Origin of the sequence: Streptomyces atratus, from assembly GCF_014648655.1 — a bacterium.
GTDB lineage: Bacteria > Actinomycetota > Actinomycetes > Streptomycetales > Streptomycetaceae > Streptomyces > Streptomyces atratus.
On record NZ_BMRN01000038.1, the window covers coordinates 1 to 55193 of the forward strand.

Here is a 55193-nt window from a genome sequence, read left to right on the forward strand (position 1 = left end):
CGCTGTTGGGCAGCTGCTTGTCGAGGACCTTCTTCCCGGCCCGGGTGAGTCCGTGGCCGTGATGAGCACTCTTGCCGACGTCCAGGCCGAGGAACACGCCCACGTCTTCGGTATCGAACATCGCGCCCCTCCAGGCGAGTTGAACGTGCCGGCCTCGGCAGTGGTGTCGTACGCGCGCATCCACGTTATGCAGACCTGCCGCCCGCGAGCTGTCCGGCATTGCGCCGGACCGGGCAGTGGCCGGACCTCTCATCAGCGTCTCCGACGGCACCTCCCGGGCCCGGTGACACCACCCCCCCAGGTCATCTGTTCGACAGGGGGACACAGTCATGCCGGGCCCGGAGGCCAGCGGCCCTCTTGCAGGACCGCGAAGAACATAACGGGGGGCACGGTGGCCTGGTCTCCGACCGGCACGCCCTCATGACGCGGGCGAGATCGAGACTTCGATCCTGCTTCACGCCGCTCCGGAGCTCGTCCGCGACGAGTACGCCGAGGCGGATCACGACGGAGGCTCCCGCCGGTTTCTCCTCGTGCAGGGGATGAGCGCCTGGCACTCGAAGGCCACCCGCCAGCCGCATCCCCAATCTCACAGGGCAATACAAGCTAGCGCGGGAGCCGCAGCGACAGGCCGTCGAGGACGACCTCCAGGCCGTAGGCGAACTTGGTTTCGCGGATCTCTGCGGGGTCGGCGGCCGGGGGTTCGGCGTAGGCGTCGGTGAGGTGGTCGTGGCCGGCCGCGGCCTGCTGGGCGGCGGGCATGAGGCGGGCGATGAAGGCGGCCTCGGTCTCGCCGGAGCGGGCGACCGTGGTGAGCCAGGCCGCCTCCGTGGTGCTCATGCCGATGACGTAGGACAGGACGGTGTCGATCGCACGGCTCGGCTCGGGAAAGCCGGCGGCCGTGAACAGGGCGGCCAGTCGCTCGGAGAAGGACATGAGGTTGGGGCCGAGGTAGGCGAGGCCCGCCTGGCCGAGGACCGAGGACAGCCACGGGTGGCGCAGGGCGGTCGCCCGGAAGGACCGGGCGGCCTCGGTGGCCGCGGCGCGCCAGTCGGGGCTGTCGGCCTCGGGGTCTGCTCGGGCGAAGTCCGGGGACGGGACGACGATCTCGGCGGCGACCTCGTCCACCGCGAGCTCCATCAGCTCGTCCTTGGTCGCGACGTGCCGGTAGAGGGAGGTCGCGCCGGCGTTCAGGCGGGCGCCGAGCTTGCGCATGCTCAGCGCCTCGATGCCCTCGGCGTCCAGCATGGCGATCGCCTCGCGGACGATCGCGGCCCGGCTGAGTGCGGGCTGGTCGGGCGCGGGCTGCTGCCGGGCCCACACGGACGGGATCGGGTTCGTCTTGGCGGCCATGACCCTCCTTCAAGGCGTACAGCGTTCGCATTTAGCGTACAGGAATAGGTTCTTGCGCACGGTGTCCCCAGATGCGTACAGTGTTCGCAACGAAGGAACGTCGTGCGCAGGCCGAGAGGAAACCCCATGGAACCCCGTAATCCGCGCCGCTGGTGGATCCTCATCGTGCTGTGCCTCAGCACGCTGGTCCTGGTGGTCGACAGCATGGCGCTGACCGTCGCGGTGCCGTCGATGACCGAGGACATCGGCGCGAGCGCCCAGGACATCCAGTGGATCCTCGACTCCTACATCCTGGTCTTCGCCGGGCTCCTGCTCACCTCCGGCAGCCTCGGCGACCGCTTCGGCCGACGGAAGATCATGATCATCGGCCTGTTGCTCTTCGGGGCGGCGTCGCTGGCCGCGACCTTCTGCGCGAACCCCGGCGAGGTGATCGCGGCGCGGATCGCGATGGGCGTGGGCGGGGCGCTGATCATGCCCTCGACGCTGTCGATCCTCATCACTGTCTTCGACGAGGGGGAACGCCCCAAGGCGATGGCGGCGTGGGGGTCGGTGTCGATGCTCGGCCTGGTCGGCAGCCCGGTGCTCGGCGGCGTGCTGATCGACCACTTCTCCTGGCACTCGATCTTCTTCATCAACGTCCCGGTCGTCGCGCTCGCCGTCCTGGCGGCGCTCGTCCTCATGCCGGAGTCGAAGGGGCCCTGGCAGAAGCCCGACCCGATCGGAGCGGTGCTGTCCGCGGTCGGTATGACCGCCCTGATCTGGTGGATCATCGAGCTCCCGCAGCACGGCGCCTTCGGCGGCCGCTCGGCGATCACCCTGGCCGCCGCGGTGATCGCCCTCGGCGGATTCGTGGTCTGGGAGAACGTCACCCCCGCGCCGATGGTGCCGCTGGTCCTGTTCAAGCACCGCAACTTCAGCGGCGGTTCGCTCTCGCTGACCCTCGTGCAGATCGGCAACGGCGGCCTGCTGCTGGTGCTCACCCAGTACCTGCAGTTCGTGCTCGGCTATTCGCCGGTCAAGGCGGGCCTCGCGTTCGTGCCGCTGGCCGTCGCCGCGCTGATCGGCAACGGCGCCGGCGCCGGGCTCGCCGCGAAGATCGGCAACCGCTTCCTGGTGCTGGGCGGGATGCTCGTCATGGCCTCCTCCTTCGCACTGCTGACCACCGTCTCGGCAGACTCCGGTTTCACCGTCCCGGCGGTCGCGCTCGGACTGCTCGGCCTCGGCGCCGGGCTCGCGATGCCGGCCGCGGTCGGCGCGCTGATGGGCACAATTCCGGCGGAGAAGGCCGGCGTCGGATCGGCCCTGAACGACACCATCCAGCAGGCCGGCGCCGCGCTCGGCATCGCGATCCTCGGCTCGCTCCTGACGAGTGGCTTCCGCCGCGAGATGCCCGCCGACGCACCCGGGCAGGCCAAGCAGTCGATCGCCGGCGCACTGGCCGCCGCCGACGGCGACACCGGACTGGTCCGCGCCGCCCGGGAAGCCTTCACCGCCTCGATGTCGACCACCTTCACCATCAGTGCGATCGGCGTCCTCGCCGCGGCCGTCCTGGCCGCCCTGGTCATGCGCGACACCAGGCCCGAGCCCGCCGCGGCCCACGCCGAGGAGCCCGAACTCATCGCCTGACCTCGTGAAGAAGGCCGGTGCCCCGGAAGGGCGCCGGCCTTCTTCCGTTGCCGGTGCGCCGACCGGACCGGTGGGTGGTGGCCGCCTGGCAGACGGGTCAACGCGCACTCTATGACTGGTGGTTCACCTTCGTTTCCGTGTAGAAACCCGCCCGTACCCTCTCGGTGCACGGTCGATAGATTGCGCCGCACGGGGCGGTCGAGGCCGCAGAGCCTGAAAACGGAGGGGCACAGTGAACAGTCACGTGCGTCCGCGCGTATCGGCGTATGCCATTGCGACCGTGCAGGACCAATTGCTTTTGACTCAACTCTCCGATGCGTCACCGGTCTTCGAGCCCGGGCTGTGGCACCTTCCCGGCGGCGGAATCGATCCGGGCGAGCAGCCACGGGAGACGCTGGCACGCGAGTTGCGCGAGGAGACCGGCCTCGAACTCCTTGACGCCCGCCTGGTGGACGCTCGGGCGTATACGGCCACCCGGCTCGGGATCAGCTGGAACCTGGTGGGGCTCTTCTACATCGTCGAACTCAAGCCCGGCCCGCCGGCGGTCACCGAGGCCGATGACTCCACGAGCGCGGTGGCCTGGATGCCCCTGTCCGGCCTGGAGGACTCGATGCTGTCCCCGGCCGCGATCGACGGTCTCGGGATGATCGGTGCACAGCGGGGCATCGGTCGGCCGGGGCCCGATTGAGATCGGGCGCAGGCGAGCCGCCAGGCGTTCCGGTTCCCGGTTCGGCCGGGCGGTCGCCCGATCCGTTGCCGTCGGCCGTCATTCGGATGCGTACGCCGGAAGGGGCACCCGCCACCACCCGGTGGCGGGTGCCCCTTCCGTTTTCCCGTCAGTGCCGTCCCGACAGCCGGTCCGCGGCCCTCGCGATGGGGTCCGTGCCGGGGCGGGGCGAGGTGAGTTCGCGGCGGTCGGCGGTGCGGTAGGCGGCGTACATGCCGTGGACGCCGAGCCAACGGAAGGGTTCCGGTTCCCAGCGGCGGACCCGGTGGTTGACCCAGGGCAGCGCGGTCAGTTCCGTGGGGCCGGACTGACCGGAGTCCTGCTGGATCAGGTCGCGCAGGGTGCGGGCGGCGAGGTTGGTGGTGGCGACGCCGGAGCCGACGTAGCCGCCGGCCCAGCCGAGGCCGGTGGAGCGGTCGAGGGTGACGGTGGCGCACCAGTCGCGGGGGACGCCGAGGACGCCGGACCAGGCGTGATCGATGCGGGCGGCCCCGGTGGTGGGGAAGAGGCGGACGAGGATGTCGCGGAGGGCCTCGATGGTGGCGGGCTGGGTGCGCCCGTCGTTGTCGGTGCCGGAGCCGTATCGGTACGGGACGCCGCGGCCGCCGAGTGCGATGCGGTCGTCCGCGGTGCGCTGGGCGTAGATGTAGGCGTGGGCCATGTCGCCGAGGGTTTCGCGGCCGTCCCAGCCGATGGTGTCCCACACGGACCGGGGGAGCGGCTCGGTGGCGATCATCGAGGAGTTCATGGGGAGCCAGGTGCGTCTTTGGCCCTTGAGGTTTGCCGTGAAGCCCTCGGTGCAGCGCAGGATGTACGGGGCGCGGACGGTGCCGTACGGGGTGTGGGCGTGCTTGGGCTTGATCTCGGTGACGGGCGTCGACTCGTGGATGGTGACGCCGAGCGCCTCCACGGTCGCGGCGAGGCCCTTGACGAGTTTGACCGGGTGCAGGCGGGCGCCGTGCGGGGTCCAGGTGGAACCGACGGCTCCGGTGACGTTGATGCGTTCGCCGGTCTCGCGGGCGCCGCGCAGGACGCGGTCCTTCTCGCCGAAGGCGATCTCGACGGAGTGGAAGTCCTTGAGCCGGGCCAGTTGGGCGGGGGTGTAGGCGACTTCGAGAACACCGCCCTGGTGGATGTCGGCGTCGATGTTCTCCTCGGCGGCCACGCGGACGACCTCGTCGACGGTGTCGTTCATCGCCTGCTGGAGGCGGACGGCGGCTTCGTGGCCGTGGAGCTTGGCGTAGCGGTCGCGGCCCGCGATGCCGTTGTACAGCCAGCCGCCGTTGCGCCCGGAGGCGCCGTAGCCGCAGAACTTGGCTTCGAGGACGGTGATGTTGAGGAAGGGGACGGCCTTCTTGAGGTAGTAGGCGGTCCACAGTCCGGTGTATCCGCCGCCGACGATGCAGATGTCGGCGGTTGCGTCGCCGGGGAGGGGTTCCCGGGGGGTGGGGGTTCCTTGGTCCGCGTACCAGAACGATATGCCGCCGTTGACGGTGCTGACGGTGCTCATGTTGCCCCTGCTTTGTCCGGTGTGAAGCCGTGCCTGAGGTCGTGCTTTCTCTGGGGCGGGACGTTACTGCGCCGGAGGGGTTTTCGTCTTCGGCCGGGACCGGGTCAGTGGGTAGCAGGCGAGGCCGATGAGTACGGAGGTGAAGTGGCCGAGATCGGTGAAGGTGCGGCCGGTGATGAGCGGGATGCCGTAGAAGACGAGCACGGCGAAGAGGTACACGTACCGCCAGGGCGCCGGGACGCGGTACGTGAGGACCGCGACGACGCCCGCGAGCGCGTAACTGACCCCGACATCGAGCGTGTTGGCGGCGGCCGGCGGTACGTGTCCGTGCCGGATGGCCCAGGCCAGGACGCCTTCGCTGACGAGGGTGGCGAGGGCATGGGCCGCGAGGGCGACGGCGAGCCAGCGCAGGGTACCGAGCCAGCGTTCGGCGGGGGCGTGGAAGACGGTGTAGAGGACGGCGTAGGGAACCCAGTGGCCGCCGTCGATCCAGAAGGCGCTGCTGATCAGTACGCGTACGGGGTCCCGGGAGAGTTCGTGGATGTTGGTCGAGTGCTGGCGCAGGAAGTCCTCTTCGAAGTCCGGTGACATCTGGTGGACGATGACGGCGGTGACGAAGAGCGCGGCCAGCCAGATGTAGGTGCCGGGTGCGCTGCGAATCCATGAGCCGACGCTGCGGATCCACGAGCCGACGGTGGTGCGCGGCAGGGTGGGCGGGTCGGGGCTGCTCGGAGTCATATCCGATTGATGCACGGCTCTGCGATCGTCCGCGTGATTGACATTCCGGACGGGCTGATCGACACCCGGTCCAAGTACAACGGGGCGGGGACCATCGACCCGAAGCCGCTGGTCGGCGATCCGGGGTTCGAGCTCCTTTTGGCGCTGGTCAACAGGTTCGACGCGGCAGCCGTGCGCCGGCGGTTCGATCTGATGACGCAGGTGCTGGGGCTCGACCGGGAGCGGGCGCGGGCCTGGACGCCGGGGCGGCTGCTGCAGAACGGTCTGTGGGCTGTGACGGACGGGGAGCGGCGGCTGGAGCCGGATCGGGCCGAGATCGCGCGGCAGTTGCCGGGGCGGGGTCGGCGGGGGACGAGCCCCTGCTTACGCTGCCCTCATGATTCGTACCGCTGCCCCTGCCGATGTCCCCGTCATCCACGCCATGGTCCGTGAGCTGGCCGACTACGAGAAGGTCCTGCACGAGGCGAACGCCACCGAGGAGCAGCTGCACGAGGCACTGTTCGGCGAGCGGCCCGCCGCGTACGCGCACATCGCCGAGTCGGACGACAACGGCGAGGTCGTCGGCTTCGCGCTGTGGTTCCTGAACTTCTCCACGTGGCGCGGGGTGCACGGCATCTACCTGGAGGACCTGTACGTACGTCCGGAGCGGCGCGGCGGCGGGCACGGGAAGGCGTTGCTGACGGAGCTGGCGCGGATCTGTGTGGAGCGCGGCTACCAGCGCCTGGAGTGGTCGGTGCTGAACTGGAACACCCCGTCCATCGCGTTCTACGAGTCGCTGGGCGCGCGGCCGCAGGACGAGTGGACGGTGTACCGGCTGACGGACGGGGCGTTGTCGAAGCTCGGGGAACAGCTCGGCGGAAAGTAGGTCCTTGCCGGGTTACGGGATCAGGACGACCTTGCCCATCGTGCCCCGGGTCTCAAGGGCGCGGTGGGCGGCGGCCGCTTCGGCGAGCGGGAAGCGCTGGACCGTGGGGCGGAGCCGGCCGGAGGCCGCCTCGGAGAGCGATCGCGTTTCGAGGGCGCGCAGGCCGCCCGCCTTCGCCATCATGACGGGGCCGAGCACGCTCCCGGAGGTGATGCCGCGTTCGGCGAGTTCCTCGTCGGTGAAGGTGAGCGGTGTTCCGTCGTGGAGTCCGGCGCCGGACCAGCCGAACACGATGTGCTGTCCGCCCTTGCCGAGGAGGTCGACGGCGGCGCGGCCGGTGGTGCCCCCGACGGAGTCGTAGACGACGGTGGCGCGACGGCCGAGTCCGTCGAGATGGGTGCGGACCTGCCGGGGCCAGTCGGGGAGGGTGTAGTCGACGGCGAGGTCGGCGCCGTTCGCCCGCACGGCGGCGACCTTGGCGGGGCCGCCGGCGAGGCCGATGACGGTGGCCCCGGCGTTCTTGGCGTACTGCACGATCAGGGTGCCGATGCCACCTGCGGCTGCGGGGACGACGACGGTCGAGTCGGGGCCGAGTTCGGTGAACTGCAGGATGCCCAGGGCGGTGCGGCCGGTGCCGATCATGGCGACGGCTTCGGCTTCGTCGAGGCCGTCCGGGATGGCGTGCAGCTTCTCGGCGTCGACGACGGTGAGTTCGGCGTAGCCGCCCGGGACCATGCCGATATGGGCGACGACGCGCTTGCCGAGCCAGCTGGGGTCGGTGCCCTCGCCGAGCGACTCGACCCGGCCCGCGACCTCGCGGCCCGGGATGGTCGGCAGCTCGGCGGGGGCCGGGAACGGGCCCGTCATGCCTTCGCGCAGGGCCGTGTCGAGAAGGTGCACGCCCGCTGCGGCGACGGCGATACGGACCTGGCCGGGGCCGGGTACGGGGTCGTCGGTCCGCTCGTAGGTGAGGTTCTCGGCCGGGCCGAAGGTGTGGAGGCGGATGGCGTGCACGGTGGACTCCCCGTTGGTGTCGGTCGCTGTGGGCCTGTGGGCCTGTGGCCCTGTGCAGCCACCCTCCGACCTCAACCCTGCTTGAGGTCAAGCCCTGCCGTGGAGGTGCGGGCGGTGTTCCGGCTCTCGGAAGCCTTGAGGGCGAGCAGCGCCGCCTCGATTCCGCTGTTGAACGACACCTCGCTGAGCAGTCCGGGCGCGGCGACCTGGTCGCCCGCGAGGTAGATGCCGTTGCCGCGGTCGATGGCGGGCCGGTCGCGCCAGGTGGTGCCGGGCCGGTCGACCGCGCCGGTGCGGCCGGAGGCGAGGGCCTCGCGCCGCCATACGGTGCGCTCGCGCCAGCCCGGGTGGCCGAGGTCGAGCAGCTCCTCGGCGCGGGCGATGCCGATGGCCCGGGACTCGCCGGGAGCGAGGGGGAACTGCCCCTGGACGAGCTGCTGTCCCGCGGGCGCGAGGGTGCGGTCCTGGGCAGTGAAGCGTTCGATCCAGCCGGGGGCGTCGAGGTCGGACACGGCGAAGGCGTCGCCGCGCCGGGTGCGCAGGGCCAGGTCGATGAGCGCGGTCCGGCCGCTGTCCCAGGTCAGTGAGGGGTCGCGGAGCAGGGTGCGGGCCGCGTCGAGGGAGGTGGCGACGATCACCGGGCCCTGTCGGGTCAGGGTGCCGAGGGTGTCGGCGTCCACGCGCGCCGCCGTCTCGATCCGGACGCTGAGGTTCCAGGCGCGGGCTGCCATCCGGTCGATGACCTGTGCCCAGCCGCCGACGGGGTAGCGGGCCTCGGGCGGCAGTGCGGTGGCGCGGCGCAGCCGTTCCTGGACGAACGCGGCGGAGAGCGCACCGGGGTCGTGGTGGTAGAGCGCGACGGCGGCGTAGTGCGCGGCCGCGCGGGCGCCCGCCTCGCCGGCCTGTCCGGTGGCCCAGGTGCGGAAGTCGGTGTCGACGGGGGCCTGTTCGGCGCGGCGGCGGGCGAGGCGGAGGAGGGCGAGGGGTGGGGTACGGCGCAGGGTGCCGTCGAGGCGGAAGCGGAGCCGTGCGCCTTCGAGGGGCGGGACGGTGGCGACGGGGCCCAGGAGGTTGCGCCGGTCGAGCCAGGTCCAGTGCGGTCCGCGGCGGTAGAGGGCGTGGGGTGCGGTACGGGCCTTCGGCGGTCCTGGCCCGTCCGCCCAGGGTGTGGTGGGCCTCGTGGACGGTCACCAGGGCGCCGGACTCGGCGGCGGTGATCGCTGCGGTGAACCCGGCGAGGCCGCCGCCGATGATGTGGATGCGCTGCATGGTCCCGGTCTCCTTCGCTGAAGGGCGCTGCTGTGTACGGGACGGCTCGCGGCGCTGGTTTGTGACATCGGTGAGGGGACGTTGTCAGTGGGGTGGGTCACGATGGGGGCATGGCGCGCAGCAGCAGGAAGACGGACACGATCGCGGTGGCACGGCGGCCGGAGGTGCGGCTCCCGCCGCTCGTTCCGTACGACGGGGGAGGACTGGAGCCGGACGGGGACTACGACGGTGTGCGGTTCGACGGGACGGATCTCGCCGACGAGTCGGGTCCGGGGGCCCGTTTCATGGACTGCGCGCTGGACGGCTGCGCACTGGACCGTACGGAGCTGGTCAGGGCCCGCTTCATCGACTCGGTGCTGACGGGCGTACGGGGTGTGGGCACCGATCTCGCGGGGGCGTCGCTGCGCGATGTGGAGGTGGTGGACGCACGGCTGGGCGGGGTGCAGTTGCACGGTGCGGTGCTGGAGCGGGTGCTGGTGCGCGGCGGGAAGATCGACTACCTGAATCTGCGGAAGGCGCGGCTGAAGGACGTGGTGTTCGAGGGCTGTGTGCTGTCCGAGCCGGATTTCGGGGATGCGCAGCTGGTGCGGGTGGAGTTCCGCGACTGTGTGCTGAAGCGGGCCGACTTCAGTTCCGTACGGATGGAGTCGGTGGATCTGCGGACGGTAGCGGAGCTGGACATCGCCCGCGGGGTGGAGCGGCTGGCGGGTGCGGTGATCAGCCCGTCACAGCTGATGGAGCTGGCCCCGGCGTTCGCGGCGCAGATCGGGGTGCGGGTGGAGGCGTAGCCCGCCGGGGCCGGGTCAGATACGGGGGAAGCGGGCCTGGAGGTCCCAGATCACCGGGTTGTCGGCGAGCCCTTCGTGCATGTCGGCGAGGTCGGCGATCAGGTCGTGCAGGAAGTCGCGGGCCTCGCGGCGCAGCAGCGAGTGGCTGAAGGTGAGCGGGGGTTCGTCGCCGGGCATCCAGTCGGCCTCGACGTCGACCCAGCCGAAGCGGCGCTCGAAGAGCATCCGGTCGGACGACTCGGTGAAGTCCAGCTCGGCGAACTGCCGCCGGTGCGAGCGGTTGCCGCGCGGGTCCTGGTCGATCTGTTCGACGATGTCGCACAGCGCCCACGCGAAGTCGAGCACCGGCACCCATCCCCAGGCTGTGGACACTTCGCGGTCCGCCTTGGTGTCCGCGAGGTAGACGTCCCCGGAGAACAGATCGTGCCGCAGGGCGTGGACGTCCGCGCGGCGGTAGTCGGTCTGCGGGGGATCGGGGAAGCGTCGGGAGAGGGAGTAGCCGATGTCGAGCACAGTTCGATGGTGTCATGCCCGGTGACGGGGGCCGACACGATCGGGTGGGGCCGCTGCGCGGCAGGGCCCCACGAGTCCGGCAGGACATGGACTAGGGCAGCAGCCGCTGCTCCTTCGCCACGGCTACGGCGCCCGCGCGGGTGTCGACGCCGAGCTTGTCGTAGATGCGGCCCAGGTGGGTCTTGACCGTGGCCTCGCTGATGAACAGGGCGCGGGCGATGTCCCGGTTGCCCAGGCCCTGGGAGAGCTGGGCGAGGATGTCGAGTTCGCGGTCGGTGAGGGTGGGCAGGGGCTTGCGCATCCGGGCCATGACGCGGCTGGCCACGGGCGGGGAGAGCGTGGTGCGGCCCTGGGCGGCCGAGCGGATCGCGGCGAAGAGCTCCTCCGGGCGTTCGGCCTTCAGCAGGTAGCCGGTGGCGCCCGCCTCGATGGCGCGGGTGATGTCGGCGTCCGTGTCGTACGTGGTGAGGACCAGTACGTGGACGCCGGTGGCGGCGATGCGGCGGGTGGCCTCGACGCCGTCGATGCCCTCGCCGAGCTGGAGGTCCATCAGGACGACGTCCGGGGTGAGCTTGGCTGCCAGGGCGACGGCCTCCTCGCCGCTGCCGGCCTCGCCGACGACCTCGATGTCCGGTTCGCTGCCGAGGAGGGCGAGCAGCCCTGCGCGTACGACGGCATGGTCGTCGCAGAGCAGGATGCGTACGGGCGGCGCGGTCATGCGGGGGCCTCCGGGGCGGTCGTCGGTGCGGGTGCGGGCGTGAGGGGGACGGCGGCGGACAGGACCGTACCCTCGCCGGGGGCCGACTCGATCGTCAGCGTGCCGCCGAGCTGGTGCAGCCTGGCGCGCATCGCGGGCAGCCCGTGGCCGCGTACGCCGCCGGTGGGTCCGGTGAGCTCGGCGGGTGCGAAGCCCTGGCCGTTGTCGGCGATGTCCAGGACGATCCGGTCGTCGAGACGGGTCAGCGTCAGCGCCGCCTCCGTCGCGTGTGCGTGTTCCTTCACATTCGCCAGTGCGCCCTGCGCGATGCGCAGGAGCGCCGACTGCACCCGGTCGGGCAGCGCGGTGTGCTGCTCTCCCTCCACATGGCAGCGGACGGTGAGCCGCCCCTGCGCCGTCTCGCGTGCGGCCAGTGCGTGCAGGGCCGCCTCCAGGCCGCCGCCCTCCGCGAGATCGGCCGGGGCCAGGTCGTGGACGAAGCGGCGGGCCTCGGCGAGATTGCGTTCCGCGATGCCCGTTGCCGTACGGACATGGCGGCGGGCCGTCGCCGGGTCGGCGTCCCACGTGCGGTCGGCGGCCTGGAGCAGCATCTGCTGGCTGGACAGGCCCTGTGCGAGGGTGTCGTGGATCTCCATCGAGAGCCGCTGGCGTTCGGCGAGGGTTCCTTCGCGGCGCTCGGTGGCGGCCAGTTCGCGGCGGGTGCGCAGCAGGTCGTCGATCAGTTCGCCCTGCCGCTCGGACAGTTCGTGCTGACGCGCGGCCTGACGCTGCATATGGACGAAGACCGCCGTCGCGACCGCCGCCACCGCGGGCGGAGCGAGCACCAGGTTCGGGTCGAAACCGTCGGCCAGCCGCAGCTGCGCGGCGACGACGAACACGGTGAGCAGGGCGACGAGCGCGAGTGCGGCGCGTGGCGGAAGGATCCGCAGCCCGGTGTAGAACAGCGGGACCGCGCACCACGCGAAGCTCGGCGCGAGGACGACCAGCACCATCCATACGGCGACCAGCACCCCCAGCCACACCACGCTGCGCGGCGTCGGACGCGAACCGAGCACCGGCCCGAGCACGTACAGCACGGCCAGGGCGACGGAGAGCGCGATGATCCACGGGGTGCGGTCCTCGCCCGGGTGCCGCAGCAGGAAGCGGGCGAGCGAGGCGCCGAGCAGCAGGAAGAACGCGGCGTGCATCAGGAGCGCGAGCCATCGGGCATCCGGGTCGCCGGTCCCGGTTGCTCCGTTCCTGCTCCCGCCGAAGGCGCCGGTCCGCCCTGTCACGGTGCCGTCGGTCCGCCCCGTGACCGTGCCGGGTGCCGGTCGGGTTCGGTGCTCCACCTCGTGCCCCTCGCTCCTCACCATCGGCGCTGCTGACCTGCACAGATACATCCATGGTCACCCCGGATGACCACCCCCGCATCAACCGATCGGCCGATGGGGCCGTCGGCCGTACCGCGCGTGGCGTCGAGCCGGTTCGTCGACCGTACGGCGCCGGATGCGGCCGGAGGATCGATGACAGAGCCGAACAAGCTCATCCGCCGACCCCGCTGCTGAAGGAGCCCACCATGAAGAAGCTGTCGCTGCGCACTCGCGTCCTGACCGGTGCCGTTGCCGCTGCCGCCCTCGGCGCCGGAACCTTCGGTGCCATGTCCGCCAACGCCTCCGCCCCGGCTGCCGCACCCGCTGCCGCCGTCAAGGCCGACACCGCGAACCAGAATCTCCAGCAGACCACCCACCTGACCGTGGCCGCCGCCACCAAGGCCGCGCAGGCCGCGCTCGACGCCGCGGAGAACGAGAACCAGCGCGTCTCCGTCGCCGTCGTCGACCGCAACGGGAACACCGTCGTGACGCTGCGCGGCGACGGCGCAGGCCCGCAGGCGTACGAGTCGGCCGTGAAGAAGGCGTACACCGCCGTCTCCTGGAACGCGCCCACCTCCGAGCTGGCCAAGCGCCTGGAGCAGGCCCCGAACCTCAAGGACATCCCCGGCACCCTGTTCCTCGCGGGCGGTGCCCCGGTGCAGGTCAAGGGCGCCCCGGTGGCGGGCATCGGAGTGGCCGGGGCCCCCAGCGGCGACCTCGACGAGAAGTTCGCGAAGGCCGGCGTCGCCACTCTCGCGAAGTAAGACCGACCGGCGTGCCCGCACAAGCGCATTCAGACATTTCGCACCTAGGATCACTTGTGTGGATCAGCGAACATCTGTACGTCGAACCGCACGCGCCGCCCTCGCCCTGCTGGTTCTGACGACGCCCACGGCCTGCACCGGCGGTACCGGCGGTGTCGAAGGCACCCCCGGTGCCGCCGGTCTGCGCGACCCGTACTTCCCGAAGCTCGGCAACGGCGGCTACGACGTCACGCACTACGACCTCGCCCTCGACGTCGACCCGGCCGCCCACCGTCTGCACGGCACCGCCACGATCACCGCGCGCGCCACCCAGGACCTCAGCGCCTTCAACCTCGACCTCGCCGGGCTCACCGTGCGGTCCGCGACGGTCGAGGGCCGTCCTGCCGCAGTCAACCGGGCGGGGCACGAGCTGACGCTGCGCCCCGACGCCGAGATCGAGAGCCGGCTCCACAAGGGCAGGACATTCCGTACGGTCGTCCGCTACTCCGGCTCCCCGCAGACCCTCACCGACCCCGACGAGTCGAAGGAGGGCTGGCTGAGGACCGCGGACGGATCGGTCGCGCTCGGTGAGCCGACCGGTTCCATGGCCTGGTTCCCCGGCAACAACTACCCGAGCGACAAGGCGTCGTACGACATCACCGTGACCGTTCCCAAGAACCTGACGGCCGTCTCCAACGGCGAGCTGACATCCCGCAGCACCTCGGGTACCACCACCACGTACCACTGGCACACCATCGAACCTATGGCGAGCTATCTCGCGACGGTCGCCATCGGCCGCTTCGACACGAAGGCGTCGACCACCCCGGACGGCATCAAGGTGTTCACCGCCGCGGACTCGAAGGTGGCGGCGGACAGCGCGCGGATTCTCGCCAGGGTTCCCGAGATCGTGAAATGGGAAGCGGAGCGTTTCGGCCCGTACCCCTTCTCCGCCACGGGCGCGATCGTCGGGCGTCCGGGGGACGCCGGATATGCGCTGGAGACCCAGAACCGGCCGTACTTCCCGGGGCCGCCGGACGCCGGGCTGCTCGTCCACGAGATGGCCCACCAGTGGTTCGGGGACTCCGTCACGCCCGAGAGCTGGCGGGACATGTGGCTCAACGAGGGCTTCGCGACCTACGCGGAGTGGCTGTGGGAGGCCGACCACGGGGGCGACCCGGTCCAGAAACGGTTCGACGCAGCCTTCGACGACGACAACTGGGCCTTTCCGCCCGCCGATCCGCCGACCGCCGCGGACATCTCGCAGGCGCCGGTGTACGGGCGCGGGGCGGTGGTCATCCACAAGATCCGGCGGGCCGTGGGCGACGACAAGCGTTTCTTCGCGCTCGTCAGGGGCTGGACGCGGGCCCACCGGCACGGCAACGCCTCGACCGCCGACTTCACCGCCTATGTGGAGAAGGCGACCGGTCAGGATCTGACGGCGCTGTGGAACACCTGGCTGTACGGCAGGAGCCGGCCCGCCTCGAAGGGCTGACCGGCTCCCGCGTCCAGCAGTGGGGCTACTTCACATTGACGCCGCTCCAGGCGGCGTCGACTGCCGCGAGCTCGGCGCTGTCCGCCCCGTACAGGTCGGTCGCCGCCTTCTCGGTCGCCGTGCGGGCGGCCGCGTAGTCGGTGGTCGACGTCATGTACTCGGAGAGGGCCTTGTACCAGATCTGGACGGCCTTGTCCCGGCCGATGCCGGTGACCGTCGAGCCGTCGATGGTCGGGGAGTCGTAGTCGACGCCGTTGATCGTCTTCGCGCCGCTGCCCTCGGACAGCAGGTAGAAGAAGTGGTTGGCGACTCCGGAGGAGTAGTGCACGTCGAGGTCGCCGACGCTGCTGTCCCAGTAGTCCGCGGAGCCGCCGTCCTTGCTGGGCTTGTCCATGTAGCGCAGCGGGGTGCCGTCGCCGTTGATGTCGATCTTCTCGCCGATGAGGTAGTCGCCGACGTCCGTGCTGTTGTCGGCGGCGAACTCCACCGAGGTGCCGAGGATGTCGCTGGTCGCCTCGTTCAGGCCGCCGGACTCCCCGACGTAGTCGAGGTTGGCGGTGGCCGCGGTCAGGCCGTGGCTCATCTCGTGGCCCGCGACGTCGAGAGCGGTGAGGGCGCTCTTGTTGTCGGCGCCGTCGCCGTACGTCATGCAGAAGCAGCTGTCGTCCCAGAACGCGTTGACGTACCCGTCGCCGTAGTGGACCCGCGAGTACGCGGCCTTGCCGTCACCGGCGATGCCGTCGCGGCCGAACGCCGACTTGTAGAAGTCCCAGGTCTGCGCGGCACCGTAGGCGGCGTCGACGGCGGCGGTCTGGCGGTCGTTGCCGGTGCCGTCGCCCCAGGTGTCGTCGTCGTCCGTGACGAGGTCACCGGTGCCGCTCTCGCCCTGGTTGAGGTCGTACGTCTTGTGGCCGCCGCGGTCGCCGTCGGTCAGCTCGAAACCGGAGCCGGCCGCGGAGGTCGTCAGGTCGACCTGGCCGCTGTACTGGCTGTTGCCGACGCCGGTCTCGATCGCCTCGTAGCTCTGGAGCTTCTTGCCGGTGGTCGCGTCGGTGATGACGTGCAGCCTGCTCGGCGTGCCGTCCTTCTGCACCCCGGTCTTCACCGTCTCGAAGGCGAGGACAGGCTTGCCGCCGCCCGCCCAGATCACCTTGCGGGCACTGGCCGCGGTCTTGATCCCCGCCGTCGTCGAGGGCACGGATATCCGGGCCCCGGTCGCCTTGGTGACGCCCTTGAGCTTTCCGCTGCGGGCGGTGTGGGTGACGAGGTCGCCGCCGATGACCGGGAGGCCGGCGTAGGTGCGCTCGTAGCGGGTGTGGACGGTGCCGTCGGCGTCCTTGATCACATCACGGGCGATCAGCTTCTCCTGGCTGCCGAGCCCGAGGGAGTCGGCGGTCGAAGAGGCGTCGGACTGCGCCGACTTGATGGCGGCTGTGCGCTGCGAGGCGCTGTTCGCGCCGAAGGGGGCGGCGCTGCGAGAGGCGGAGGGAGCGTCATTGCCGTTGTCCGGCACGGCGTTTGCCGCACCGGTCTGGACGCCGACGACGACCATCGCGGCCACGGCGGCCAGGGCTGCGGCGCGACGGGTGTTCATGTGGGGGGTCATGCGTTCTCCGTTGCTCGTTCCGTGGGGGGTTACGAGCCCAGAGCGTGCCACCGAATGAGCGACATTGACGGTGTACTAACAAATGCCTCACATTTTTTTGACCACTTCTTGTCCGAATGAGATGCGCTTGTGTTCGTTATTTGGCGGAGTCCGATAGTGACGGCGGCCCTGAACTCCGCGCGCGGAAACGCCGCGCACGGCTCCGGCGGTGCGGAGCATGTGCGCGGCGCGAGGCATTCCGCGGGATCGGCCCGAATGGCGTACTAGTTGACGTTGATCCCGGACCAGGCGGTGGCGACGGCCGAGTACTCCGCGCTGCCCGCCCCGTACAGATCGGTCGCCGCCTGCAGCGTGGCGACGCGGGCCGCGGCGTAGCCGGTGGACGACGTCATGTACGTGGTGAGCGCCTTGTACCAGATCTGGACGGCCTTGGCGCGCCCGATCCCTGTGACGGTGGAGCCGTTGGAGGTGGGGGAGTTGTAGGAGACGCCGTTGACCGTCTTCGCGCCGCTGCCCTCCGACAGCAGGTAGAAGAAGTGGTTGGCGGGCCCGGACGAGTAGTGGACGTCGAGCCGGCCGACCGTCTTCGACCAGTAGTCGGCCGAGGCGCCGTCCTTGCTCGGCTTGTCCATGTAGCGCAGCGGGGTGCCGTTGCCCCTGATGTCGATCTTCTCGCCGATGAGGTAGTCGCCGCTGTCGCTGCTGTTGTTGGCGTAGAACTCGACCGCCGTGCCGAACATGTCGCTGGTCGCCTCGTTGAGCCCGCCCGACTCACGGCTGTACTTCAGCCCGGCGGTGGCCGCGGTCAGGCCGTGGCTCATTTCGTGTCCGGCGACATCCAGCGAGGTGAGCGGCTTGAGGTTGCCCGAACCGTCGCCGTACGTCATGCAGAAGCAGCTGTCGTCCCAGAACGCGTTGACGTACGCGTTGCCGTAGTGGACCCGGGAGTAGGCGGCCTTGCCGTCGCCGGCGATGCCGTTGCGGCCCAGTTCGTTCTTGTAGAAGTCCCAGGTCATGGCGGCGCCGTAATGGGCGTCGGCCGCCGCGGTCTGACGGTCGGTCGCGAGACCGTTGCCCCAGATGTCGTCGGCATCGGTGAAGAGCGTCCCGGTGCCGGTGGTGCCGCCGTTCAGGTCGTACGTGGTGTGGCCGCCGCGACCGCCGTCGGTCAGGTTGTAGCCGGATCCGGAGGCCGTGGTGCCGAGGGTGACGGTGCCGCTGTACTGGCTGGTGCCGGACCCCGTGTCGATGGCCTCGTAGGAGTAGAGCTCCTTGCCGCTGGTGGCGTCGGTGATGACGTGACGCTCGCTGGGCGTCCCGTCGGCCCGGGTGCCCTTGACCACGTTCTCGTACGCCAGTGCCGGCTTGCTGGTGGCGGCCCAGATCACCTTCCGGGCACCCGACTTGGCGGTGGACGCGGCGGTCGTCGATGCCACGGATATCTTTGCGTCGGTGGCCCTGGACACTCCCTTGAGGGAGCCGTCCTTCCTTGCGTGGGTCACCAGATCGCCCCCGAGTACGGGCAGTCCGTCGTAGGTGCGCTCGTAGCGGGTGTGGACGGTGCCGTCGGCGTCCTTGATCACATCGCGGACGACGAGCTTTTCCTTGCCGCCCAGCTTGATCTCCGCGGCGACGGAAGCGGCCCCGGCCTGGGCCTCCTTGATGGCCGTGGCGCGCTGGGAGGCGTTGAGCGGCAGGGCGGTGGCTCCGGCCGCACGGTCCGGGGCAGCGCCTGCCGAACCTGCTTGTACTCCGACGACGACCATGGCGGCGGACGCGGCGATCGCAGCAGTACGCAGAGCGATTCTCACTCGGTCTCCTTCACTTGGCACACACGTTTCGTGAGGGGGCCCGAAGAGAGTGGCACCGGTCGCCGTCTCTTTGACAGTGTCCAGTCAACCTCTTGACCAGATCTTGTCCGACATTGGTGACTCGGCGTTCGCTATGCGGTCATCTGTGATTGTTCGCAGAGTACTTGTGCAGAACTGCCCGGGCTCAAACCCGGTCGGTGCGCACGCAGAAGCCCCCGGCCTCGACGGCCGGGGGCCTCTGCGTGATCAGCTCTTGCGTCAGATGTTGACGCCGAAGTCCTGGGCGATGCCGCGCAGGCCCGAGGCGTAACCCTGGCCGACCGCGCGGAACTTCCACTCCGCGCCGTTGCGGTAGAGCTCGCCGAAGACCATGGCGGTCTCGGTGGCGGCGTCCTCGCTCAGGTCGTAACGGGCGATCTCCGTGCCGCCGGCCTGGTTGATGATGCGGATGAACGCGTTGCGAACCTGGCCGAAGTTCTGGCTACGGGTCTCGGCGTCGTAGATCGAGACCGGGAAGACGATCTTGTCGACGTCGGCAGGCAGGCCCGCCAGGTTGACGTTGATCTGCTCGTCGTCGCCCTCGCCCTGGCCCGTGACGTTGTCACCGGTGTGAACGATGGTCTGGTCCGGCGTCGACTTGTTGTTGAAGAAGACGAAGTGGCCGTCGGAGACGACCTTGCCGCCCGGGTTGACCGCGATCGCCGAGGCGTCGAGGTCGAAGTCGGTGCCGGTGGTGGTGCGGACGTCCCAGCCGAGGCCGACCGTGACGGCGGTCAGGCCCGGGGCCTCCTTGGTGAGCGAGACGTTGCCGCCCTTGGACAGGCTTACAGCCATGGGAAGTCCCTTTCATCGTCGATCGCGGGCTTCATGCCATCACGAAGCTACCGTCACAGGTCATAACGTGGGCAAGGGACCGGGAGGTTCCTGCTCCCTTTACTTTCTTTACCGAAGTCCCCCCGGTCGGCCCGACCGGTCCGTACGGTTCGTACGGCAAAAGAAGGTGACGAACGCCCTGTGGGCCGGGGAACATGGGTGCCATGTCCGGGCCCTATGTCATCCGCGGTTCGGTCTCCCTGCCGGAGGCCGAGCTCATGTGGCGTTTCTCGCGGTCCTCCGGGCCCGGCGGGCAGCACGTCAACACCAGCGACTCCCAGGTGGAGCTCCGCTTCGACCTCGCGGCGACCGAGTCGCTTCCCGAGGTGTGGAAGGAGCGGGCGCTCCAGCGTCTGGAGAGCAGGCTCGTGGGCGGGGTGATCACGGTACGGGCGTCCGAGCACCGCTCCCAGTGGCGCAATCGCGAGACGGCTCTCGTACGGCTCGCGTCCCTGCTGGCCGAGGCCACGGCGCCGCCACCCAGGCCACGCCGCAAGACCAGGATTCCGCGTGGCATCAACGAACGCCGCCTGCGGGAGAAGAAACAGCGCGGCGAGACGAAGCGCGGCCGCTCCGGCCGCGACTGGTAGCCGCCGCTCCGGCCGCGACCGGTGGCCGTGCCCGTGCGATGCCGCCCCTCTCACCCCAGCTGCCGGTAGCGCCCCCGGAAGTACGTCAGCGGCGATCCGTCCACGCTCGGCAGGGCCGCGCTCAGCACCCGGCCGATCACCAGCGTGTGGTCGCCCGCCAGGACCCGCTGCTCGGTGCGGCACTCCAGCGTGGCCAGCGCGCCTCCGATCAGGGGCGCATGGCTGACCTCACCCCTTGTACAGGGGATGTCCTCGAACAGCAGCCGGTCGCTGATCCGGCCCTTCATCGCGAACCGGCCGGCGATGTGCCGCTGGCTCTCGGCGAGTACGGAGACCGCCCACAGCGGCTGCTCCGACAGCAGATCGTCCATCCGTGAGTCGTTGCGCAGGCTGACCATGACCAGTGGCGGGTCCAGCGACACCGACATGAAGGCGGTCGCCGTCATCCCGACGTCCTCACCGCGCCCGTTCTCGTCCAGCGGCGGCTCTTCGGCGGTGATCAGCACGACACCGGCGGCCAGCCGGGCGAGGGCGCCTCGGAACTCATCGTTGCTCACCCCCTCAGCATGGGGGATGGCCTGGGGACGCGGGGCGGGGGGCTTCGTCTGCAACACACCGGGCACGCTAGCCGTGGATGCTGTGCCGTCGCATCGGGCCAGGGGACCAGCCTGGTCCTAGGACCCGCGGTCCATGGCGGCGAGGCCCGGCACTGCAATGTACGGATTTGCGTTCAAGAAAAGGATGGACCGCATCCGCGCGGCCTCCGACCCCTTTACCATCTGTTGTGACTTGAGTCACAGAGTGCAATATTTGCTGACCCTGTGTACCGACTGCGCAGCTCACTGTGATTCAGTGGCCGTGACACTGGAGCCAGTACGTCGATATGAAACCTGGAGTGCTGTCGAGGTCTCGGGGAGTGCGAGCAATGGAGGCCGAGTCGGAGCCGTACGTCCGTCTTGCGACGATGCGGCGACTGCACCAGGCCGTGGCCGATCTCAATACGGCGCGGAGTCTGGCCGACACACTGCAGACCGTGGCCGACGGAATCGTCGCCGGTCTCGGCTACGAGCTGGCCTGCGTGAACCTGGTCCGCCCCGACGGCGATCTCGTCGTCGCCGCCTTCGCCGGCAACTGCGCCGCAGAAGCCCTGATCACCGGCCGCGTCGGCTCGCGCAGTTCCTGGGAGCGCAGGCTCTCGATGGGTGAGGCCTGGGACGAACTCCGCTTCATACCGCACACCGACGGCTGGGTCCTCCTCGACGACGACGTACCGCAGTGGCACACCGAGGGCCCCGAACCGCGCTTCGAGGACGAGTGGCATCCCGAGGACCGGCTCTACGCCCCGATGTACGCGTCCGGCGGCGGCCTCGATCTCCTGGGCGTCATCTCCGTCGACCGCCCGCGCAACGGCCGCCGCCCCGGCGCCTGGGGCCGTGAGGCGCTCCAGATGTACGCGTCACAGGCCGCCATTGCGATCAGCAACGCCCGGCTGAGAGCAAACATGCAGCGCGCCCTGGTCCGTCTGGAACGTGAACAGCAGGCGCTGCGGGCCAGCGAGGAGTCCTTCCGCCAGGCCTTCGAGTACGCGCCCAGCGGCATGGCCATCGCCGAGATGGGCGGCGACCAGCACGGCCGGCTGCTGCGCACCAACGATGCCCTGTGCCGGCTGCTCGGCCGCCCCGCGTCCGTCCTGCGCCGCTACTCCTTCGCCGACCTCGTCCACCCCGAGGACATCGGCACCCTGCTGCGCACCTCCGCCGAGGGCGGCCGCGCCGAGCTGCGGCTCGGGCGGCGGGACGGCACCTACCTCTGGGTCTCGCTGCGCAACTCCGTCGTAGCCGACACCACGGACGGCCCGCGCTTCCTGCTCACCCATGTCGAGGACATAGAGGAGCGCAAGCGCCACGAGCTGCATCTCGCGCACCGCGCCTCGCACGATGCGCTCACCGGTCTGCCCAACAGCGCCGAGCTGCGCTCCCGGCTCAGCTCCCGGCTCTGCGAGCGCCCGCACTCGGTGGCCACCACCGCGGTGGAGGCGCTGGACGCGGCCTACGGCGACGTCGACGATCCGGACGCGCGGACGCACGGCTACGACGTGGACCCGGTGCCCGGCGGCCCGTACGACCACCATGTGCATTCCGTCGCACCCGACACCGAGAACGACGACGGGGCGAAGGGCCTCGCGGTCCTCTTCTGCGACCTCGACGGCTTCAAGTCGATCAACGACCGCTTCGGCCACCACACCGGTGACGCGGTACTGATCGAGGTCGCCCGCCGTCTCGCCACCTGTGTCCGTGACGGCGACACCGTCGCCCGGCTCGGGGGTGACGAATTCGTCGTGCTCGCCGACGGGCTCGGCGCCGCAGATGCCGCGGACCTGGCCGTACGCCTGCGTAACGCCATCATTCCGCCCATTCGGGTCGACGGTCGGGCGGTGCGCGTCGGGGCGAGTTTCGGCATCGGCTGGGCGGAGTGCGGCATGACCGCCGAAGAGGTACTGCGCTCCGCCGACCAGCGGATGTACGTGGAGAAGCGGTCCCGGGCGAAGGTTCACCGCAGGGCCGGCTGACGTTCACGACGGCGTTGTTCCCGCAGCCCGTCGCGATTCCAGGACGTGCGACGGCAATTCTTGGTGCGGTCCGTTCGGGGTAGGCTCGGCCGGTCGGCCACGGCTGGCAACTTTCGGCGACGGCTGGCGACATGGTGAGGAGTGACCCAGGGATGACGGCCGGGAACAACGGCGCAAACACGCCCGAGGACGACGATCCGTTCGGCTACCTGTACGAGGACGGACAGGCAGCGGGCGCCCAGCCGCCGAGGCAGGGCGGCTACGGCTACCCTCCGGTGGCTCCGCAGCCCGGCGTGCCCCGGACCTCGTACAACCAGGTGCGGGCCGTCGGCGAGCGCCAGTACGGGCAGCAGGTGCCGCACCAGCCGCCGTACGGCCAGCCGAACGCGCAGTATGCCGCCCCGGAGATGTACCCCGGCGGCGCCCCCACCGCGCATGTCCCGCAGCAGGGCGGCCGCGGCCGCTCCGGCGGCCCCGGCAAGGGCGGCCCGAACACCAAGGGCCTGCTGATCGGCGCCGTCGCGGTGGTCCTGGTCGTGCTCATCGGCATCGGCGCCGCGCTGCTCACGGGCAACGACAAGGGCAAGAAGAGGGACGAGTCCACCTCCTCCGCCGGTCCCGGCAGCCAGGTGCAGGAGTCCCCGAAGCCTCAGCAGTCCGCGAGCTCCGAGGCCCCGGCCGAGCTGCCCAAGCAGGACGCGGCGACGCTGAAGCTCGGCGGTTCGGCCCAGCTGGACAACACGACCCCGGGTGCCAAGAGCGCCAACGGCCAGTACATCAACCTAAACGAGGTCGGCAGGTCGGCGACCTGGTCGGTCGAGGTGCCGAAGGCCGGCGAGTACACGCTGTTCGTGACGTACGGGGTGCCGGGCAAGGACGCCAGGACGTCGCTCACGGTCAACGCCGAGCAGCCCCGCTCGATCAACATGGAGAACTTCGCGAAAGCCCCGGAGGGCGACCTGTCGAAGGGCTGGACGACGACGTACGCCTATGTCAACCTCAACAAGGGATCGAACACGATAATGATCTCCTGCAACGAGGGCGACCAGTGCGACGCCAATCTCGACCAGCTGTCGCTGAAGGCGGGCCACCAGACCCGCTGAGCGCGCTGCGCACGCAGTCCGGCCCCACCGCCTGAGGAAGGCGATGGGGCCGGTTCGTTTCCGCCCGGGTGCTCAGCCCATCAGGCTCAGGAACCCCGCCACCGTCGTGGACATCGCCTCGCGCCCCGGTGCGATGTACTTCCGCGGGTCCACGCCCGTGGTGTTCTCGGCCAGGTACGTCCGCACCGCGCCGGTGAACGCCGTGTTCAGCGCCGTACCCACGTTGATCTTGACCATTCCGGAGGAGGCGACGGCCTGGCGGATCTCGTCGTCCGGGACACCGCTGGAGCCGTGCAGCACCAGCGGGACCGGGACCGCGTCGCGCAGTCGGCCGATCAGCTCGTGGTCCAGGGCGGCGGTGCGCTCGGTCATGGCGTGGGAGGAACCGACCGCGACGGCCAGCGCGTCCACCCCGGTGTCGCGGACGTACGCGGCGGCCTCGGCCGGGTCGGTACGGACGCCGGGGGCGTGGGCGTCGAGCGGGGCCTCGCCCTCCTTGCCGCCGACCTTGCCGAGCTCGGCCTCGATCCAGATGCCGCGCTCATGACCCCACGCCACCGCCTCGGCCGTGGCCCGCACGTTCTCCTCGTACGGCAGCTTGGAGGCGTCGAACATCACCGAGCCGAAGCCCTCCGTGTGCGCCTGGTGCAGCAGCTCCACGGACTCGACATGGTCGAGGTGGAGTGCGAGGGGGGCGCCGGACGTGCGGGCGACGGCGGCGGCCGCGGCGGCGATCGCGGAGAGCCGTCCGCCGTGGAACTTCACCGCGTTCTCGGAGATCTGCAGAATGGCGGGCGCTCCGGCGCGCTCCGCGCCGGCCGCGATGGCCTCCGCGTGCTCCAGCGTGATGACATTGAAGGCGGCGATCCCGCGTCCCGCGGCCTGGGCGGCGGAGACGAGTTCACCGGTGCTGACGAGCGGCATGCTGACCTCTTGCTACTTCTTTCGAACCAGCGATCGGGCGGGTTCGGGACGGGCGCGGCCTCTCAGGCCGCCGTTGAGTGTTCCTCGATGCCGACGCGCGGCAGCAGCTCCTCGTACGCCGCGCGGTCGAAGTCACCGGCCGTCGGCGAGAGCACGGTCGCCGTCGACAGTGCCACCGCCCGCCGCAGCCGGTCCGGCCAGCTCAGGCCCTCGACGAGGCCGGACAGCAGCCCGGCCACCGCGGAGTCGCCCGCACCGGTCGGATTGCCCAGGACCTTGGCCGGCGGGGACGCCTGCCAGACGCCGTCGGGGGTGACCGCCAGCATGCCGTCCGGACCCAGTGACGCGACGACCCCGTGCGCGCCGCGGCGGCGGGCGTCGCGGGTGGCACGCAGCGGCTCGCGGGAGCCGGTGAGCCGGGCGAGTTCGTCGGCGTTGGGCTTGATCAGGTCGGGGCGGGCGGCGATGCCGCGGCGCAGCGGTTCGCCGCTGGTGTCCAGGAGCACGGGCACGCCGGCGGTGCGGGCCAGGCGGACCAGTTCGGCGTAGGCGCCGACGTGGATGCCGGGCGGCAGGCTGCCGCAGAGGGCGACGGCGTCGGCCCCGGTGAGGAGCTCCTCGTACCGGCCGAGGAGGGCGGTCCATTCGTCGGCGTTGACGAGCGGGCCGGGTTCGTTGAGCTGGGTGGTGTCGCCGGTGGCCCGGTCGACGACGGCGATCGTGCGACGGGTGTTCCCGGCGACGGTGACGAGGGCGTCGGTGATCGGCGCGGCGGCGGGCGTGGCGCCGTTTTCGGCCTTCGTGTTTGCGTCCCGCGACGGCAGGCCGGCCAGCAGTTCGCGCAGCACGGCTCCGGTGGAGCCCCCGGCGAAGCCGGTGACCGCCGTTTCGTGGCCGAGGGCGGAGAGCACCCGGGCCACGTTGAGGCCCTTGCCACCGGGTCGCTCGGACATGTCGCTGACGCGGTGGCTGGCGTGCGGGACGAGCTCCGGGACGCCGTACGTCACGTCGAGTGCCGTATTCAGTGTGACCGTGAGGATCACTGCGGCCGCTCCCTCGATCCCTGCTCTGGAGCGCGAATCCTTGGACGGAATGCGCTTTCTCTGCCTGTTTCCCAGGCGATCATGTCAAAGAGGCGGCGGTCGGCCCAGACCTCCGGACCAACCGCCGTCTCTTCGTTACGTATTCGACCCACTGTCAATAACGGGCCAAATCAACCGATCTGTGGATCGATGATCCATTCGCCCTTGCGCATGACGCCCTTGAGCGCGAAGTCCGCGTCCAGGACCACCAGGTCCGCGTCCTTGCCCGGCTCCAGCGAGCCGACCTTGTCGTACACGCCGAGCAGCCGTGCCGGGTTGGCGGAGATGGACTGCACGACATCGCCGACCGGGAGCCTGTCGATGGTCACGGCCCGGTGGAACGCGGTGTCCAGGGTGAGCGTGGAGCCCGCGATCGAGTTGCCCTCGACCAGCCGGGCGACGCCGTCCTTGACCTCGACCGCGAGCGGGCCGAGCTGGTACCGGCCGTCGCCGAAGCCGGCCGCGTCCATGGCGTCGGTGATCAGCGCGACGCGGTGGGCGCCCGCGTGGTGGTAGGCCAGCTCCAGGGCGGCGGGGTGCAGATGTGTACCGTCGTTGATCAGCTCGACGGTGATCCGCTCGTCCTCCAGGAGGGCGGCGATCGGGCCGGGCTCGCGGTGGGCGAGCGGCGGCATCGCGTTGAACAGGTGCGTGGCGACGGTGGCGCCCGCGTCGATCGCCTCGACGGTCTGCTCGTACGTCGCGTCGGTGTGCCCGATCGCGGCGATCACCCCGTGCTCGGCGAGCAGCCGCACCGACTCGATGCCGCCCGGGAGTTCGGTGGCGAGCGTGAACATCTTCGCGGTGCCGCGCGCCGCGTCCATCAGCTTGCGGACCTCGGCCGGGTCCGGGTGGCGCAGCAGATCCTCGCTGTGCGCGCCCTTGCGGCACGGTGAGATGAACGGCCCCTCGAAGTGGATACCGGCCAGGTCACCCTGCTCGACCAGCTCGGACAGGACACCGGCCCGCTGGGCGAGGAAGTCCATCTCGCCGGTGACGGTGGAGGCGACCAGTGTGGTGGTGCCGTGCTCGCGGTGGGTGCGGATACCGGTGAGGACCTCGTCGACGGTGCCGGAGGTGAAGGACGCGCCGCCGCCGCCGTGGTTGTGCATGTCGACGAAGCCCGGGACCACCCAATGGCCGCTCAGGTCGACGGTCCGGGCGCCCTCCGCCGCACCGCCGACGATCCGGGTGCCCTCGACGACCACCCGGCCGTCCTCGACGGTCCCGGTGGGAAGCACCACCCGGGCACCTGCGAGAACTGTGCTGTCTGCGCGTTTGGCCATCAGGCGGATACCTCCGTGGAGAGAAGATCCCAGGCGAGCAGCCCTGCGCCCAGGCATCCGGCGGTGTCCCCGAGGGCCGCCGGGACGATGTGGGGCAGCTTCTGGAACGTGACACGTTCCTCGACGGCCGCACGGAGTGGTGTGAACAAGGTTTCCCCGGCCTCGGCGAGACCGCCACCGATGATGAGCGTGCTGGGGTCGAGCAGCGTCAGCGCGGTGACCAGTCCGGCGGCGAGCGCGTCGACCGCGTTCCGCCAGACCTCCACGGCCGCCGGGTCGCCCGACTCCACGGCCTTCGCGCAGTCCGCGGCGTCCGCCGTCGGATCGCCGGATGCCGCGGCCCAGGCCCGGGTCACCGCGGAGGCGGACGCCAGGGTCTCCAGACAGCCGCGCTGGCCGCAGCCGCAGTCGGGGCCGTCCGGCCGGACCACGATGTGGCCGATCTCGCCCGCGTACCCGTGCGCGCCGGACTCGATGGTGCCCGCGATGCCGATGGCCCCGGCGATCCCGGTGCCCAGCGGTACGAAGAGGAAGCGGTCGGCGCCCTTGCCCGCGCCGATCCGGCCCTCGGCGAGTCCACCGGTGCGCACATCGTGGCCGAGTGCGACGGGGACACCGCCGAGCCGCTTGCCGAGCAGTTCCCGCATGGGTACGTCGCGCCAGCCCAGGTTCGAGGCGTAGACCGCGATCCCGTTCTCGGCGTCGACGATGCCGGGCACGGCGACACCGGCCGCGACAGCGCTTTCGCCGAGGTGCTCCTCGCCGTACGCCCGCAGGTCCGCGGCGAAGGTGAGGATCGACTCCACGACGGCATCGGGACCGCGTTCTCTGCCGGTTGCCCGCCGCGCCTCGTGGAGCAGGGCGCCGTCGGCCCCGACCAGTGCGGCCTTCATTCCGGTGCCGCCCACATCGAGGGCGATGACGTGTTTCACGGGAAACAGTTTCGCCCGACGGACCCCAATAGGTCTAGTCCACTCTCGCGGTTTGTTGCGTATCCATACAAAATCGCGCCCGCGGCCCCGCGGCAGTGGACCGGAACAGCGGGCTCAGGACGAAAGGATCACGCTGCGCGAGAGATTGCGCGGGTGGTCCGGGTCGTACCCCTTCGACTCCGCGAGCTCGACGGCCAGCCGCTGGGCCCGGATCAGATCAGCCATCGGGTCCGCGGTGGCATGCGCGACCAGTGTGCCGCCCACCTGTGCCACATCGCCGGCGAGTCCCTCCGGCAGCGGACCGAACACCCATGCCACGCGGTGCGGTCCGGTGATCGAGATCGGGCCGTGGCGGTACTCCATGGCCGGGTACGACTCCGTCCAGGCGCCCGCCGCCTCACGCATCTTCAGTCCGGCCTCCTGGGCCAGGCCGTACGTCCAGCCGCGCCCCAGGAACGTCCACTGCTCGGCCGAGACCACCGCCTCGTCCAGCGGCTCCGTCACCGCGAGCTCCGCGTCGACCGCGGCGGCGGCGACCGTCTTCACCCCGGCCGGAAGCGGACCCGACGCCTCCAGGCCGGCCCGCAGAAAGGCCAGCGCGGTGGTGGCGAAGCGGGTCTGGACGACCGACTCCTCGTCCGCCCAGTCCAGTACGGCCACCGTGTCGGCGGCGTCCATGACCGGCGTCTTCGGGTCGGCGGTCAGTGCGACGGTGGTGACCCTGCCGCGCAGCTCGCCGAGGAGTTCCAGCACCTCGGTCGTCGTACCGGAGCGGGTGATCGCCACCACCCGGTCGTACGGACGCCCGGCCGGGAACTCCGACGAGGGATATGCGTCCGTCTCGCCCTGACCGGCCGCCTCGCGCAGCGCCGCGTACGCGATCGCCATGAACCAGGAGGTGCCGCACCCGGTGACGGCGACCCGCTCACCCGGCCGCGGCAGCCCGTCGAACGCTGCCCCCGCCTCTGCGGCACGCCGCCAGCAGTCGGGCTGGGTGGCAATTTCTGATGCGGTACGGGACATGCTGGACGGCTCCTTGCGGCGTGGAACGGTAACGATGCGGGCGGTGCGGCACAGCAGCGGAGCAAAGGTCTGGACCATGAAGAGCCTTGCGCCGAAACCTACTTAGCAGTCGGCGCAGGTCAAGGGCAATGCCTTCGGGCGTCAACCGGGCGCGGGTCCCGGTGCGTTGCCAAAGCGATACGCCGATGGTGTAGACCTTCGACGAGCGCTCGGGGGAGGATCGCAGTTCATCCGGAGGCCCCCACGAGGACGTGGCCGGCGCGGATGACGCAAATGAACGAGGACGGAACTGGGCTGTGCAGCGGCGCTACTTGGGACTGATGGCGGCTGTGGCCGCACTGGGATTGACGGCAACGTTATCGGGATGCGGCGGCAGCGAATCGGGGGATGTCACCCTCAAGCTCGTCGCGGCGGACTACGGCAACAGCGCGGCCAACAACTCCAAGAAGTACTGGGCCGGGCTCGTGAAGGGCTTCGAAGCGTCCCATCCCGGCATCAAGGTCGATGTCAGCGTCTATTCGTGGAAGGACGTCGACCGCAAGGTCGCCGATATGGTGAAGAAGGGGCAGGCCCCCGACATCGCCCAGATCGGCGCGTACGCCGACTATGCCAAGGCCGGCAAGCTCTACCGGGCCGACGAGATGCTGAGCATCCCCACCCAGGCCAACTTCCTGCCGCACCTCGCCGACGCGGGCAGCGTGGACCGGACCCAGTACGGACTGCCGTTCGTCGCCAGCACCCGACTGCTCTTCTACAACAAGAAGTTCTTCGCACAGGCGGGCCTCGATGCCCCGAAGACCTGGGACGACATACGCAACGACGCGGCGGTGCTCGATCAGCGCGGTGTGACGTACCCGCTCGCGCTGCCGCTCGGTCCGGAGGAGTCCCAGGCCGAGGCCATGATGTGGCTGCTCAGCGGGGGCGGCGGCTACATCGGTGACGTCGGCTCGTACGAGATCGACTCGGTCGAGAACGTCAAGACGTTCGACTGGCTGAAGACGAACCTGGTCGACAAGGGCCTCGTGGGCCCCGTCGCCCCCGGCAAGCTCGACCGGGGCAAGGCGTTCGACGCGTTCACGCGCGGCAAGGTCGGCATGCTGAACGGTCACCCGACGCTGATGCAGGAGGCCGAGAAGAAGGGCGTCTCCGTCGGCATGGTGCCGCTGCCCGGCATCGACGGCCCCACAAAGGGGTCGATGGGCGTCGCCGACTGGATCATGGGCTTCAAGCAGCGCGGCCACCGTGTGGAGACGGGCAAGTTCCTCGACTATCTGTTCACCGACAAGAACGTCATCGACTTCGCCGACGAGTACGACCTGCTGCCGGTCACCGACAGCGCTTCCGCAGCGATGGAGTCCGATCCCGAGTACAAGCCGCTGCGGAAGTTCCTGGCCGCGCTGCCGAACTCGGAGTTCTACCCGGTCGGCAAGACGTCCTGGGCTCGGGTCAATGAGTCGATCAAGGAGAACATCGGCAACGCGTTCGCGCCGAACGAGAGCCCCGAGAGCGTGCTGGGGAAGATCGCACAGGACGCGAGGGCGGCTGAGGAAGCGGAGTGACGGGCGGCGGCTCTCCGGCCGGGCGATATGTTGGCTGATATGACCGCCCCTGCGAATGGCCCCGACGACACGGACGGCTCCGTCGGCCTCTCCGCCAGGGACCGTGCCGTGCTCGCCGTCGAACGGCAGTCGTGGGCCGGGCCCGGGGCGAAGGAGCGCGCGATCCGCGAACGGCTCGGCATCTCGCCCACGCGCTACTACCAGCTGCTGAACGCGCTCCTCGACGACCGCCGCGCGCTGGAGGAGGACCCGGTGACGGTGAACCGCCTGCGCCGGGTCCGCGACGCGAAGCGGGGGCGTCGCTGAACCCGCACCCTCTCAGCGGGAGACGGTGATCACGACGGGTTCCGCGGTGCCGGTGACGCGCAGCGCCTCGACGAAGACTTTCGTGGTCCAGGCTGCCGCGTCCAGGAACCACACGGGCACCCGGCAGCGGAAGGCCGGCGCCCGGCGCATCCCTTCGGTCTGCATTTCGCCGGTCAGCGGCAGGGCCAGGCCCGGGAGGTCCACATCGGTGGTTTCCGGCTCGAGGAGGCGCCTGCCAGGAGACCCGCCATCACCGTGCAGAGGACAAGAGACGCGCGCATCAGGGTTGCTCCCGGTGGGACGGGGGACTGGTGCCTTGATCGCTGTCCGCGCTCCATAAGCGCTATGTGTAGATCTGGGGTTGTTTGTCCGGTTGAAGTTTCGCACTCGCGCGACAGCCGGCCGCTGCGGTCCGTCACGCTCGGACGCCGCCCGTATGCCACGTCGCCCATGGCTGTGCCCGGCGGTACGCCTATAGGCTCGGCCCCATGGGCAGCAATCCGCACGTACCCGCGCCGAGCGAGATCCCGTCCGAGCTCCCGACCCCCACCACCCCACTCGGCCGAGAAGCCCTGGCCGCGATCCTCGCGCGCCCGGACCGTGCCGTCGTCGCGCTCGATTTCGACGGGACCCTCGCCGACATCGTCCCGGACCCGGAACAGGCCCGCGCCCACCCCGGCGCCGTCGACGCGCTCGTCGCGCTCGCCCCGAAAGTGGCCTCCATCGCCGTGATCACCGGCCGCCCGGCCGGCGTCGCGGTCCGGCACGGCGGCTTCGCCGGAGTACCGGGACTCGACCACCTCGTCGTCCTCGGCCACTACGGCGCCGAACGCTGGGACGCCGTCTCCGGCACCGTCCACGCCCCCGCCCCGCACCCCGGTGTGGCCGCGGTCCGCGCCGAACTCCCGGGCGTGCTCGACCGGTTCGATTCGTGGCACGGAACCTGGATCGAGGAGAAGGGCCGGGCGCTCGCCGTCCACACCCGCCGCGCCGCCGACCCGCAGGCCGCGTTCGAGGCCCTGCGCGGCCCCCTCGGCGAGCTCGCCGCCCGGCACGGGCTGATCGTCGAACCGGGCCGCCTGGTCCTGGAGTTGCGCCCGCCGGGCATGGACAAGGGTGTGGCGCTCGCGCAGTACGTACGGGAGTTGGACGCCGAGTCCGTTCTGTACGCGGGTGACGACCTGGGTGACCTCGCCGCGTACGCCGCCGTGGAGAAGCTCCGCACCGAGGGCCCCGACGGCACCCCGGGCCTGCTGGTCTGCAGCGGCAGCGCGGAAGTGCCCGAACTGGCCGAGCGGGCCGATCTGCTGCTGAACGGCCCGGGGGCCGTGGTGGGCTTCCTCTCGGCCCTGGCACAACACCTCTAGGTCACACCTGGAGTTCCGCACGATCGCATTCGCAACCCGTCCAGTACCGGGACACAGGCATCCTCAACGACGATGAGCGGGGTCTGCGAGATCCGGACGGCCGTTCAGCATGGCGGAACCGAGGGGGGTCAGCGCGTGCAGGACGGCGCTGCCGTGGCGGGTGGTGGAGATGAGTCCGGACTGTCGTAACACTGTGGCGTGCTCGCTGGAGGTGGCCGGGGAGACCGAGAGGAGTTCGGCGAGCCGTCCGGTGGTACAGGGGGCGCGGCTGATGGCGTCGAGAGCTTGGGCGCGGGTCCGTCCGAGGAGAGCGGCCAAGGCGCGGTGGGTTCCGCTCCCGGGCTCGGTGAACATGCCGGCAGAGTCGGAAACGCTGCGGATGACGGGGATGAACAGCACGGCCGGGGCCTGGTCGTCCGTCGCGCTGGTGTAAGTGATGGGCCGTGTGTGGCAGAAGGCGGAAGGCACCAGCGTGAGACCTCGGCCGCCCAGAGTGACCTCCCCGGTCAGCGCGCCGCGTCCGATCTCCAGTACCGGAGAGCGCCAGCGGAAGCCCGGCGGCAGCCCCGCGAGCATTGCCTCGACACCGGAATTCGCCAGGATGCGGGCGTGGCTGGTCTGTTCCGACTGAAGTCGTGACTGTATGCGCGACCAGTGGGGGGCCACGGCGACGCGGTGATAGTCGTGGAGGAAGCGCACCAGTTCCTGACGAGCGGCACGGTCGTGGCCGACGTCCGCCCACGACGTTTTGGCCCAAGGAGCGGTGAGCCCGGAGTAGAAGGCGAGGGCGGCGACAGCCCCTGCGAGTTCGTCCCGCACGTGGTCCGGGCGGGCTGCCCTGAGGGCTTCCAGGCCTTCCTCCATCGACTGGGCGGGCCCGGTGACGGTGAACAGGTCCAGGGCCCCGCCGCAGAAGAGCGCCGAGGCAGGGTGAGTGGGTGCTTCCGATGCGCGGGATACGCGTCGGCGCCATCCCCCGTACAGCGCCTCGGTGTTGCTCTGCCGCAGGGTCGTCAGGCTGAAGAGCGTCTCCCCGAGGGGTCCCCAGGTGGTCAGGATTCTCGTCCTGGCGAGGTCTTCCGATGTGAAGTGGATACGCAGCATGTAGAACCTTTCATTCGTGCTGTCCTCGAACCACCAGTCTTCTCTTTCTTCCTGCGGTCGCAAGGAACCTTCAAGTCCGGCTGCTGCTTGGTGAGTTCGTGTGGGAGCCGGTCCCGGTGAGGCGCTTCGGCCAGGACCGAAAAGGCTGGCCGGCCGTGTCGTGCGCGAGCAGGATTGCGGTCGAAGCAGTCGCGGCGCACGGACTGAGGACGGGCGGCCGGCTGTTGTGGCGAGTTGCTTTTGGGGTGCCACACATGTGGCCGCGGCACTGAGAGAGAAGGAGACGAAACCACGGTCGCCCGCAGCCCCCTGCCTACTCGGTCTTGCCCGCCCCCGAGCATTTCGGGTGACGCGAGAACGCGCTGACCGGCAAGGCTTCCTTCGCGTTGCTTCGGATCTCCCACGACAGGCTGCGACGCCTGAGCAACGCCTCATCCGCATGCGGCCTTCCCCATCGAGGTCGAACAGACGCGATGGATGAACGCTTCCGCAACCAGCTGCCCATAAGGAGGGCTCCAGTGAACCTGAATGCACACGTCGTACCGTTCGTCCTTGCCACCGTCCTTGCCGCGGGACTGAGCGCGACGTCGACACCGTCGGCGCAGGCGCGAGAGGAGAGAGGCACATCGGCCGCCGTCACCGATGCCCACTACCTGCGCTTCAACAAGGGAACGGTCACCAACTCCCGTCTGGAGCTGGTGAAGCGGGTGCCCGGACGCGACAAGGTGATCAAGCAATGGAAGGCCGGGTCCGGGCAGGTCACGAACGAGTGCACGGTCGGCAGGGGATGGCTGCCCAACGCCGACGCCCGGCACCCGTACGCCATTCAGTGGCACCGCAAGAACTTCGACGGCATCATCAACGGCCTCGTGATCAAGCTTTCGGACAAGGTCTGCAAGAACGGACGCACCAAGCGCACCGAACTGTTCATCCACAGCGAGATGAAGCCGAACGGGCAGCAGGGAAAGGTCGAATCCGAGAAGTGGACCAACAGCAACCCCAACGACTACTTCTCCAACGGCTGCATCAAGTTGAACCCGCGGGACATCAAGGACCTGTTCTCGCGGCTGGACCGTATGGGCTGGCCCAAGAAGCTCTACGTCGTCGCCTGACCGTCGCAGGAAGTGTCCCGGCCGTGCACGGGGGTGGGCCGGGGCGCATCGAACCAAAGCCGAGGAGGAACAACCATGCGAACACATTCCGTCTTCGCCGGAGCGGTGCTGGGCGCCGTGATGGTTCTGGGTACGGCAGCCGCACCGGCGGTCAACGCTCTGCCCGCCGGGGCCGGCGCCGCTGCCAAGTCCGCGGTCACCTGTGGCAACGCCCACTGGCCGCACCGCAACGTCGACCGTGGTTCCGGCAAGGTCAAGCCCGCTTACGCAGCTGCGCGGACGGGACCGTACGGCGCCTGCACCAAGGTCGGGGACGTCTCCCAGCGCACCAAGGTCTCGTACGACTGCTACACCAAGAACCGATACGGCAGCAAGTGGACGTGGGTGAGGGACCCCGCTTCCGGCCGGAGCCTCGGCTGGATGTACGGGGGTCACCTGGACGACGGCGGCGCCACCAAACGCTGTCCCCGATAGTGCCTGCGTCCGCGCCTCAGCAGGCTTAGGCGTGCAGTCGAGGGCCTGCCCAAGGACCGGGGCAGGCCCTCATCCGGCCACGGGGGGCGCGAGCTGAGCCCGGCGCTGCCACGTCGTGTCCTCAGTCGCCGGACGGGTTCGTTCTCAAGCCTCCTGCCGCAGCGCGTCCAACTGGTCCAGGAACCACTGCTGCGGCGGCAGCGCCACCGCCGCCGCGGCCAGCCGCTCCGTGCGTGCGGCCCTTTCGTCGTCCGCCATCGTCAGAGCCTCGTGCAGCGCCGCCGCCGTCGCGGACACGTCGTACGGGTTCACCACGACCGCGTCGCTGCCCAGCTCCTCGTATGCCCCCGCCTCCCGCGACAGCACCAGCGCGCAGCCGTGGTCGGAGACGATCGGGACCTCCTTGGCGACCAGGTTCATGCCGTCGCGGATCGGGTTGACGAGCGCCACGTCGGCCAGCCGGTACGCGGCGAGCGAGCGGGCGAAGTCGTCCTTGACGTGGAGCACGACCGGCGTCCAGCCCGCCGTGCCGTACACGGCGTTGATCTCGTCGGCGACCCGCTGCACCTCGGCCGTGTAGTCGCGGTACACCGCCAGATCCTGCCGCGAGGGGTACGCGAAGGCGACATGGACGACGCGCTCACGCCATTCCGGCCGCTCTTCGAGGAACTCGCGGTACGCGAACAGGCCGCGCACGATGTTCTTGGACAGTTCCGTTCGGTCCACTCGTACGATCGTCCTCCGGCCGGGGCCGACCTGCTCCCGCAGCGCCGCCATCCGCTCGTCCACGTCCGCCTCGTGTGCGCGCCCGCGCAGGAAGTCCGCGTCCGCGCCGAGCCCGTGCACCCCGATCCTGGTCCGGCCGGTGCCGCCCAGGATCTCCGTACAGCAGCCGATGAACGCGTCCGCCCAGCGCCGGGTCAGGAAGGCCGCCCGGTCCGCGCCCAGGATGCCGTGCAGCAGCTGCTCGGCGATGTCGTCGGGAAGCAGGCGGAAGTAGTCGACGGGGGCCCACGGGGTGTGCGAGAAGTGGCCGATCCGCAGGTCGGGGCGGAGCTCGCGGAGCATGCCGGGCACCAGCGCCAGGTGGTAGTCCTGCACCAGCACCGCCGCACCCTGGTCCGCCTCCTCGGCGAGCGCCTCGGCGAAGGCCCGGTTGTACGTCTCGAACGACGCCCACTGCCGCCGGAACTCCGCGTCGAAGACCGGCTCCAGCGGCGTCTGGTACAGCATGTGGTGGACGAACCAGAGCACCGAGTTCGCGATGCCGTTGTACGCGTCCGCGTGGACGGCCGCGTCGATGTCGAGCATCCGTACGCCCTGCTCGCCGACCCCGCGCCGGATCGCCTCCCGGTCCCCGTCACCGAGCGCGGCGCACACCCACAGCTTGTCCTTGACGGCGCTCAGCCCGGAGACGAGCCCGCCGCCGCCGCGCTTCGCGTCGAGCGATCCGTCCGTGGCGAGGGTGTACGACACCGGGCCGCGGTTGGACGCAACGAGGATCTGGGCAGCGGACTGGGCTTCGTACGCGGAGACCATGTTGCGAAATCTAGCCGGATCACGAACGGCCCAAACGTGCGAAGTCAGGCCGCCCGGCGCGAAACGTACTCCTCGATCTCGCGCATCGGGGGGCGCTCCTCGGTGTCCACCGCATGGGTGCGCGGCACGAAGCCGTCCTCGCCGCGCTCGAACTGGGTGAGCGAAGGCCGCACCAAGTGACCCCGGGACAGCCGGAGCTGAGCGGTCCGGTAGATCGTCGCCGCCATCCGGCCGAGCGCCTGCCCGTCCTGGTGACGGTGTTTGCGCACCCCTACGTCGACCTGGGCCAGCGCGTCCAGACCCACCGTGTGCAGCGCATCGACCAGGAGGCCCAGTTCCACTCCGTAGCCGACGGGGAAGGGCAGCCGTTCGAGGAGGGAGCGGCGTGCTGCGTACTCCCCGCCCAGCGGCTGGACGAAACCGGCCAGCTGAGGCCAGTGCAGATTGAGCAGTGGACGGGCCACCAGTTCGGTGACGCGACCCCCCTGACCTGCGGTGTCGCCGAAGGGGCGGTCGTACATCGCCTTCACGAACTGCACGTTCGGTTCGGTCAGCAGCGGGCCGACGATGCCGGAGACGAAGTCCGCCGAGAAGTCCTTCAGATCGGCGTCGATGAAGCAGACGATGTCACCGCCGGTCACCAGGAGCGACCGCCACAGCACCTCGCCCTTGCCGGGCACGGCGGGTATCCGGGGGAGTATCTCGTCCCGGTGCACCACCCGGGCGCCGGCCTCCCGGGCCACCTTCGCGGTGGCGTCCGTGGAACCGGAATCGATCACCACGAGTTCGTCGACCAACTGGACCTTCTCCATCAGCTCGCGCCGGATCGTCGCGACGATCCGGCCGACCGTCGCCTCCTCGTTCAGCGCGGGCAGTACGACGCTCACGCTCCCGCGGCGCGGGTCCCTGGCCTTGGCGGCCAGGATGCGGTCCAGCGGGCGGTCGGCGGCCGACCAGGAACGCCTGGCCAGCCAGCGTTCGACCTCTTCCAGCACGGTCGATACTCCCTGTATGTGATCCATCTCGCGGTTCGGACGACTATCTCAACTGTCCGGTGCTTCGGTTACAGTCTTGAACAACGCGGATGGCCGTCGCATGTCGGGGTCAGTCCGCCAATAAATGCCTGGATCGATGATCCAGTGCCACAGCGCTCATCCAGAGGGACTGAGGGAACGGCCCGTTGAAGTCCCGGCAACCCTCCTGCCGACCGCGAGGTCACGGTGGGGAAGGTGCCAATTCCGTCTTGTGGCGAAACGCGTCGCAAGGAAGATGAGGAGAAAGGGCCTCCGCCATCATGGCCGTGCAGACCGTTGCAGTAAGCACCGATTCTTCCGCCGAAGCTGTCGACCTCGGACCCGCCGCGGCGCTTTCCTGCCGCGAGTGCGGCGAGCGTTTCGAGCTCGGCCCCATTTTCGCCTGCGCGTCCTGTTTCGGGCCGCTCGAAGTGGCGTACGACCTGCCGAGCGGCTCCCCCGAGGAGCTGAAGAAGCGCATCGAGGGCGGACCCGACAACATCTGGCGTTACGCGCCGCTGCTGCCGGTCCCCGCCGATGTCGCGGACAAGCCCAACATCAACCCCGGTTTCACCAAGCTGGTCAAGGCCGACAACCTCGCCCGCGAGCTGGGCGTCACCGGCGGCCTGTACGTCAAGGACGACTCCGGCAACCCGACGCACTCCTTCAAGGACCGCGTCGTCGCCATCGCCGTCGAGGCCGCCCGCGCCTTCGGTTTCACCACCCTCTCCTGCTCCTCCACCGGCAACCTCGCCGGTGCGGTGGGCGCCGCCGCCGCCCGCGCCGGCTTCCGCTCCTGCGTGTTCATCCCGCACGACCTGGAGCAGGGCAAGGTCGTCATGGCCGCGGTGTACGGCGGTGAGCTGGTCGGCATCGAGGGCAACTACGACGACGTCAACCGCTTCTGCTCGGAACTCATCGGCGACCCGCTCGGCGAGGGCTGGGGCTTCGTCAACGTCAACCTGCGCCCGTACTACGGCGAGGGCTCCAAGACCCTGGCGTACGAGATCTGCGAGCAGCTCGGCTGGCAGCTGCCCGACCAGATCGTCATCCCGATCGCATCCGGATCGCAGCTCACGAAGATCGACAAGGGTCTGCAGGAGCTGATCAAGCTCGGTCTCGTCGAGGACAAGCCGTACAAGATCTTCGGTGCCCAGGCCGAGGGCTGCTCCCCGGTCTCCACCGCCTTCAAGGCCGGTCACGACATCGTGCGGCCCCAGAAGCCGAACACCATCGCCAAGTCCCTGGCGATCGGCAACCCGGCCGACGGCCCGTACGTCCTGGACATCGCCCGTCGCACCGGCGGCGCGGTCGAGGACGTCGACGACGAGCAGGTCGTCGACGCGATCAAGCTGCTGGCGCGCACCGAGGGCATCTTCGCGGAGACGGCGGGCGGGGTGACGGTCGGCGTGACGAAGAAGCTCATCGAGGCCGGTCTGCTCGACCCGGCGCTGACCACCGTCGTCCTCAACACCGGTGACGGCCTCAAGACCCTGGACGCGGTGGCCGCCACCTCGCAGGCGACCGCGACGATCCGCCCGAGCCTGGACGCGTTCCGCGCCGCCGGCCTCGCCGCCGGCTGACCACCCGAGACCGAAGAAAGGCACCCCATCATGAGCGTCAAGGTCCGCATCCCCACCATCCTCCGCACCTACACGGGCGGTCAGGCCGAGGTCCCGGCCGAGGGCTCGACCCTCTCCCAGGTCATCGAGTCCCTGGAGCAGAACCACCCGGGCATCGCCGCCCGCGTCCTGGACGACCAGGGCAAGCTGCGCCGCTTCGTGAACGTGTACGTCAACGACGACGACGTGCGCTTCGAGGGCGGCCTGGAGACGGCGACGCCGGACGGCGCGGGCATCTCGATCATCCCGGCAGTGGCAGGCGGCTGCTGACCGTCCGTCCGATTTCACGGCGTTATCGGAATTGCCCCCTCCGCGAGAGAAGCGGAGGGGGCAATTCTGCATGGTTGAGCGCGGTACAGTGTGGGAAGTCCCCCAAGCTGCCCATGCCGCCCGCATATGAGAATGCGCCCGGCCGCGACAAGAAGCAGCCAAAGTGTTCGATCTCCTTGCGCCATAAGTCGCCTTTGCCCGGCCCGACTTGCCCTGGAATCTCATGAATTCCTCATATTCGGGCGTTCGGTGTTGCCCAGAATTCTCGTCCGATTGACCTGTTGCAGAGGGCAGTTGGGCAGATACATTCGGCCGCGGTCGACGCGTTCCGGCGCACACACCCTCTCCTGTCGGGGGGTGAGTTCTGACCCGGGTCCGCGAAGTGCGGTCCTGTGCAAGGGCCAGTAATAGGGGAGTTAGGCATGGCTCAGGGCACCGTCAAGTGGTTCAACGCGGAGAAGGGGTACGGCTTCATCGCGGTCGACGGTGGTGCGGATGTTTTCGTCCACTACAGCGCGATCCAGATGGACGGGTACCGCACCCTCGAAGAGGGTCAGCGAGTTGAATTCGAGATCTCGCAGGGCCAGAAGGGGCCGCAGGCGGACATGGTCAAGCTCGCCGTCGGCTGAGCTCGACGCGGTCGGCCAACGACACTACTCACGCACGGAGGGCCCGTACCCCTGGGGTACGGGCCCTCCGCGCGTCCGCGTCCGCGGCCACCCGTGAGTGGCTGTCGTTGTCCACATCCCGAGGGGGACGCTTGCACTCCAGGGGGTCGAGTGCTAATCATTGGCGTTAGCACTCTCCAGGTGAGAGTGACAGAACTTGGACCGGGCCGGTGAGGCCCGCAGGTCCGGTGGGGCAAGGAACCACCGGTCACGCAGGCCGTCCGTCGCGGGCGCCACTCGGTCCGGAGAAATCCACCCCTGTCCGGGAGGACCACTTCACATGGCCAAGATCATCGCGTTCGACGAGGAGGCCCGGCGCGGTCTCGAGCGCGGCATGAACCAGCTCGCCGACGCCGTCAAGGTCACCCTTGGCCCCAAGGGTCGCAACGTCGTCCTTGAGAAGAAGTGGGGCGCCCCCACGATCACCAACGATGGTGTGTCCATCGCCAAGGAGATCGAGCTGGAGGACCCGTACGAGAAGATCGGTGCGGAGCTGGTCAAGGAGGTCGCCAAGAAGACGGACGACGTCGCCGGCGACGGTACGACCACCGCCACCGTTCTCGCCCAGGCTCTCGTCCGCGAGGGCCTTCGCAACGTCGCCGCGGGTGCCAACCCGATGGCCCTCAAGCGGGGCATCGAGAAGGCCGTCGAGGCCGTCTCCGCCGCCCTCCTGGAGCAGGCCAAGGACGTGGAGACCAAGGAGCAGATCGCTTCGACCGCCTCCATCTCCGCCGCCGACACCCAGATCGGCGAGCTCATCGCCGAGGCCATGGACAAGGTCGGCAAGGAAGGCGTCATCACCGTCGAGGAGTCCCAGACCTTCGGTCTGGAGCTGGAGCTCACCGAGGGTATGCGCTTCGACAAGGGCTACATCTCGGCGTACTTCGCCACCGACATGGAGCGCATGGAGTCGTCCCTCGACGACCCGTACATCCTGATCGTGAACTCCAAGGTCAGCAACGTGAAGGACCTCCTTCCGCTGCTGGAGAAGGTCATGCAGTCCGGCAAGCCGCTGCTGATCATCGCCGAGGACGTCGAGGGCGAGGCCCTGTCGACCCTGGTCGTCAACAAGATCCGTGGCACCTTCAAGTCCGTCGCCGTCAAGGCCCCGGGCTTCGGTGACCGCCGCAAGGCCATGCTCGGCGACATCGCCATCCTCACCGGTGGCACCGTCATCTCCGAGGAGGTCGGCCTCAAGCTGGAGAACGCCGGTCTCGACCTGCTCGGCCGCGCCCGCAAGGTCGTCATCACCAAGGACGAGACCACGATCGTCGACGGTGCCGGTGACAGCGACCAGGTTCAGGGTCGCGTCAACCAGATCCGTGCCGAGATCGAGAACTCCGACTCGGACTACGACCGCGAGAAGCTCCAGGAGCGCCTCGCGAAGCTGGCCGGCGGCGTGGCCGTCATCAAGGCCGGTGCCGCGACCGAGGTCGAGCTCAAGGAGCGCAAGCACCGCATCGAGGACGCGGTGCGCAACGCCAAGGCCGCTGTCGAGGAGGGCATCGTCGCCGGTGGTGGCGTGGCTCTGCTCCAGGCCTCGGCCGTCTTCGAGAAGCTGGAGCTCTCGGGTGACGAGGCGACCGGCGCCAACGCCGTCAAGCTGGCGCTGGAGGCCCCGCTCAAGCAGATCGCCGTCAACGGTGGTCTCGAGGGCGGCGTCGTCGTCGAGAAGGTGCGCAACCTGGCTGTCGGCCACGGTCTGAACGCCGCGACCGGCGAGTACGTCGACATGATCGCCGAGGGCATTCTCGACCCGGCGAAGGTCACGCGCTCCGCCCTGCAGAACGCCGCGTCCATCGCCGCGCTGTTCCTCACCACCGAGGCCGTCATCGCCGACAAGCCGGAGAAGGCCTCTGCGGCCGCTCCGGGCGGCATGCCGGGCGGTGACATGGACTTCTGATCCTGACGGATCGGTAGTTCCTGTACAGCTTTACCGCATCGACCCCCGGGACCAGCAGGTCCCGGGGGTCGATGTCGTTTCTGTACAGGGCGGAGCGGTGGACGCACCCACGATGCCCGCCGGAGCACCGTGAGCGCGTGATACCCCGCACGACGGAACTGCGTAACTACGGAAGCCGGTCGAGGAGCCAGGTGCAGAGCTCCTCCGTCACGAGGGTGTGCCCCTCGTTGCGGGACGCGAGCTTGAACTCGTCGAGCCCGCCGGTATTCGGCGGGAGCGCGGAGATGTCCTTGTACAGCTCCGCGTCCGTGTCCGGATCGCCTACGTCGACGGCGCTGACGGCCGGCACGAAGCAGTGCGAGCGGATACGTACGTCGGTCTTGAACCCGAGGATGGGGCTGAGGGCGTTGAGCCCGTCGGCGAGGATGCCGAACCCTTCCAGCGAGCCGCCGGGTGCGCCGTCGACCGACGGGAGCCCCGACGTACGCACCTCGTTGGTCTTCAATGTCACCACCCGCAGCTTCGCGACGAGTTCGTTGTCGCCCGGGGACTGGGTGTAGAGCTTGGTGCCCACGACCGAGAGACCCTTGCCCTCCAGGGCCAGTTCGCCGGCCTGCGCATCGGTGCCGGTGCCGTCGGCCACGCCGTTGGCGACACCGATCAGCCGGGGCCGGCGCGGCCATTGGCCGATGGCCTCCATCTCCGAGAGGAACGTGGTGCGCTCGTCGCTCTGGTCCGGCGTCCCGTCCCACTTCTCGATGTGCCGCCACAGCAGCTGACGGGCGGCCGGGCTGTTGATCTGGTCGGAGAACCGGCTGTCGAGATCCTTGATGTAGTGCGCGAACGCCTGCAGCGCGATCGGGATCCAGGCGCCGCGGTGCGGGCTGTCGTACGAGAAGTAGAGAGAGGCCTGGTGGTCGATGCCCTGGCTCTCCATCTTGGCCAGCGCGTGCCGGGTGACGAGCCCGCCCATGCTGAACCCGCCGACGGCCAGTGGAGTGTGGCCCTGCCGCTCCGCGATGGCGTGCAGGATCGCGGCCTGCGCGGTCCGGGAGTTGTCCAGAATCGATGCACTGCGCTCATGGAAGCCGAGAATGATGACGTCGTGTCCCCGGCGGCGCAGTTCGCTGATGAGCGCGTAGTCGCCGAACTCCATGATTTCCCAGGAGAAGTCCAGGCTGCTCGGCCCGGTGTTGAATCCGTCGGCGAAGATCACGGGCCGTGTGAGCCCCGAGTGTCCCTCGCCGTAGTAGACCCAGGCGGTGCCACCCGGCAGGTCCCACACCGTGCTCGGCGGCAGCGGGAGGGCGCCGTGCTTCTCGGCGTCCAGGCGGGGTCCGGGGGCGAGAGTGATGGGGCGCTTGCTGTGGAGCTCCGAGACGATTTGCTCGTAGGTCGGTTCGGACATGGTTCGTTCCCCTTTGGGCCGATTCGTTACAGCGAGTGTCAAGATGAACACGCGGAGTAGCGACCAGGAAGGGGAAGTGGATCAAACCACCCCCAGGTGGGAGCCGGTTTCGGACATCCGGCGGTCAGCGGACGAAGTCCTTGAGCCTGTCCGTGTCGAGGGTGAACCCGACCGGGTCGGGAATTTCCGGCGCCACCCGGGCGAGTTCCTCGAAGTCGTCGATGTGGATCGGGCCGTGCTTGACGAGCAGGTGGCCGTCGAGGAATTCGAGCCTCACTGTTTCCGGCGCGCGGCGGTCGAGCTCCTCGAATTCCTCGACGGACATGTCATCAGGGTGGTCGGCGGTGCTGGGGGTCATGGCTTCGCCTCCTCCCTTCCATCGTGCCCGGCCTTCGTGCCGGATGAGCTGCACGGTCATCGGTATTTCCTCTCGGCTCGTGGGGTCAGAGCTGCCCGGACCTCGTTCATGCGGCTGAGTACGCCCATGGCCGGGACGGTTCCGGCCGGTCCGGCGGGAGCGTCGACGGGGTTGCCCCGGCATGGTCCGCACCGGCCGCCGATCAGGGCCTCCGCACTGCCGGGTGCGCGGCACTCGCTGCATTCGAGGGCGCGCAACACCGTCCGCTGTTGTGCCGGAGTGACCCGTTCGGGTGGCATTTTGTCGGTCAGCCGCCTGCGGACGAGGGCCGCCGCGTGGTGGACGGGGGTGGGGAGGCCGTCGGTGAGGGCGTGCAGGAGCTCCGCCTCGGTGGCGCCGCGCTCGAACCAGTCGGTGACCTGCGGTTCCAGCGCCGCGCAGTCCGCCGCCGAGAGGGTGAGTGAGGGGGCGGTACGGCCCAGTGCGGCCAGCAGTAAGAACGCCCGGGAGCGGGTGGGGTGTTGGTGCCGCCGCTCCGGCGGTACGTCACCCCGGGTGAACGCCGCCCACCAGTCGTCGTCCCGCGCGGTACGGGAGAAGAACGTCCGCGTCACCCAGAGCAGGACCTCGTCATTGGCCGCGCACTCGCTGCCGCGCCGCAGATGCCCGGCATCCTGGAGCCGGTTGAGGGCGGTCCGCAGTGCGCACTGCCCGTAAGGGAGGACCTTGGCCAGCGTCTTCACGGAGATGTCGGCGCCGTCGGGCAGCCGGTCGATGTAGGCCGCGATGGATGCCTCACGGGGCGGCAGATGTGCGAAGTCGCGGTCGGTGCGTGGGCGTTGGGCGGGTGCGGAACGCTTGCCGTAACCCGGATTGGCCATGGGATGCGGGGGCGCGGGCAGGGGTACGTGCGGGGCGCACGGGGCAGCACTAAGCTGGCTGACAGCCATGGGATCGAGTTCCTGTCGATCGTGTTGGTCAGGCCCCTGTTCGGTGTTCCCGCACCGGCAGGGGTCGTTCGTTATTCGGAACGCTAGAGCGTCGCCACCATCCGTGGCAAGCCGGTCACGAAAAGTCAACTGGCCGGGTGGGGAGGGTGGGTGGGAAGTGGCCCACCTCCCGTTCCTCGGAAAGAGCGCTCGGACTTCGCGGCTTGAGCTCCGGGTGAAATGCCCCTGGTGAGGGGGCGTGCGCGTTGATCTGAATGCGCCGGGTGTACTCCGAATGCGCCGCTGCTGAGGGGGTGGATCGGTGGGGGCGCGATGCGGGAAGCGGGGCAAGGGCGGCGAGCTCTTGTGACCTTGGTGTCCGGGCCAGGTGGCCCGTACTTTCCGCCTCGAACTCGTATGAGGAGTCCCGTGCGTATTCGCTCGATCCTGTCGCTGGCCGCGTCCGCCGTCGCGGTCCTGGCGCTCGCCACCCCGTCCCAGGCCGCCGACGACGGCACCTACCTCATCCGTGATGTGCGCAGCGGCGCATGCCTGGCGGGCGGTGAAGGCCCGATGGGCGGTCACATCGAGCCCTGCAGCCCCCGCACCGTGTGGGAGATCCGCAACCAGGGTGACGGCCTGGCCCAGATCGTCGAGGCGCGCGGTGAAGGCCGCTGCCTGGCGCTCTCGCCGATCCGGATCTACCCGCCGGCGGTGTGGGTCGACGAGTGCGGCAGGCAGCCCGACCAGTGGACGATCCAGGGCGAGGCCTCGCAAGGGCCGGTCGCCATCGCCCTCGGCCGGGGCGAGCTGGGCCGCCTGACCACGCAGGGCCACCGCGCGATCCTCAGCTACGACGGTGGGCCCCAGTGGATCCTGGAGCGGCTCGGCTAGGACTGTCCTGTTCGGCGATCACGCAGCCGCCCCGTGCCTGGAACGTCCTTCCAGGCACGGGGCGTTTTCTCACTCGCGGCGCGGGCCGATGACCGACTTCCCGTCGTGCACGGTGATCGCCTGGGCCGGGCAGATGTCGGCGGCGTCCAGGACCCGTTCGTCCGGCTCGATACCGTCCGTCCGCGCCCGGGCGTGCTCGCCGTCCAGAGCGAATACTTCCGGGGCGACCCCGGCGCACATGCCCGACGCCTGGCAGAGCTCTGGATCGACGCGTACGTTCCAGGTCATCCCGGTCACCACCCGACCGGCATGACACGCGGGCCGCGTACCAGCATCTCGGACTTCCACGTCACATCGCCGGCCAGTCGCAGCCCCGGGAAGCGGGTGATGAGCGCGATGAGTGCCTCCTGAAGTTCGAGCCGGGCCAGCGGGGCGCCCAGGCAGTGGTGGACGCCGTGGCCGAATCCGAGGTGCTGGTTGCCCTCGCGGGCGATGTCGAGCACGCCCGGGGCGGTGAACCGCAGCGCGTCGCGGTTGGCGGCGCCCATGGCGACCAGGACCGGACTGCCCGCCCGGACGAGGGTGCCGCCGACCTCGATGTCCTCGGTGGCGTAACGGGGTTGGCCGGCGCCGCTCCCCAACGGTACGAAGCGCAGCAGTTCCTCCACTGCGCCCGGGACGAGGCCGGGATCGGCCCTGAGCCTGGTCAGCTGGTCCGGATGGTCCAGCAGAGTGAGGACGAAGTTGGGGATCTGGGACGCGGTGGTCTCGTGTCCTGCCACCAGGATGCCCACGCACAGATCGACGAGTTCGAGTTCGGAGAGCCGGTCGCCGCCGTCGCGGGCCTCGATGAGTGCCGTCATCAGGTCGTCCTGAGGCGACTTCCGGTGCTGGTCGATCAACTCGGCCATGTAGGCGCGCAGTTCGTCGCGGCTGGCGTCGAACTCCGCGGCCGTGAGGGAGCTGGTCGACAGCGCGTCGTCGCTCCACACCCGAAATCGTGGACGGTCCTCGGCGGGTACGCCCAGCATTCGGCAGATCACCGCGACCGGCAGCGGCAGCGCGAACAGGTCGACCAGGTCCGCGGGCGGTCCGGCCGCCTCCATGTCGTCGAGGAGGCCGGCGGTCAGCTCCCGGACCTGAGGACGTAACTTCTCGATCTGGCGGACGGTGAAAGCCTTGGCGACCAGGGAGCGCAGCCGGGTGTGGTCGGGCGGATCCATGCTGAGAATGCCGCTGTCGCGTCGGCCCTCGGACTGCCGGGGCTCGTCGTGCGAGGCACCCGCGGCCCGGCTGAAGCGCTGGTCGCCCAGGACGAGCCGGGCGTCGGCGTAGCGGGTGACGAGCCAGGCCGGTTCGCCGTATTCCATCTGGACCCGCAAGAGGCCGGGCCGGTCGCGGGCGCGCTCGTAGGCGTCGGCGAGCTGGAGCCCGTCGGGGGTGTTGAAGGGGTAGGCGGTGGGGGTGATGTCTGCTGTCGTCACTGCGGCCTCCGATATGTAAGCAGCTGCTTACAACGTTAGGAGTGTGTCTTTCGGGCGGTCAACGATGCTTTACGGCCGTTATCCTGACGGGCCGTCCGAGAGGAAATCCGCCATGGAGCCCGCGCCCGCACCGCCGTCCGGAGAGCGCCGTCGCGACGCCGCGGCCACGCGTCGCCGACTGCTGGAAGCGGCCCGTGACCTGTTCGCGGAGCGCGGCTACGAAGGGACGACGGTCCGCAGTATCGCGGAGCGGGCCGGGGCCAACCAGGCTCTGCTGTTCCGGTACTTCGGGTCCAAACAGGGGCTGCTCACGGAGGTTCTCGCACAGGGCGGACTTGAGCAGTTGCGCACGACACCGCCCGAAGAGCTCTTCGAGACCGCCCTGCGCTCGATGCTGACCCGCAGCGCGGTCGGGGGGACGGAGGATCGCTCTCTGGAGGTCTATCTGCGGTCCATCGGTCGGGGCGACGAGGCGGCCGGAACCTTGCGGAAGCTGGGCGAGGAGTACCAGGGCGCGCTGGCCGGGCTCTCCGGCACCGAGGACGGTGCCCTGCGTGCGGATCTCGCCATGGCGTGGCTTCTGGGCATCGGCCTGATGCGGACGGTCGTCGCGCGCGAGCCGCTGGCCGGGGCCGATCCGGACGACGTGTGCCGTCTCGTACTGGGCACGCTCAGTCACCTCTGGTCGGCTTCGGCGGAGTAGCGGAGAAACGTCCGGGCCCGGGGCCCGGGTCCGGACGTGTGCTGTGCGCTGTTACCGGTGACGGCTCTCGAAGGTGGCGAAGGCCGTTTCCTGGCGCCACTCGGTCGCCGCCTTCGGGTTGTCGGCGAGGTAGCGGGCGCAGCGCGCGCTCGGGCGGTCGGTGCCCGGCCGGTCGCTGCGGCAGGCGTCGACCAGGCGGTAGTCGGAGGGGGCGGAGCCGGTGGCCCACAGGCTGCGGCCGTTGCGGAACGCGTACTCCAGCGAGGCGCGGGCCAGGTCCTTCAGCTCGGTGTAGCGCAGGCCGTACGTCTTGGCGGCGTACTGGTACTCGTGGCTGATGTCGATCCGCGAGACCCCCGGGTCGTCGGTGGACAGGACCACCGGGACGCCGTAGCGGCGGTACGCGTTGAACGGGTGGTCGTCGCCCGCGATGCCGAGGATCTGCTTGTTGCTGCTGAACGGCACCTCGACCGCCACCTTGCGCTGTGCCATCGTCCGGGCGAGCTGCCGCCAGTCGTCCTCGTGGACCAGGTCGACGCCGTGTCCGATGCGTTCGGCTCCGGCGACGAGTACGGCCTCGCGGATGTGGAACGTCAGGTCCTCGGGCTTGACCAGGCCGGGGGCCAGTTCACCGGAGTGCAGGGTGAGGTGGGCGCCCGGGTACTGGCCGCGCAGATAGTTCAGCATCCGCATCTGGAGGCTGTAGTTGGCCAGCGCGCTCTCTCCGTCCTCGGGCTGTACGAGGTTGACCGCGACGAACCTGGGGTCACGCTCCGCCAGCCGCATGCCGACCGCGATCTGCGTGAACACCCGCGCCGGTGTGCTGCCCCGGGACACCTGGGAGATCCACCTGACGGGGAGCCGGCAGCCCGGGTCGGGGCGCGTGGTGTCGCAGTGCGCGGCCGCCCGGAACTGGGTGTCGGCGCCGTCGGCCTCCCGGACCGCATCATCCACGACCCGGTCGAGCTGCCCACCGGCCAGGAGCTTGCGGTGGAAGGCGGCGAAGTCGGGGTCGTAACCCACGGCTTCGGCCAGCCTTCTGGCGCTGTCCGACGCGGGGGTGACCATGGTCTCCAGATAGAACTGGTTCTGCTCCACCACGGTGTCGGCCACGTCCGCGAGCAGCTTGCCGCGGTCCCAGGTCGCCAGGCTGAACTTGCCGAAGGTGTCGAAGAAGTGGTCGTGCCCGGACTGGGTGGCAGGGAAATCCTGCATGGACCAGGCCCGGACGATCTGCTGCCGGAACGCGGCGTCCGTCTGCGCGTCGATGGCGGGCCGCTTGCCCGGTCCGCACGGGGGTGCGACGGCTGTCATCGTCGCGTCGATGCACAGGCCCTTCTCGCCCGCGAGCTTGATCAGGAACTCGGTCCTTGCCGCGCCCGACAGGTGGTTGTGGAGGTCGCCCCCCTTGGGCAGCGCCTTGAAGAATGCATTCAGCCGCTCGGGCCTGTTCCGCAACGAGTCGAGGTACGCGGCGGTCCTGCGCTCGGCCTGGGTCACCGCGCGGGGTGACGTGTGCGCGGCGGGCCGTGCCGAGGGATCCTTCACGGGTGCGGCCGTGGCCGGGATCGCCGGGAGCAGGGAGAGCATGGTGAGTGCGCCGAGCCCGGCCGGGATCAGGGACTTGGGACGGCGGGCCGTCCGGATTGTTGAGATCACGGCCGAATGATCGCGTTCGGCGAGGGCATTTTTCACCCGAACCGCATCTATCGCCGGAAACGTCCACCCGATCGAGTGCGCGAGCGGGCGCTGCCCTCCGGCTCCTCCGGGGGGTATCCCCCCGGAAGAGTTGGAGGCTTCTCCCAGCGCGCGGCAGCCGAATCGCAGGCAATGATCCTTCTCAAGTTGCAATACGTAAGTTGAGAGGTAACAGCATGGCGAGGCATCGGAAGCGGATCAGCCGACGGGTACTGCTGGCGACGGCCGCGGTCGCGACGGGAGCGGTCCTCGCCCCTGTGGCGGTCCAGGCAGCCACGGCAGACACGGCCGGCAGGGAGCAGAACCCGGTCCGCGCACTGGAGCAGGCGGCCCACCCGCTGCGGACGACCGAGCCCGGGGGGAACACGGCCGACCTGCGAGCCCTGGGCTCGATGATCGGCGACGCCAAGGTGGTCGGCCTCGGCGAGGCCACCCACGGCTCCCACGAGTTCTTCACCATGAAGGAGCGGGTCTTCCGCCACCTCGTCGAGAAGAAGGGTTTCACCACCTTCGCCCTGGAGCTGAGCTGGTCCGCGGGACTCCAGATCGACGACTACCTCCAGACCGGCAAGGGCGACGCCCGCAAGATCGCCAAGGAGACGCTCACCAACTCGCCCTGGGACCGCGAGGAGTTCGTCAGCCTCATCGAGTGGATGCGGGACTACAACCGCCACCACCCCGACCGCACCGTCCACTTCATGGGCGACGACATCGGCGCTCCCTCACTGAGTGACGAATTCTTCGGCCGGGTGACCGGCTACGTGCAGAAGAACAATCCCGAGGCGCTGCCGCGGCTCAACGAGCTCTACACCGGTCTGCGCCCGATCGACGACGTCTTCGCCTACCTGGGCAAGCCGCTCGCGGAACGGCAGCAGCTCGCCGCCAAGGCACAGCAGGCCCTGGAGCTGGTCAGCGGTCTGAAGGGCTCCGGCGGCGACGCGTTCGACTGGGCCGAGCAGAACGCCCGGTCCGTCGCCCAGACCGCCAAATTCCTCACCCTGAACCCGGACGACCCGGAGTCGAACGCCGCCTCACAGCGCTTCCGCGACGAGGTGATGGCCCAGAACGTCTCCTGGTGGCAGCAGCGCACCGGCCAGAAGGTGCTGCTGTCCGCGCACAACGACCATGTCGCCTACGTCGCCAGCGATCCCGAGACGTACTCCAAGACGCAGGGGTCGTTCCTGCGCGACACGATGGGCAAGAACTACCTCCCCATCGGCTTCACCTTCAACCAGGGCTCTTTCCTGTCGAAGGACGCCGCGCTGGGCGGCGAGTGGAAGAAGTTCACCGTTCCCGCCGCCGAGCCCGACCGGAACGAGGCCACCCTCGACAAGGTCCGCTACCGGGACTTCTACCTCGACATCCGCACCGCCCCGGCTGCCGCGCGCGACTGGCTGAACGCCGCCCGGCCCACGCTCAATGTCGGCACGCTGTTCCCCGAGGAGCCGCGTGACACCGCGCTCGCCAAGGCCTACGACGTCCTCATCCACCTCCAGGAAGTCAGGGAGGCCGACAAGCTGAAGCCGTGACGGCCTGGTTCCGGCTCCGGCGCGAGCCGCCCGAGACCACCTGGCCGGCGGGGAGGCCGGCCGTGCGCGTGATCAAGCCGTTCAGTCCGTGATGGCGCAGGGTCCGGGTGAGCGTTTTCCCGGCATCCCGCTGAACATGGGCATGTGCGACGACCGCTTCGCCCTCGGTGGAGCGGTCGGCGGCGGACGAGTTGTAGGTACTGTTCCGATCGCCGTAGCAGCAGCCCACATCGGCTGCGCGGGCTCACCGGGAACCGGTGGTGGGGGCGCTGGTCATGGTGTCGGTGGCATGACTTAGTCTTCGCTCACTCGCCACACGGGCAGCACAGGTCACACAGATCGGCTGTCGCCTGTCAGCTGCACGCAGTGGCCCCACACTCGTTCCGGGGGGTTCGAATCACCGTGCGTATGCGCATTCTCCCGGCCGCCACCGTACTGGCGGTCCTCTTCAGCTCGGCAGTACTCACCGCCGCACCCGCTTCCGCCGACACCACCAGGACCATCCCGGTCACGTCCGCGGACGACACGGTCGTCGACGGCATCCACCAGCGGCTGTACTTCAGCGACAGGTCCCAGAACAAGATCGTCGTCACCGACTACACCGGCAAGGCCGTCACCACGCTGACCGGCCTGCCCCAGGTCCGGGACCTCGAACTGAGCCCGGACTCAAGCACGCTGTACGCCGCGGTGTACGGCGCCGACAAGATCGTCGCTTTCGACACCGCGACGCTCACGCAGACCGCCGAGTACCCGACCGGCGACAAGACCATTCCCTCCCGGCTCGTCCACGCCGACGGCAAGCTGTGGTTCGGATACGGCGACCAGTGGGGCTCCGGGCTCGGCTCGGTCGACCTGACCGCCGAGACGCCGACGGTGACGCTGGACCTGGCGGCCGGACACGACTTCGCCAGCCCGCCCAGGCTCTACGCGGACCCGGACAACCCGGGCACGCTGCTTGCCCTCGACGCAGGCATCAGTTCCGGTCCGATCCTCGTCTACGACATTTCCTCCGGCACCCCGGTGATCCGCGTGTCCGCCGACAAGGGCGGCTTCTACAACGACGCGGCGCTCACCCCGGACGGACAGAACGTCGTCGTGGCCGGGCCCGGAAACCGCGCGCTCACCGAGTACCGGCTCTCCGACCTGGAGCAGGTCCGCACCTTCCCCGTCGCCTCCGAACCGGAAACGGTCAGCATCGCCCCGGACGGCACGGTCGCGGCCACCGTCCTCGACACCGACGACCTCGGCGACACGTACGTCTTCAGCAGCGACCCCGGCCGGCCCGCCAGCGTCCGCAACCTGTCGCACAGCTGGATGCCCTGGTTCGGGCACTCGATGAACTGGTCGGCCGACGGCGGGAAGCTGTTCGTGGTGAGCGAGGGGGGCGACAACGACTCCTCCACGTTCAACGTCGTCGACGAACCCCGCAAGTACGTCGTCACACTGAAGGCCGACGCCCCGGCCACCGCCACCCGCGGGAAGTCGCTCACCGTCAAGGGCTCGCTCACCTCGGGCCTCGTGCTGCCCGCCGGGACCCCGCTGGCCGTCACCCGCACCGACATGGAGTCGCCCAACGGCAAGTCGCTCGGCACCAAGTACCTCGGCGCGGGCGGCACGTTCTCCTTCACGGACACCCCGCCGGCCGGCGCCAAGGTCACGTACAAGGTGACGTACGCCGGTGACGCGACGCACACGCCGGCGACTGCCTCGGACACGGTCGACGTCTCCCGCGCCACGCCCACGCTGACGCTGAACAACAACGGCAAGCTGTACGACTACGGCAAGGACGTCGCGTTCACCGCGCACCTCGGCGCGACGCACAAGAACCGCACGGTCGAGATCTGGGCCGACCCCTTCGGCACGGACAAGCCGAAGAAGCTGGTGAAGACCGGCACGGTCAACTCCAGCGGCAACCTGTCGGTCACCCTGGACATGACCCGGGACGCCACGGTCACCGCCGTGTTCAAGGGCGACGCCCGCTACGCCCCGAAGTCGGTCAAGTCCACGGCGTACGCCCGGGTGAAGGTCTCGACGGCGCTGTCCAAGTACTACCGGACCGGCAAGATCGGCTCCACGACGTACTACTACTTCCACAAGAACACCGACGTCATCTCCACGACGACGATGAGCTACTACAAGGGCCGCAAGCAGCGGCTGGAGCTCGAGGTGTACTACCAGGGCAAGTGGTACGACGGGGCCACCGAGTACTTCAAGCTCGGCACCAACGGGAAGTCGGTCGTCAACCTGGGCCACTCCGGCAAGTCGGGCGTCCGCGCCCGGGTGCGCTCCTCGTACATCAACGGCACTTCCGGGGACAGCGTGAACTCGACGACGTACGGCGCCTGGAAGTACTTCGTCTTCACCAGCTGATTCGGCGGCCGAGGTCTTACGAGGCCATGGCGTCGGGGGGCGCGTTCCCAACGGTGAACGGGGACGCGCCCCAGCTGTGCAGCCGACGGACGCCCATGACAGACGGGTTCGGGCTTTCTGCCGTCGACGCCTCCCCCATGGGTGGCCACGGGCTATATCCGACTGCCGCGTCGCAGCCACCCCGGGCATGAGCCGGTGCTGCGGCTAAGCGCGCTTGACGTTCGCGACGAAGGACGACCACGCCGCCGTACGGAACACGAGCGCCGGGCCTTCGGTGACCTTGGAGTCGCGGACGGGGACGATGCCGGGGTGGCCGTCGGCGACTTCGAGGCAGTCGCCGCCGCTGCCGTCGCTGTACGTGGACTTTCGCCAGGTCGCGACCTCCAGACAGTCCCCACCGCTGCCGCCGCTGTGGGAGGACTTGTGCCAGGTGGCCGTGGACAGGTCGTAGTCAGAACCGCTGATCTTCATGGGCGTAATCCTCCGCCACCGACTCGATCAGAGCCAGGGACAATTCCGGTGACAATGCGCTGGCCACCACCAGATCGTAGGTCAGCTCGTAGTGCCTGACGGTTGCCGGTTCGTCGTGCAATGTCCCTGTACTCAGGCCCTGCAGGTAGGCGAGTGGAGGCGCGTCCTCGAAGGACATCAGTTTGAACTGGCCCTCCATGGCCATGTGGGCACCCGCGCTGAACGGCAGCACCTGCACGATGATCCGGTGTTTGCGGGCCAGCTCCAGGATGTGGCGGAGCGCTTCAGCCATCACCGCCGGGCTGCCGACCTGGCGACGTAACACCGCCTCGTCCAGAACCGCCCAAACCAAGGGCGTTGTTGGATCGGTCAGGAGCTGAGCTCGTTCACAGTCGTGCCGCGACCAGGTCGTTGATGACGTCTTCCACAGCCGTCGGCTGGTACGCCCGGAACACCGCTCGCGCGTATGCCTCCGGCTGCAACAGCCCCGGGATCAGCTGAGGCGCGTACTCCTTGATCGTCTTTGCCACGGCCTCCGCCTCGGCCGCTTCGGCGAAGTGATCCGGGTACTTCGACTTCTTCAGGGCGGCGCAGTTGCGCACGAAGAACCCGTCCGCCTTCAGGATCTCGTCCAGTTTCTGGGCCTGATCCACCTGCATCCGTCGTGTGCCGGACTCCAACTGCCCGATGAAAGAGCCGCTGACGAACAGCGGAAGGCCCAGCTCCTCCTGAGAGAGGCCTTTGCCCTCCCTCCGATGGCGGAGTTCGGCGCCGAGCAGGGCGCGTGGCGAGGAGGAGGGGTCGAGTTCTTTGGGGCCTGGCATGACAACTCCCTGTGACACACGTGCGGTTGTTGGTTCTGCGCCTCTTCCAGGCCAGCGACGTGTTGGCCACGCTGGGTATGCATTGTCATCACTCAGCGTGGAAAGGGATGGATCATGACGACGATGGAACGGCGCAGGACGGCAGAGAGCAGAGTGCGGGCGGCGGAGGACGCTGTGGCGCGGCTGAAGGAGGGGTTCTCCGGGGTCGGGATCACGCTGCCGTCGCTGCGGGTCGACCCTGTGTCGTGTGCGGGGAACGAACCGGCGTCGCCGCTGGTGGACCTCGGGCGGTGCAATCTCGACACGGCGCTGCGGCTGAGCGCGGTCCTGGAGGCGCAGGGGCTGGCCGGTCATGACGGATGAGGGGCTTGAGCCGTGTGTGCCGGAGCCCGGGTCGTTCGCGGTGGACACGCGCGACGGGCGGGTGGGGCGCGTGATGGGGTGCGTCGGGCCGTATGTGCAGCTGCGGGCGCCGGGTGGTGGGGCCGAGTGGGACTGCCCGCCGGAGTCGGTGCGCCCGGCACCGCTCGGGGAGGTGCTGCGGGCCCGGGTCAGAGAGGTCAACCGGGAGGGGCGGCTGCCGTGAAGGTGTCGGGGTGTCGGGTCTGACGCGGCGGAGGACGAGAGGAAGGGCGACGCCCTGGACGGGTGCCGCCCTTCGATCGGGCCGGCCTGGCCGGTCGACTCGCCTTATGGTGCGGGTACTTCGCGTACGAGCTTTGAAGTCCAGGGGCAGAAGATGAGGCCGGGCAGGAAGGGGCCGCCGGCCTCGTCGAGGTGTTCCTCGACGTACGGCAGTGTCGCGTCGCAGACCTCGATGGCGTAGTCGAAGAAGTGGACCGTCTGCGGGTCGTAGTGGTAGCTCCAGCCCGGGTTGTACGAGGCCGGGTACTTCTTGAGCCTGCCGACGACGTGAGGCTCGTCGTTCGTGGCGCCGCTCACCAGGTCCCTGGCGTGCTGGATCTCGCGCTCCTTCACCAGCTTCACGATGAACGTGCTCCGGGTGATGTCGGTCATCTCGAAGTAGGCGGGCGCGACGGCGGCGCGCTGCGCCCCCTCGCTGTGCTGGGTGGCCTGGGCCGGA

Annotated in this window: 52 protein-coding genes, 4 pseudogenes and 1 riboswitch (1 of these 57 running past the window's edge); of the genes and pseudogenes, 25 read left to right on the forward strand and 31 right to left on the reverse strand. The window is 69.6% G+C overall.

Annotated features, from left to right (window positions below; genetic code table 11):
* Together IEZ15_RS34535 and IEZ15_RS34540 are read right to left on the reverse strand one after the other, a co-directional pair.
* Positions 1-121 (reverse strand): annotated as a pseudogene (locus tag IEZ15_RS34535) (IS110 family transposase); the annotation flags it as partial.
* Between the two features lie 482 nt (positions 122-603).
* Entirely contained in the window at positions 604-1350 is a 747-nt protein-coding gene (locus tag IEZ15_RS34540; RefSeq protein WP_189280875.1) for a TetR/AcrR family transcriptional regulator, read from the reverse strand.
* A gap of 126 nt (positions 1351-1476) precedes the next feature.
* Here IEZ15_RS34540 and IEZ15_RS34545 point away from each other — a divergent pair, with 126 nt between their 5' ends.
* Both IEZ15_RS34545 and IEZ15_RS34550 read left to right on the forward strand, forming a co-directional pair.
* Entirely contained in the window at positions 1477-2976 is a 1500-nt protein-coding gene (locus tag IEZ15_RS34545; RefSeq protein WP_189280876.1) for an MFS transporter, read from the forward strand.
* Between the two features lie 244 nt (positions 2977-3220).
* Positions 3221-3664: an NUDIX hydrolase gene (locus IEZ15_RS34550; RefSeq protein WP_268250467.1), complete on the forward strand. Its 444-nt coding sequence runs from the start codon at positions 3221-3223 to the stop codon at positions 3662-3664.
* A gap of 148 nt (positions 3665-3812) precedes the next feature.
* On the opposite strand, the gene IEZ15_RS34555 is transcribed toward IEZ15_RS34550, so the two are convergent.
* Both IEZ15_RS34555 and IEZ15_RS34560 read right to left on the reverse strand, forming a co-directional pair.
* Positions 3813-5213, reverse strand: coding sequence for an NAD(P)/FAD-dependent oxidoreductase (locus tag IEZ15_RS34555; RefSeq protein ID WP_189280878.1), 1401 nt, complete (start codon positions 5211-5213; stop codon positions 3813-3815).
* Positions 5214-5276: 63 nt separating this feature from the next.
* The gene (locus IEZ15_RS34560) at positions 5277-5951 is read right to left on the reverse strand and encodes a rhomboid-like protein (protein WP_189280879.1); all 675 of its coding nucleotides are present in this window, start codon (positions 5949-5951) and stop codon (positions 5277-5279) included.
* 93 nt (positions 5952-6044) lie between these two features.
* On the opposite strand from IEZ15_RS34560, the pseudogene IEZ15_RS45515 reads away from it, so the two are divergent.
* Positions 6045-6290, forward strand: a pseudogene (locus IEZ15_RS45515) (aminoglycoside phosphotransferase family protein); the annotation flags it as partial.
* A gap of 37 nt (positions 6291-6327) precedes the next feature.
* Positions 6328-6816, forward strand: a complete 489-nt coding sequence (locus tag IEZ15_RS34570; protein WP_189280881.1) for a GNAT family N-acetyltransferase — start codon at positions 6328-6330, stop codon at positions 6814-6816.
* A gap of 12 nt (positions 6817-6828) precedes the next feature.
* On the opposite strand, the gene IEZ15_RS34575 is transcribed toward IEZ15_RS34570, so the two are convergent.
* Together IEZ15_RS34575 and IEZ15_RS34580 are read right to left on the reverse strand one after the other, a co-directional pair.
* Positions 6829-7830, reverse strand: coding sequence for a zinc-binding dehydrogenase (locus IEZ15_RS34575; protein ID WP_189280882.1), 1002 nt, complete (start codon positions 7828-7830; stop codon positions 6829-6831).
* A gap of 71 nt (positions 7831-7901) precedes the next feature.
* Positions 7902-9099, reverse strand: a pseudogene (locus IEZ15_RS34580) (NAD(P)-binding protein).
* 110 nt (positions 9100-9209) lie between these two features.
* On the opposite strand from IEZ15_RS34580, the gene IEZ15_RS34585 reads away from it, so the two are divergent.
* On the forward strand, positions 9210-9887 hold the full coding sequence (locus tag IEZ15_RS34585; RefSeq protein ID WP_189280883.1) for a pentapeptide repeat-containing protein: 678 nt from the start codon (positions 9210-9212) through the stop codon (positions 9885-9887).
* A gap of 15 nt (positions 9888-9902) precedes the next feature.
* On the opposite strand, the gene IEZ15_RS34590 is transcribed toward IEZ15_RS34585, so the two are convergent.
* The 3 genes from IEZ15_RS34590 to IEZ15_RS34600 all read right to left on the reverse strand — a co-directional run bounded on the left by IEZ15_RS34590 (position 9903) and on the right by IEZ15_RS34600 (position 12392).
* On the reverse strand, positions 9903-10400 hold the full coding sequence (locus tag IEZ15_RS34590; RefSeq protein ID WP_114245809.1) for a hypothetical protein: 498 nt from the start codon (positions 10398-10400) through the stop codon (positions 9903-9905).
* Between the two features lie 91 nt (positions 10401-10491).
* Positions 10492-11118 carry a response regulator gene (locus IEZ15_RS34595; RefSeq protein ID WP_114245810.1) on the reverse strand — a complete coding sequence of 209 codons (627 nt, stop codon included), beginning with the start codon at positions 11116-11118 and terminating at the stop codon, positions 10492-10494.
* Positions 11115-12392, reverse strand: coding sequence for a sensor histidine kinase (locus IEZ15_RS34600; RefSeq protein WP_229846315.1), 1278 nt, complete (start codon positions 12390-12392; stop codon positions 11115-11117). The genes IEZ15_RS34595 and IEZ15_RS34600 overlap by 4 nt, the downstream gene beginning before the upstream one ends.
* Before the next feature lie 284 nt (positions 12393-12676).
* Here IEZ15_RS34600 and IEZ15_RS34605 point away from each other — a divergent pair, with 284 nt between their 5' ends.
* Together IEZ15_RS34605 and IEZ15_RS34610 are read left to right on the forward strand one after the other, a co-directional pair.
* A complete protein-coding gene (locus IEZ15_RS34605; protein ID WP_189280885.1) occupies positions 12677-13234 on the forward strand; it encodes a GlcG/HbpS family heme-binding protein in 558 nt (185 codons plus the stop codon).
* Positions 13235-13292: 58 nt separating this feature from the next.
* Positions 13293-14705, forward strand: a complete 1413-nt coding sequence (locus tag IEZ15_RS34610; RefSeq protein ID WP_189280886.1) for a M1 family metallopeptidase — start codon at positions 13293-13295, stop codon at positions 14703-14705.
* Positions 14706-14730: 25 nt separating this feature from the next.
* Here the strand turns inward: IEZ15_RS34610 and IEZ15_RS34615 are convergent, their stop codons facing one another.
* The 3 genes from IEZ15_RS34615 to IEZ15_RS34625 form a co-directional block, all read right to left on the reverse strand.
* Positions 14731-16311 carry a M4 family metallopeptidase gene (locus IEZ15_RS34615; RefSeq protein WP_189280887.1) on the reverse strand — a complete coding sequence of 527 codons (1581 nt, stop codon included), beginning with the start codon at positions 16309-16311 and terminating at the stop codon, positions 14731-14733.
* 263 nt (positions 16312-16574) lie between these two features.
* Positions 16575-18077 carry a M4 family metallopeptidase gene (locus IEZ15_RS34620; RefSeq protein ID WP_189280920.1) on the reverse strand — a complete coding sequence of 501 codons (1503 nt, stop codon included), beginning with the start codon at positions 18075-18077 and terminating at the stop codon, positions 16575-16577.
* A 303-nt stretch (positions 18078-18380) separates the two neighbouring features.
* Positions 18381-18956 carry a TerD family protein gene (locus IEZ15_RS34625; protein ID WP_093895845.1) on the reverse strand — a complete coding sequence of 192 codons (576 nt, stop codon included), beginning with the start codon at positions 18954-18956 and terminating at the stop codon, positions 18381-18383.
* Positions 18957-19150: 194 nt separating this feature from the next.
* On the opposite strand from IEZ15_RS34625, the gene arfB reads away from it, so the two are divergent.
* Positions 19151-19585 (forward strand): alternative ribosome rescue aminoacyl-tRNA hydrolase ArfB, encoded by a 435-nt coding sequence (gene arfB / locus IEZ15_RS34630; protein WP_114245814.1) that lies wholly within the window; start codon positions 19151-19153, stop codon positions 19583-19585.
* A 50-nt stretch (positions 19586-19635) separates the two neighbouring features.
* On the opposite strand, the gene IEZ15_RS34635 is transcribed toward arfB, so the two are convergent.
* Positions 19636-20142 carry a flavin reductase family protein gene (locus tag IEZ15_RS34635; RefSeq protein WP_114245815.1) on the reverse strand — a complete coding sequence of 169 codons (507 nt, stop codon included), beginning with the start codon at positions 20140-20142 and terminating at the stop codon, positions 19636-19638.
* A 368-nt stretch (positions 20143-20510) separates the two neighbouring features.
* Between IEZ15_RS34635 and cdgB the strand changes: the two genes are divergently transcribed.
* The gene (gene cdgB, locus IEZ15_RS34640) at positions 20511-22154 is read left to right on the forward strand and encodes a diguanylate cyclase CdgB (RefSeq protein WP_189280888.1); all 1644 of its coding nucleotides are present in this window, start codon (positions 20511-20513) and stop codon (positions 22152-22154) included.
* Positions 22155-22306: 152 nt separating this feature from the next.
* The gene (locus IEZ15_RS34645; RefSeq protein WP_189280889.1) at positions 22307-23257 is read left to right on the forward strand and encodes a carbohydrate-binding protein; all 951 of its coding nucleotides are present in this window, start codon (positions 22307-22309) and stop codon (positions 23255-23257) included.
* Positions 23258-23329: 72 nt separating this feature from the next.
* Here the strand turns inward: IEZ15_RS34645 and IEZ15_RS34650 are convergent, their stop codons facing one another.
* The 5 genes from IEZ15_RS34650 to IEZ15_RS34670 all read right to left on the reverse strand — a co-directional run bounded on the left by IEZ15_RS34650 (position 23330) and on the right by IEZ15_RS34670 (position 28504).
* Positions 23330-24181 (reverse strand): class II fructose-bisphosphate aldolase, encoded by an 852-nt coding sequence (locus IEZ15_RS34650; protein ID WP_189280890.1) that lies wholly within the window; start codon positions 24179-24181, stop codon positions 23330-23332.
* A 62-nt stretch (positions 24182-24243) separates the two neighbouring features.
* Positions 24244-25224 (reverse strand): 1-phosphofructokinase family hexose kinase, encoded by a 981-nt coding sequence (locus tag IEZ15_RS34655; RefSeq protein ID WP_114245819.1) that lies wholly within the window; start codon positions 25222-25224, stop codon positions 24244-24246.
* A 170-nt stretch (positions 25225-25394) separates the two neighbouring features.
* Entirely contained in the window at positions 25395-26549 is a 1155-nt protein-coding gene (gene nagA, locus IEZ15_RS34660) for an N-acetylglucosamine-6-phosphate deacetylase (protein ID WP_189280891.1), read from the reverse strand.
* Positions 26549-27481: an ROK family protein gene (locus tag IEZ15_RS34665; RefSeq protein WP_189280892.1), complete on the reverse strand. Its 933-nt coding sequence runs from the start codon at positions 27479-27481 to the stop codon at positions 26549-26551. The genes nagA and IEZ15_RS34665 overlap by 1 nt, the downstream gene beginning before the upstream one ends.
* A 114-nt stretch (positions 27482-27595) precedes the next feature.
* Positions 27596-28504: an SIS domain-containing protein gene (locus IEZ15_RS34670; protein WP_189280893.1), complete on the reverse strand. Its 909-nt coding sequence runs from the start codon at positions 28502-28504 to the stop codon at positions 27596-27598.
* A 296-nt stretch (positions 28505-28800) separates the two neighbouring features.
* Between IEZ15_RS34670 and IEZ15_RS34675 the strand changes: the two genes are divergently transcribed.
* The gene (locus IEZ15_RS34675) at positions 28801-30063 is read left to right on the forward strand and encodes an ABC transporter substrate-binding protein (RefSeq protein ID WP_444545165.1); all 1263 of its coding nucleotides are present in this window, start codon (positions 28801-28803) and stop codon (positions 30061-30063) included.
* Positions 30064-30102: 39 nt separating this feature from the next.
* Entirely contained in the window at positions 30103-30369 is a 267-nt protein-coding gene (locus IEZ15_RS34680) for a DUF3263 domain-containing protein (RefSeq protein ID WP_189280894.1), read from the forward strand.
* Positions 30370-30381: 12 nt separating this feature from the next.
* Here IEZ15_RS34680 and IEZ15_RS34685 read toward each other — a convergent pair whose 3' ends face one another.
* Positions 30382-30573, reverse strand: coding sequence for a hypothetical protein (locus IEZ15_RS34685; protein WP_189280895.1), 192 nt, complete (start codon positions 30571-30573; stop codon positions 30382-30384).
* Positions 30574-30857: 284 nt separating this feature from the next.
* Here IEZ15_RS34685 and otsB point away from each other — a divergent pair, with 284 nt between their 5' ends.
* Positions 30858-31736, forward strand: a complete 879-nt coding sequence (otsB, locus tag IEZ15_RS34690; RefSeq protein ID WP_189280896.1) for a trehalose-phosphatase — start codon at positions 30858-30860, stop codon at positions 31734-31736.
* Positions 31737-31799: 63 nt separating this feature from the next.
* Here otsB and IEZ15_RS34695 read toward each other — a convergent pair whose 3' ends face one another.
* Complete coding sequence (locus IEZ15_RS34695) at positions 31800-32840, reverse strand: ArsR/SmtB family transcription factor (RefSeq protein ID WP_189280897.1); 1041 nt, start codon at positions 32838-32840, stop codon at positions 31800-31802.
* A gap of 518 nt (positions 32841-33358) precedes the next feature.
* Here IEZ15_RS34695 and IEZ15_RS34700 point away from each other — a divergent pair.
* Both IEZ15_RS34700 and IEZ15_RS34705 read left to right on the forward strand, forming a co-directional pair.
* Positions 33359-33952 carry a L,D-transpeptidase family protein gene (locus IEZ15_RS34700; RefSeq protein ID WP_189280898.1) on the forward strand — a complete coding sequence of 198 codons (594 nt, stop codon included), beginning with the start codon at positions 33359-33361 and terminating at the stop codon, positions 33950-33952.
* A gap of 75 nt (positions 33953-34027) precedes the next feature.
* Positions 34028-34426 (forward strand): hypothetical protein, encoded by a 399-nt coding sequence (locus IEZ15_RS34705; protein ID WP_189280899.1) that lies wholly within the window; start codon positions 34028-34030, stop codon positions 34424-34426.
* A gap of 144 nt (positions 34427-34570) precedes the next feature.
* Here IEZ15_RS34705 and IEZ15_RS34710 read toward each other — a convergent pair whose 3' ends face one another.
* Together IEZ15_RS34710 and IEZ15_RS34715 are read right to left on the reverse strand one after the other, a co-directional pair.
* The gene (locus IEZ15_RS34710; protein ID WP_189280900.1) at positions 34571-35965 is read right to left on the reverse strand and encodes an alpha,alpha-trehalose-phosphate synthase (UDP-forming); all 1395 of its coding nucleotides are present in this window, start codon (positions 35963-35965) and stop codon (positions 34571-34573) included.
* Positions 35966-36009: 44 nt separating this feature from the next.
* Positions 36010-36960, reverse strand: coding sequence for a glucosyl-3-phosphoglycerate synthase (locus IEZ15_RS34715; protein ID WP_189280922.1), 951 nt, complete (start codon positions 36958-36960; stop codon positions 36010-36012).
* A 153-nt stretch (positions 36961-37113) separates the two neighbouring features.
* Positions 37114-37241, forward strand: a riboswitch (SAM riboswitch).
* 18 nt (positions 37242-37259) lie between these two features.
* On the opposite strand from IEZ15_RS34715, the gene thrC reads away from it, so the two are divergent.
* From thrC to groL, 4 genes are all read left to right on the forward strand, one after another.
* On the forward strand, positions 37260-38561 hold the full coding sequence (gene thrC, locus IEZ15_RS34720; protein ID WP_189280901.1) for a threonine synthase: 1302 nt from the start codon (positions 37260-37262) through the stop codon (positions 38559-38561).
* A 30-nt stretch (positions 38562-38591) separates the two neighbouring features.
* Positions 38592-38870 carry a MoaD/ThiS family protein gene (locus IEZ15_RS34725; protein ID WP_072487929.1) on the forward strand — a complete coding sequence of 93 codons (279 nt, stop codon included), beginning with the start codon at positions 38592-38594 and terminating at the stop codon, positions 38868-38870.
* A 422-nt stretch (positions 38871-39292) separates the two neighbouring features.
* Positions 39293-39499 (forward strand): cold-shock protein, encoded by a 207-nt coding sequence (locus tag IEZ15_RS34730; protein ID WP_003967346.1) that lies wholly within the window; start codon positions 39293-39295, stop codon positions 39497-39499.
* 319 nt (positions 39500-39818) lie between these two features.
* Entirely contained in the window at positions 39819-41441 is a 1623-nt protein-coding gene (groL, locus tag IEZ15_RS34735; protein WP_093540313.1) for a chaperonin GroEL, read from the forward strand.
* Positions 41442-41607: 166 nt separating this feature from the next.
* Here the strand turns inward: groL and IEZ15_RS34740 are convergent, their stop codons facing one another.
* The 3 genes from IEZ15_RS34740 to IEZ15_RS34750 form a co-directional block, all read right to left on the reverse strand.
* Positions 41608-42849, reverse strand: a complete 1242-nt coding sequence (locus tag IEZ15_RS34740; protein ID WP_189280902.1) for an esterase/lipase family protein — start codon at positions 42847-42849, stop codon at positions 41608-41610.
* A gap of 124 nt (positions 42850-42973) precedes the next feature.
* Positions 42974-43207: a hypothetical protein gene (locus IEZ15_RS47355; RefSeq protein ID WP_373302685.1), complete on the reverse strand. Its 234-nt coding sequence runs from the start codon at positions 43205-43207 to the stop codon at positions 42974-42976.
* A 56-nt stretch (positions 43208-43263) separates the two neighbouring features.
* Entirely contained in the window at positions 43264-44157 is an 894-nt protein-coding gene (locus IEZ15_RS34750; protein WP_373302686.1) for a hypothetical protein, read from the reverse strand.
* 408 nt (positions 44158-44565) lie between these two features.
* On the opposite strand from IEZ15_RS34750, the gene IEZ15_RS34755 reads away from it, so the two are divergent.
* Complete coding sequence (locus IEZ15_RS34755; RefSeq protein WP_189280903.1) at positions 44566-45030, forward strand: RICIN domain-containing protein; 465 nt, start codon at positions 44566-44568, stop codon at positions 45028-45030.
* 69 nt (positions 45031-45099) lie between these two features.
* Here the strand turns inward: IEZ15_RS34755 and IEZ15_RS34760 are convergent, their stop codons facing one another.
* Positions 45100-45318 carry a ferredoxin gene (locus IEZ15_RS34760; protein WP_189280904.1) on the reverse strand — a complete coding sequence of 73 codons (219 nt, stop codon included), beginning with the start codon at positions 45316-45318 and terminating at the stop codon, positions 45100-45102.
* 5 nt (positions 45319-45323) lie between these two features.
* Positions 45324-46514, reverse strand: coding sequence for a cytochrome P450 (locus tag IEZ15_RS34765; protein ID WP_114245838.1), 1191 nt, complete (start codon positions 46512-46514; stop codon positions 45324-45326).
* Positions 46515-46626: 112 nt separating this feature from the next.
* Between IEZ15_RS34765 and IEZ15_RS34770 the strand changes: the two genes are divergently transcribed.
* Positions 46627-47217, forward strand: coding sequence for a TetR/AcrR family transcriptional regulator (locus IEZ15_RS34770; protein ID WP_189280905.1), 591 nt, complete (start codon positions 46627-46629; stop codon positions 47215-47217).
* A 51-nt stretch (positions 47218-47268) separates the two neighbouring features.
* Here IEZ15_RS34770 and IEZ15_RS34775 read toward each other — a convergent pair whose 3' ends face one another.
* Positions 47269-48876, reverse strand: a complete 1608-nt coding sequence (locus tag IEZ15_RS34775) for an adenosine deaminase family protein (RefSeq protein ID WP_189280906.1) — start codon at positions 48874-48876, stop codon at positions 47269-47271.
* 215 nt (positions 48877-49091) lie between these two features.
* On the opposite strand from IEZ15_RS34775, the gene IEZ15_RS34780 reads away from it, so the two are divergent.
* The gene (locus tag IEZ15_RS34780) at positions 49092-50444 is read left to right on the forward strand and encodes an erythromycin esterase family protein (protein ID WP_189280907.1); all 1353 of its coding nucleotides are present in this window, start codon (positions 49092-49094) and stop codon (positions 50442-50444) included.
* A gap of 402 nt (positions 50445-50846) precedes the next feature.
* A complete protein-coding gene (locus tag IEZ15_RS34785; RefSeq protein ID WP_189280908.1) occupies positions 50847-52814 on the forward strand; it encodes a YncE family protein in 1968 nt (655 codons plus the stop codon).
* 204 nt (positions 52815-53018) lie between these two features.
* Here the strand turns inward: IEZ15_RS34785 and IEZ15_RS34790 are convergent, their stop codons facing one another.
* Positions 53019-53285 (reverse strand): DUF397 domain-containing protein, encoded by a 267-nt coding sequence (locus tag IEZ15_RS34790; protein WP_189280909.1) that lies wholly within the window; start codon positions 53283-53285, stop codon positions 53019-53021.
* Positions 53266-54109 (reverse strand): annotated as a pseudogene (locus IEZ15_RS34795) (helix-turn-helix domain-containing protein). The gene IEZ15_RS34790 and the pseudogene IEZ15_RS34795 overlap by 20 nt, the downstream one beginning before the upstream one ends.
* A gap of 114 nt (positions 54110-54223) precedes the next feature.
* Between IEZ15_RS34795 and IEZ15_RS34800 the strand changes: the two are divergent.
* Positions 54224-54472: a hypothetical protein gene (locus IEZ15_RS34800; protein WP_373302687.1), complete on the forward strand. Its 249-nt coding sequence runs from the start codon at positions 54224-54226 to the stop codon at positions 54470-54472.
* Positions 54462-54695: a hypothetical protein gene (locus tag IEZ15_RS34805; protein WP_114245844.1), complete on the forward strand. Its 234-nt coding sequence runs from the start codon at positions 54462-54464 to the stop codon at positions 54693-54695. The genes IEZ15_RS34800 and IEZ15_RS34805 overlap by 11 nt, the downstream gene beginning before the upstream one ends.
* Before the next feature lie 104 nt (positions 54696-54799).
* On the opposite strand, the gene IEZ15_RS34810 is transcribed toward IEZ15_RS34805, so the two are convergent.
* Positions 54800-55193 carry the 3' portion of a BP74-related protein gene (locus tag IEZ15_RS34810; protein ID WP_373302688.1) on the reverse strand. Its footprint extends 80 nt past the window's final position, so 394 of the gene's 474 nt are visible here — the last part of the coding sequence; its start codon lies beyond the right edge, outside the window — the gene reads right to left on this strand; the stop codon is at positions 54800-54802.

What these genes read in the sequence shown, in the direction of transcription:
- IEZ15_RS34540 (WP_189280875.1), bottom strand. Translation starts at nt 1,350, where the DNA reads ATGGCCGCCAAGACGAACCCGATCCCGTCCGTGTGGGCCCGGCAGCAG.
- IEZ15_RS34545 (WP_189280876.1), top strand. Translation starts at nt 1,477, where the DNA reads ATGGAACCCCGTAATCCGCGCCGCTGGTGGATCCTCATCGTGCTGTGC.
- IEZ15_RS34555 (WP_189280878.1), bottom strand. Translation starts at nt 5,213, where the DNA reads ATGAGCACCGTCAGCACCGTCAACGGCGGCATATCGTTCTGGTACGCG.
- IEZ15_RS34560 (WP_189280879.1), bottom strand. Translation starts at nt 5,951, where the DNA reads ATGACTCCGAGCAGCCCCGACCCGCCCACCCTGCCGCGCACCACCGTC.
- IEZ15_RS34570 (WP_189280881.1), top strand. Translation starts at nt 6,328, where the DNA reads ATGATTCGTACCGCTGCCCCTGCCGATGTCCCCGTCATCCACGCCATG.
- IEZ15_RS34585 (WP_189280883.1), top strand. Translation starts at nt 9,210, where the DNA reads ATGGCGCGCAGCAGCAGGAAGACGGACACGATCGCGGTGGCACGGCGG.
- IEZ15_RS34595 (WP_114245810.1), bottom strand. Translation starts at nt 11,118, where the DNA reads ATGACCGCGCCGCCCGTACGCATCCTGCTCTGCGACGACCATGCCGTC.
- IEZ15_RS34605 (WP_189280885.1), top strand. Translation starts at nt 12,677, where the DNA reads ATGAAGAAGCTGTCGCTGCGCACTCGCGTCCTGACCGGTGCCGTTGCC.
- IEZ15_RS34615 (WP_189280887.1), bottom strand. Translation starts at nt 16,311, where the DNA reads ATGACCCCCCACATGAACACCCGTCGCGCCGCAGCCCTGGCCGCCGTG.
- IEZ15_RS34620 (WP_189280920.1), bottom strand. Translation starts at nt 18,077, where the DNA reads ATGGTCGTCGTCGGAGTACAAGCAGGTTCGGCAGGCGCTGCCCCGGAC.
- IEZ15_RS34625 (WP_093895845.1), bottom strand. Translation starts at nt 18,956, where the DNA reads ATGGCTGTAAGCCTGTCCAAGGGCGGCAACGTCTCGCTCACCAAGGAG.
- arfB (WP_114245814.1), top strand. Translation starts at nt 19,151, where the DNA reads ATGGGTGCCATGTCCGGGCCCTATGTCATCCGCGGTTCGGTCTCCCTG.
- cdgB (WP_189280888.1), top strand. Translation starts at nt 20,511, where the DNA reads ATGGAGGCCGAGTCGGAGCCGTACGTCCGTCTTGCGACGATGCGGCGA.
- IEZ15_RS34645 (WP_189280889.1), top strand. Translation starts at nt 22,307, where the DNA reads ATGACGGCCGGGAACAACGGCGCAAACACGCCCGAGGACGACGATCCG.
- IEZ15_RS34650 (WP_189280890.1), bottom strand. Translation starts at nt 24,181, where the DNA reads ATGCCGCTCGTCAGCACCGGTGAACTCGTCTCCGCCGCCCAGGCCGCG.
- nagA (WP_189280891.1), bottom strand. Translation starts at nt 26,549, where the DNA reads ATGGCCAAACGCGCAGACAGCACAGTTCTCGCAGGTGCCCGGGTGGTG.
- IEZ15_RS34670 (WP_189280893.1), bottom strand. Translation starts at nt 28,504, where the DNA reads ATGTCCCGTACCGCATCAGAAATTGCCACCCAGCCCGACTGCTGGCGG.
- IEZ15_RS34680 (WP_189280894.1), top strand. Translation starts at nt 30,103, where the DNA reads ATGACCGCCCCTGCGAATGGCCCCGACGACACGGACGGCTCCGTCGGC.
- otsB (WP_189280896.1), top strand. Translation starts at nt 30,858, where the DNA reads ATGGGCAGCAATCCGCACGTACCCGCGCCGAGCGAGATCCCGTCCGAG.
- IEZ15_RS34695 (WP_189280897.1), bottom strand. Translation starts at nt 32,840, where the DNA reads ATGCTGCGTATCCACTTCACATCGGAAGACCTCGCCAGGACGAGAATC.
- IEZ15_RS34705 (WP_189280899.1), top strand. Translation starts at nt 34,028, where the DNA reads ATGCGAACACATTCCGTCTTCGCCGGAGCGGTGCTGGGCGCCGTGATG.
- IEZ15_RS34710 (WP_189280900.1), bottom strand. Translation starts at nt 35,965, where the DNA reads ATGGTCTCCGCGTACGAAGCCCAGTCCGCTGCCCAGATCCTCGTTGCG.
- thrC (WP_189280901.1), top strand. Translation starts at nt 37,260, where the DNA reads ATGGCCGTGCAGACCGTTGCAGTAAGCACCGATTCTTCCGCCGAAGCT.
- IEZ15_RS34725 (WP_072487929.1), top strand. Translation starts at nt 38,592, where the DNA reads ATGAGCGTCAAGGTCCGCATCCCCACCATCCTCCGCACCTACACGGGC.
- IEZ15_RS34730 (WP_003967346.1), top strand. Translation starts at nt 39,293, where the DNA reads ATGGCTCAGGGCACCGTCAAGTGGTTCAACGCGGAGAAGGGGTACGGC.
- groL (WP_093540313.1), top strand. Translation starts at nt 39,819, where the DNA reads ATGGCCAAGATCATCGCGTTCGACGAGGAGGCCCGGCGCGGTCTCGAG.
- IEZ15_RS34740 (WP_189280902.1), bottom strand. Translation starts at nt 42,849, where the DNA reads ATGTCCGAACCGACCTACGAGCAAATCGTCTCGGAGCTCCACAGCAAG.
- IEZ15_RS47355 (WP_373302685.1), bottom strand. Translation starts at nt 43,207, where the DNA reads ATGACCCCCAGCACCGCCGACCACCCTGATGACATGTCCGTCGAGGAA.
- IEZ15_RS34750 (WP_373302686.1), bottom strand. Translation starts at nt 44,157, where the DNA reads ATGGCTGTCAGCCAGCTTAGTGCTGCCCCGTGCGCCCCGCACGTACCC.
- IEZ15_RS34760 (WP_189280904.1), bottom strand. Translation starts at nt 45,318, where the DNA reads ATGACCTGGAACGTACGCGTCGATCCAGAGCTCTGCCAGGCGTCGGGC.
- IEZ15_RS34770 (WP_189280905.1), top strand. Translation starts at nt 46,627, where the DNA reads ATGGAGCCCGCGCCCGCACCGCCGTCCGGAGAGCGCCGTCGCGACGCC.
- IEZ15_RS34780 (WP_189280907.1), top strand. Translation starts at nt 49,092, where the DNA reads ATGGCGAGGCATCGGAAGCGGATCAGCCGACGGGTACTGCTGGCGACG.
- IEZ15_RS34790 (WP_189280909.1), bottom strand. Translation starts at nt 53,285, where the DNA reads ATGAAGATCAGCGGTTCTGACTACGACCTGTCCACGGCCACCTGGCAC.
- IEZ15_RS34800 (WP_373302687.1), top strand. Translation starts at nt 54,224, where the DNA reads ATGACGACGATGGAACGGCGCAGGACGGCAGAGAGCAGAGTGCGGGCG.
- IEZ15_RS34805 (WP_114245844.1), top strand. Translation starts at nt 54,462, where the DNA reads ATGACGGATGAGGGGCTTGAGCCGTGTGTGCCGGAGCCCGGGTCGTTC.